The sequence below is a fragment of the Companilactobacillus nantensis DSM 16982 genome (assembly GCF_001435815.1).
Taxonomy (GTDB): domain Bacteria; phylum Bacillota; class Bacilli; order Lactobacillales; family Lactobacillaceae; genus Companilactobacillus; species Companilactobacillus nantensis.
Window position 1 is genome coordinate 1 of record NZ_AZFV01000023.1, and the last position, 45,650, is coordinate 45,650.

The window sequence follows — 45,650 nt, forward strand, 5'->3', positions numbered from 1 at the left end:
CCTCCTACTCGATCAGCCAGTTAAGCTTTTCTCGATTCAGGAGACGGCCCCAAAAAATGAGAGTGATATTTGAGTTTATCTCAAATACCACTCTTTTTGAATTTTGTCTCAAAATGTGGTAAAAAACGAATCTAAATTTCACGAAAAAATCACATTTTTACCCTTGCATATCCTCGATAAGAGAACTATATTTTACGTGTAAGCAGTTTCAAAACGAAAGCTAATTTAATCAAGAGGTGGTTCTTATGTATAGAAGTAATGGTAATTATGAAGCATTTGCAAGACCTTTGAAACCAGAAGGCGTTGATGACAAGTCAGCCTATATTGTTGGTTCTGGTTTAGCTGGATTGGCTGCAGCTTCATTCCTTGTACGTGATGGTCAAATGAAAGGCGATAAGATTCATGTCCTTGAAGAACTCGCTCTACCCGGTGGTAGTATGGACGGAATTTGGAACGAGCAAAAGGGCTACATTATCCGTGGTGGTAGAGAGATGGAACCACATTTCGAAACACTTTGGGATTTGTTCAGATCAATTCCTTCATTGGAAGACCCTGACGCTTCAGTTTTGGATGAATTTTATTGGTTAAACAAGAAAGATCCAAGTTTTTCACATGGTAGAGTTATCCAAGATCAAGGTAAAGAATTACCAACAGAAGGTCAATTAACTTTGACACCTAAGGCTGTTAAAGAATTGATTGACTTAGTTATGACACCTGAAAAAGATTTAGGCGATAAAAAGATTAATGAAGTATTTACAGATGATTTCTTGAATTCTAACTTCTGGCTCTATTGGTCAACAATGTTTGCCTTTGAACCATGGGCTAGTGCTATGGAAATGAGACGTTACTTGATGCGTTTCTGTCACCACATCGACTCACTTTCAAACCTATCATCATTGAGATTTACTAAATACAATCAATACGAATCATTGATTCAACCAATGATTAAGTTCTTGGAAGACAAGGGTGTTCAATTTACATACAATACTCATGTCAATAATATTAAAGTCGATACTTCAAATGGTTCCAAAGTTGCTACTGAAATTGATATGACAACTGATGGTAAAGACAGCACAGTTGCTTTGACAGAAAATGACTTAGTCTTTGTTACAAATGGTTCAATCACTGAGAGTACAACTTATGGTGACAAGACTCACCCAGCACCAACTGAGCATGAGTTAGGTAGCAGCTGGTCACTTTGGGAAAACATGGCTAAACAAGATAAAGCCTTTGGTAACCCAGATGTCTTCTGTAAGAATATTCCAGAAGCAAATTGGACTGTTTCAGCTACAATTACTTTGACAGATGATGAAGCAACACCATATATTGAAAAAATCAGTCAAAAAGATCCACACAGTGGCTCAATTGTTACAAGTGGTCCGGTAAGTATTAAGGATTCTAACTGGTTATATGGTTACTCAATCAGTCGTCAAAAGCACTTTAAGAGACAAAAGGATAACGAATTGGTAGTTTGGGTTTACGGACTATTCTCAGACAAACCAGGTAATTTCGTTAATAAGAAAATTACTGAATGTACTGGTGATGAACTATGTGAAGAGTGGTTGTATCACATCGGTGTTCCTACTGATCAAATTAAGGACATTGCTGAAAACCACGCCAACACTATTCCAGCACACATGCCATACATCACTTCATACTTTATGCCTAGAAAAGTTGGAGATCGTCCATTAGTAGTACCAGATGGCTCAAAGAACTTGGCCTTTATTGGTAACTTTTCTGAAACTGACCGTGACACTGTCTTTACAACAGAGTATTCAGTCAGAACAGCTATGGAAGCTGTCTATACATTGTTGAACGTGGATCGTGCTGTCCCAGAAGTATTTGGTTCAGCCTTTGACGTAAGAACATTGTTGAGAGCAATCTACTACTTGGATGGCAAGCAAAAGATTGAAGATATCAAGTTGCCATTTAAGGAAAGAATGGTCGAAAAGAAAGTTATGGAGAAAGTCCATGGCACTTACATCGAAGAATTATTGAAAGACGCACACTTACTATAGAGAGTGTGACAAAACATGGTCGGCTTTCGACCATTAAGGCAAAAGAGTCAAGTAATCCGATTTTGGATTGGTTGACTCTTTTGTTTTAAGCGGAAAAAGCTATGTTTTGTCGCACGTTTATGCTGCATGTTTGGGGACAATAATAGTTTTGTCCCCAAACCTTTTTTTTGTTTTGGCAATTTTTGAGTAGATTTGTTAGATCAAATATATGGTTGAATCACCGTTATATTGAGTTATGATATTGTAACGATGAAAAAATTGGAGGTAAAACAATGCGTATAATCGTTGTAGGAAACTCTGGTACAGGCAAGTCCACTTTATCAAAGAAAATTGCGAGAATCACTGATTATCCGTTATTGCATCTGGATAGTTTGTGGCATACAACTGATTATTCCGACGATGCTAAGCAGTGGTTTGATCAACAACAAGTACTATTCATGAATCAGAAAAATTGGATTATTGATGGTAATTATTCCAGAACTATGGATATTAGAATTTCTCAAGCCGATATTATTATTTTGCTGAGGGTAAGTAAAATTAAATCATTGTGTAGAGTGTTAAAACGTTCCTTGTTGTGGCGAATTGATAAGAGGAGCAGGGACGATATGCCTGAACAATTTAATGAACACTTAGACAGTGATTACTTTGAATTTTTGAAAATGATTTTTTCTTACGATGGAGATAGGTTGCTTGGATTGATTGAGAAATATCAAAAGCCTGACACACAACTTCTTGTCATTACTAACAATAGGGCTAAAAGACGTCTCTTAAAAAGTTTATAATGTTATTTTTTCAGTCAAAATAAGTTGTCCATTGTTGGGAATGGTGACATTCAAAAGCACGTTGAAAGTCATCGGGCATATTACGTGCCAAGGACAAGTCTAAATTAAGTGCTTCATCTAGTGTAAAGTATTTTACCTCGGAAGTTTCAACACCGCCGTGAATATCATTTTCTTCTGGTTCACATTCGAAGAAGAGTTTGTAGACATAATTTAAATTCTTTTTGGGATAATGATTTTTTTGCATATCTTTAATGGCAATCATTTTTAACGGTTTAACTTTGATACCAGCTTCTTCAAAGGTTTCTTTAACAGCAATGTCAGCTGCTGAATAACCGATATCACCCCAACCACCAGGAATCGACCATTGACCGCTACTTTTTTCACGAACTAGTAAAATTTTGTCGTTTTTAAAAGTTGCGGCTCGAATATCAACTTTTGGTGTCACATAGCCAGTATCAGCGTCAAAGAAAATATCTAATTTTTCAGGAGTTACATCTTTTGTCAATTTAGTCGTTAGTTTCTTGGCTACAACCTCTAATTGCTCATAACGTTCGCGGTCGAAAACATCCTTACTATAATGTTTACCAGTTTGGGCAATTGCCTGCAGCTGTTCAATTAATTGTTCTACATCATCCATTTGTTAATACCGTCCTTTAATTAGGAGTATAACATTTTTAGATAAAATGTAAGAACGCTTTCATTAATTAACACTCTCGTAAGCTCGTTCATGAAGAAACGCGGTAAAGAGATCATAGTTTTTAATAGCCAGTTGAGCATTATTTTGTTTGACCATTTCGGCTACATTAGCCATTAAGTAAAGACTATTAATTAACATGAAGTGGGAATTATTTTCCATTATATAGTGAACGCCTTGTTCGATTACTTCCATAGCACTATCAAATTTTGATAATTGGAAATATGAGAGGGCAGCAATGTAGAAAACGAGATTAAGATTTTCTTCATAGGCTGTTTTGGGAAAATTATTCAAAGACAATTCAATTTGTCGCAATGCAGAAGTTTTTAAGCCTTGGCTGGCATAGACATAAGCGAGAGCAACATTGCCAAGTCTTGTTAAAGTACTTTGTTTGCGACTGTGACCTGTACTTGCTAAGGACAACTTTAAGAGTTCTTTAGCTTCATCAAATTTATGATCTAGTTTTAAGGAACAAACCGCTAAGTAAAAGTAATAAGCTTGAGTTTGTTTGCTCGTTTGGACCGTTTCTAAGACAGTGGGACGATTTAAAAAGATTCGCAATTGTAGAAAATCTTGAGTTCGATAAAAAGAACTAACTTTTTGATTGAAATACTTTTCTTTACAAATCTTGAAATTGCTAGCTAGCGTTAAATCGTCAAAAACAATCGATAATTTTTTACAGAGATTGATTAATAGTTGCGTATTGGGAATGTATTTGTTGTGTTCAATTTCAGAAAGTGTTGATTGGGAACAAACATCTTCAGCTATCTCAAGCTGCGATAGATTTCGTTGTTGCCGTGCTTCTTTTAAAATATCACCTAAATTTTCCATATTTTTTACACCTACTATTTTTATTCAGTGAAACAAATTATTAATTTACTATAATTAGATGATATAAAAGTAGTGTATATTTTATGTTCAATTAATGTAAATTTTTGTTATAGTTATGTAAATTTACAGAAAAAAGGTTGTTTTTGGAATATTTTTGGTAATTCATGCGTTGTGTCAGTTAAACATGTCATCTTCAGAACGAAAAATAGCAACTGGCTGTGTGGACTGACATGAGTCTAAGTCTCATGTCTTAATTTGGAACCTTGTAAATTCAACAAGTCTCCAAACACGTCCAATGCTGTAAGTACAGGATAATCCCCGTACTTACGGCACTTTCATAGCCAGTTGCTATTTTTTACTAATTTATTTTTTGTGATTGAAACTAGTACTTTAACAATCACAGTGCAATGATTCATTTGTTTTCAGAAAAGATAATAAATATTCGACTTAGCTAAAAAGCTTAACTTAAAGAGAAACCTTGTGACTTCAAGAATGCACCCACGTCAGCTCGATGTACTTCTTTGAAAATAGCTAAATTTTTCTCAGTCCAAGAAGTATCAGAAGGATTCGTTTGACGATTAATATAGTAGTCTTTAACAATTTGATCATAGTTTGATAATTCGTTGAACTCTGTAGCATCATATGAATTCGTTGCAACTTGGTTACGTTGCGGCATACGAGGCTTTAATTGGTTTTTAGTTAGGGGAACCCCAATTGTCATTCCAAAAAGTGGCACAGTGAAGTCAGGCAAATGTAGTAGCTCTGCAACTTGTTTGATATTATTGCGGAGGCTACCGATGTAACAAATGCCTAGACCCATTGATTCAGCTGCAACTGCCATATTTTCAGCAGCAATAGTTGTATCAATTGTAGATAGTAGCAAGGCTTCCATGTTTTTGATACTATCCAATTTTTCGTTATTGGCTCGTAAAATAGTAGCTTGACGATGCAAATCAGCGACAAATACGTAAAAAGTATCAGCTTTTTTTACATGTGGGGAACTGATTGTGATGTCTGATAATTTGTTTCGTAATTTTTGGTCTGTAATTTCAATTATCGAAAAGGCCTGAACAAATTCAGTTGTTGAACCGTGTTGAGCGGCAGCTATTAAGGAATTCTTTTGATCTGCAGTTACTGGTTGGTCAGTAAATTTACGCACTGAGACGTGTTTGAGCATATTTTCAATCGTTGGATTCATCTTAAAACCTCATTCTAATTTTTTTAAACTTAATAATAGAATAACACTTGTTGGGAATAGAATTATTTTCTGAAAAAGTGTTGTTTTTTGATAGCTAGAATTTTTTGATTTGTATATATTAAAAAGGCACCTATGGCTCGGGTGCGTCATTTGATTATCCTTCGTATTTGTTTTTGTTAAGCAAGTGTTAATGTGATGTGGAAAAATCATGTTAACGAATATCGCTTCGGCACGATTAGTGTCGGAGCTTTTTTGCTAGACCTCTGTTACACTTAAACCACGACAAAAACTAGTTGGAGGGAAGCTATGAAAAAAGGAATCGAATTGGATATGGTAGTTTCTGATGCAATGACAGCAGCCAAAACGTTTGGTAAAGTTTTTAATGTGAAGGTTTTGGAAGTTCATAGTACCGTTGCCAAGGATGATACGGTTTTAGTTGATATGGAAGGAATGCAAATTCACTTTCTCAGCCAAAATAAAGATATTGGTTTTAAGATTCCGACCGTTACGCCAGAATCAATTTGGGTTAATGTAATTGCTGATAATATTGAAAAAACACGGGATGCTGCCGTTATGGCTGGCTTTGAATTGACAATTCCCATTACTAAAGAACCATATGAAGGTTTGCAATATATGTTACTAAAAGATACTGATAATTATCAATGGATGGTTTATCAAGCTAAATAATTATATGGGGGGGAATGGAATATGCTTTTATTATTTTTATTATTAACATTTGAATTTACAGTGTTATCGTTTGTACCATTTGGCTATGCTTTAGTTAAAAATCACAGTACTCGTCTACGAGTGCAGTTTCATATTGCAGTGCAAGTTATATTATTTCTAGTTGCACTGTTCTTCATTTACTTCATGAATCCTGATCAGACATGGAAGGTTGTTATCGCGGTTAACTTACTTTGGTTAGCCGTTGCGGCAGCGTTACATGGAATTGTTTTAACATTCTCTAATCACATTATCCATCAACGTGGAAATGATAGACGGGAGGTTAATCAACCGGGATTTAAATTAGCTGGAAAATTTTTGGGTACGACAGTTGGTTCAATGTTGGCGTTAGTAGCCTTGATTTTAGTGATAATGATTTCTGGTTATGCGACAACTAAAGCAGTTGCTAGAATTACTGATGTTACCGAAAACTCAACAACTAAGAATGCACCAATGCCAGTCATTAACTCGCAAAGTAAAGAGGTACCAGTAGTTAATTCATATAAAACTGTACGTAATCAAATGCAAAATTCATTATCGAATGTTCCTGATTCAAACGTTTATTCATTGAATCATGCACGAGTTCAGTTTTATCATGGCAAGTTAGTTTATATTTCACCATTAGATTTTGATGGTTCATTTTTCCGTTATAACCACTATAAGAAAGTTCCAGGTTATTTCATTGTCGACGCGACATCGAAGAATGCTAAACCACAGTTCGTTAGGAAAAGCATGCGTTATACACCGTCAGCGTATTTTGGACATGATGCTTCCAGAAAAATTTACGCTTCAATCGTTGGTCGGGGATTAGTTATTTCTGGTAGTGCACCACAATTGGAAATAAATGAATCTGGGCATCCATATTATGTGCAGACTTTGTATAAACAATATGGGCTATCTAATCGAAAGAATTACCGTAAAATCTATGTTGCCGTACTAGATTCTGTTTCTGGTAAAGTTAAAGTGTACAAACAAGGCGATGAGACCAAGTGGATAGATGTGACGTTTGATCCAAATATTGCCAGTGATAAGATTTATTCCTATGCTGCTGAACGTAATGGTTGGTGGAATGCTCATGGATTTGGTGGTTCTCGTCTCGGCGTTATGAAGTCAGTTGAAGGAGTTGGGACTGAGGGACATGATGATGTTTTCACACCAATTGCTTATAAAAATAATATTTATTACTTCACTTCTATGACAAGTAACAATCGGAAACAAACGTCTGTTTTAGGTTACATGTATGTGAACGCTAAAACTGGTAAAACTTATTATTATCGTGAAGAAGCTGACGCTATGACGCCTAATCGGGCTGACAGTTTGGCTGAAAATCGAATGAAACAAACGCAATGGAAAGCTAATATGCCACTACTTTATCGGATTGATGGTAAGCCAACTTGGGTCGTTTCGATGATTGATGATAATGGAGCATTTATGTCTTATGTCTACTTGTTAGCTAATGGTAATGGGACACAGGATACTGTTGCAGTCGGCACTGATGCTAAATCGACATTGCAGAAATATCGTAATTTATTCAATGCTGATTTAGGAACAGCTAGTTCCTCTCATTCGGGAAAGAAACAACAGTTCAATGGAACCGTGAAACGAGTGGTCAAAGTTAATAATAGTGAGATTGCCTTCTTGTTGGATGATAATGAGAATGTTTTCTATGCTTCGATTAAAGACTATCCACGGAATATGTTTATCCAAAGCGGTGATCAGATTAGTTTTACAGGTTATAAAGATGGTCAGACGGTCGTTGTCGTTAAGGATATTAGTAACAAGAGTTTATAGAAAAAACTGTTACTAGTAAACGAATTATTTAGTTCGTTTGCTAGTAGCAGTTTTTTTTGCGATAAAAATTATTGGATTTAAACGTAATTAAGTACAGAAGGGGGATTTTAATAGGTAAATTTCATGGTGCTTTATAATTATTAAAGATGATACAATATCTTTGCCAAAGTAACATATTTAAGTATGTAATTTTTTTATCGGAGGTTTTAAAATGATTAACCAAAAGAAAACGGGTTATACGGCTGATCAGATAGCTGATTGGTACTTGAGCAAATCAAATATGTCACCTAAGAAATTACAAAAGATTCTTTATTATGCTTACGCTTGGGTTTTGACATTGACTAATGATGATATAAATCATTTGGATAATAAATTATTTGATAATAATTTTGAAGCATGGGCACATGGTCCTGTTATTTATAGTATTTATGAAGAGTATAAATTGTATGGGTATAATGACATTCCTAAATATGAAGGGAACATTGTAAAGTTGCCCGACGACATTAGTGATATATTAAGTCAGGTTTGGGATGAATATGGTTCCTTTACTTCTGATCAACTTGAAAGTATTACTCATCAAGAAACACCATGGATTAATGCTAGAGAAGGTCTCTCTCCATTGGCATCTAGTAACAAAGTGATAACTGATAAGGATATATTTGAGTGCTATATAGAAAGGGTTGCTTAATATTTCTAAATCATCAAGAAGAAGGTTTAATACGATTGAACCAAAGAGCAACGTAATTAATCCGTTTGTTAACTTTAACAAGCATGAAAACGTTAGTATAGAATTGTCTAATTATCCTAATTGGATGAATTCGATTGATTTAAGGGGATTCAATAATTTCTATCACGATTCAGAAGAAGCTTGTTTTGTGGTGTATCAAATATTGAACAAAATGATTCCCTTTATCAAAACCCATTCAAAAGAGATTATTTCAAATCAATATAAACATTGTCATACGATTTCCAATGATAAACATGGTTTAATAATAAAAATTAATTAACTTATTAATAACTTTGATTTAGATCCTCAAATTGGTTTATGGGAAATTGCTGTAAGTAATAGTGGTGGTGTTCGTGTGATTTTTGGGCTTTATAGTAATGATGATAACTACTATTTTTACCCGCTATTCATTGATGCTCATCATCAAATCTATTCCGATTCTAAATTTAGAACTGATTATTCTAAGGTCTGTAAAATAAGATTTAAAGATATGAAAAATTCATCATATTGAAATTAAAGTGTAAAAAAACTACTGGAAAATGAATTTATTAATTCGTTTACTAGTAGCTTTTTGTTTGACCTTTTTGATTGTTATTATAAATCAACAAATAATCCTAGAAGAATTAAAAAAAGAGCTATAATACCTGCAGATATTACTAAAACAGTGAGAAATCGTTTAGTCCACATCCCGATTGTTTGATGATATTCAGTACTTTTTGTTTTTGAAGTAGTGGTTTCTTTTGATTTTTGAGGTGTAGGTTCTTTGTATGAAAATACAAGTTTTAGAGTTATCGGTTCGAAGAATTGCTGGACGGATTCTTGACCATTGGAATCAGTTACAATCTTTTTGAATTTACCACCGATAAAACTAATTGATAGTTTATATTTTTGTTTTAAAATAGATTTGATTTGCTCATCTGCGGGCACATAGCCGACTTCAAGAGTGGTGTTATCATGTTGAACTTGAAATAGTAGTTTGTTATCAATTATTTTTACTAAAAAGTCATGACTGGCATAATTTGCTTGTTCTAATTGATAGACGTTTTCGCCGAAAGTTAATTCCTTAATATCCTGATCTGACATACCATTAAATAGTGAATCGGCATTATTCTTTTTTATAAATTGTACAAATTTGGAAATCAATGATGGAAAATCATCGTAAGTAATTATTGTTCGCTCTATCTCCATGGTATTCTCCCAAGAAATGATATTTATTAAAATAATTATATCAATTGTTGACAGTAAAAGTAATTAATCCGTCAGTATGACCTCGCCAATCGCTTATGCTTTTGTGATAAATTTGTGTCCCAAGTTAAAAGAATGAAATTATTGCTCGTTTATAAATAATACGCTTTAATGAATTGAATAAGCTTTCTTTCGATGATATCATGATGATGCAGATTAAAGCATGAAATAATTTAGGAGAGTGATAGGTATGGCAACTAAAAGCTTCCAAACCGAATTCACATTTAATCAGAAAACAGGTAGAAAATTGGCGATTGCTCTTGATGGATCTAGAAAAACCGATATAAATCTTTCTAAACCTGTTGAGTTTTTGACCAATAAAAATGATAAAAAAAAGATAAATGATATTATTAAGGATTTTGATTAATGAGTTATAGTGTTATTCAATTAAAAGAATTAATGAATCAGGATTATGATTTGAATAAAGTGTTCTCTACGTTCTCATCTATTAATGGGGATGTGGAGAATTTTTTGTTGAATAAAGCAGTTCAGTTCGAAAAGTTGGATTTATCACGTACTTACTTAGTGTTCACATCGTATAAGGGTAAAAGTGTGTTAGCTGGTTATTATTCAATTACTAACAAACCCTTAATAATTTCTAAAAGAAATTTCTCTAAACTATCAAGTAGCTTGAGAAAAAAATTGCTAGGTATGGGCCAAAAAACTGAACGTGAAAATTATGAGATTAAATCAATATTGGTTGGTCAGATTGGCAAGAATTTCAATCACAAGGAGTTGATATCAGGAACAGATATTCTTAAATTATCTTATATTACTATAAATCAAATTTATCAATTAATTGGTGGTAGAATTGTTTACTTGGAAGTAGATGATGATAATCATTTGCGTAAATTTTATAACAAAAATGGATTCAGAGAAGTTGAAGGGTATAGGACACCTAATAATCAGTGTCTTTACATTAAAAAGATAAGTGACATTGTTTCGGAGGATGCATAGGTTTGCATCCTTTTTATTTCACGGCTACCAAAATTATGAAATGGTAAAAAACATAATAAAAATGGAAACAAAAAAAGCCACCATATCGGTTGAAAAAACTGATATGGTGGCAACTAGGATACTAATTATCACCCGTATGGGAATCAGACCCCATTTTATAAGAAAGCTGTTAAAACAGCGATTGTAGTGCCTTTGAAAGACCTATTTTTTAATTGACTAAGCTTTTGACTAAGATTGACTAAAAATTTAGGTAGTTTACGAGTTTTTGAGATGCTTCTTTATTTTGTGATTGAGTAACATGTGTGTAAATATTTAAAGTTGTTTGTGCATCTTCGTGACCTAATAGTTCCTGTGCTTCTTTGATAGTCGCACCTGCTGAAAATAATGCACTGGCATAAGTATGTCTAAACCCGTGTATAGTTATTTTAGGTAACTTACAATCATCTCTATTTAAAATTGCATATAACCATTTACGAGGTGTATTAAGCGATCTAAATGTATTCTTATTGGTAGCAAATAGTAATTGATTATTACCACTAGTATTAACACCTAACATCAGATATTCTCGTCTCTGCTGTATATGCCAAAGCTTTAAATATTTGATCGTAGTGCTATCTAAAGGGATAATTCTAGTACCTTTTTTAGTTTTAGTATTATTAATTTGTAGTTTACCTTTAATACCTTGGGCAAGAGTTTTATTAATGCTTAGGGTATTTTTTTGCATATCAATATCATTCCATGTCAGTGCCAAACACTCTCCACGTCTAATACCACTGAATGCTAGTACACGAAAGAGAGTGTACTTTTCTAGGTTTTTCTTAGGATCAATGAAACAAAAAAACATTTTTAATTGTTCTTTTGTCCAAAAATTAGGGCTTTTGTCCTCGTATTCTTTATTTTTAGGGATGATAACACGGGTAGCAGGATTATCTTTTATATAACCTTGTTTGATAGCATATTTAAATATTGCATTGGTGTAATTGAACCATGGTTTATAGTTATAAGTTGTTATTTTAAACCAACCATTAACGGCGCGTTGTATTTGAGCAGTTTTAATAGTCCTAATACGATATTTACCAAATGTAGGTAGAATATGGTTTTCAAACATCTTTTGACGTTTATACCAAGTTGATTCACGTACCGTATTTATATAACTAGAAAACCAGTCATTGTAAACCTGTTTAAAAGTGATATTCTCATTAGGCTTTTTTTGCTCAATCATCCCTTGAGTAGATAGATATTCCAAACGTTTTAATGCCATGGTTGCTTCTTTGACAGTTTTAAACCCCCTACGAGTAGTTGTGCGTTGTTTTCCAGTTTGCTCATTAATTCCAGCATATATTTGAAATTTATAGGCGGTAGAACCGTCTTTTTTTGTGTACTTTTTAATTCTTTTGTCCATTGTTTTACTCCTAAATGCTATCGGGGCGGTTTAGGCTAGTAATTAGATATCTGAATTATTTTTCTTGTTTTTTTCTATTTCCTTATCAATCTCCATATCCTGTTTTATAAATTCATAAGAACCATCATAACGTTCAGTTAGTTCAACAATTTTGTCTTCGTATTTTTTAGCCTTTTTGTCACCGCTAGCTGAATCTAATAATAAGCAGAAAACGTCTTTTAGTATGGTATTGATTTCGTTAATACTTACTCTATTAGATAAGTTGTTAGCAATATCCACATATTTTTGATCTGTTGTTTCTGGAGACAGAATGGCTTGAGCAGTTTTAAGAAATGTGTTTGTAGATATTTCGTTAAGTACATTTAAAGATTCTTTTCTGTTTATCAAAAATGAATCTGATTTAGGGTCATATTTTTGGGTATTTATAAATTTATCGAAACTTTCAAGTATTTCTGGATCTTTAATGTCGCTAACACCTTGTAAGTAACCTATTGAAACATCAAGTGCAGTAGACATTTTTTTCCAAGTCGATAATTTAGGTTCACGACTATCGTTTTCGTAGGCACTAACAGATTGTTTTGAAATATTCAATATATTAGCAAGCTTAGTTTGGCTAATACCCTTACTTAATCTAGCTTTTTTTATATTATTCATTCTGTATTATCACCTCTTTTTGTTTATTTTACTACATTACAAAAAATACAACCACTTAAAGTGGACAAAGATAAAAAATGGAGTTATATTATTAATGACCACTTAAAGTGGACGGAGGGAGAAGAAATGAAAAAATTAACAGATGATTTCATTAGTGATGTTGTCAGAATCAAAGGGATGACATCAGTTAAGGAATTGGCGAAACTTACTAAGGTTAATCGGTGGACGTTATCAGATGTTTTGAATGGGCGAAAAAGAAATGTTAGTAACGTTACATACACAAGACTAATAGAATATGTAAAAGATAGGGAGGTATAGACATGGAAATAACATTATCAAAAGATCAAAAAGCATCCCTAGGAGAGGATATTTACAAGGTGGTTATTAACTCTGTTGATAAAGCTCGTAAGGATGCAAGTTTAGATAGTAAAGATTTTTTTCGCAAGAAAGAAGCATGTAAGTATTTAGGTGTTTCAAATAATACGTTTGATCATTTTATTGAGGACGGTCTTACTTATCATATTGTTAGAGGTATAACGCTTTACAGCAAAGAAGAAATTAAGCAATACATATTAGAACACTAAAATAAATTAATCAGCTATCGGGGCGGTTATAAATAAGCTTAATTGAATACTAAAGGGAGTGCGTGGAATGGATGAACTTGTATTTGTTAATGATGCTTTGATTAGTTCTAAACCATTTACAACAAGTGAAATTATTGCTAAACAAATGCATCTCAAAGAAAGCACAGTAATACATAGAATTAATCAATATAGAGATAGATTAGAACATTTTGGCAAGATTGAATTTAAGTCGATTATCGAACGAAATTCGGGTGCAGGTAGACCTAAAAAATTTGCTCAATTAAATGAACAACAAGCTACTTTACTTATTACATTTTTTAAAAATACTAAAGTTGTTGCTGACTTCAAAGAAAACTTAGTAAGACAGTTCTACGACATGAGGCAAGAGATTATTAAACGTAGGATCTATAAGGAAATAGACAAGCCTGTGCGCCGTACCCTTACTGATACCATTAGTAAATGGCAATACTTTAACAAATGGAGTTACAAGGCTATTACCGATCTAATATGTAAAGCGATAACTGGTAAAACAACCAAAATTTTAAAATTAGATCGTGGATGTGGTACTGATGTGGTTGGTACTGACATATATACATCTAAAGAAATGGCTATGTATCATGTCTTAGAATCCAAAGTTATTAAAATGCTTAATAATGGTAATACATATGAGCAAATTAAGCTTGAGCTGTTAAAAAAGAACGTACAACCTGAAAAATGTAAAAAAAATAGACATTACTAACCGACCAAGTAAGTAATATCTATCGTGTATTTTGCTAATCAAATACCCTTACATTTTATCATGATTCAATAAAAGAGGATAAATAAAAATGGAAATCAAATTGAATTTAAAATCATCAGAAATTACTAATTTAAAAGTGTTAAGTTCGCTATCAGATAATGCTTTGAATACTCTTGTGTTGCTTAATAGCAATAATATTAACGTCACAGCCACAGTAAGCATCCCTATTAATGGGGATATACCAACTCAAAAAAATACAAAGAAATCATTAATTGAATTATCAAACCTAGGACTTATTAAGTTGAACTAAGGGGGTGTTTATTTGATCTATGAGCAAACTGGTATGAATAACAACAATTTGACCAAAGTATCCAATGAATCCCTTGTTCAATTTATTTTAGATTACAAACCGCAATATTCTAATGGCAAAGATGAAAACGGAAATAGTAAATTTAAACACCTAAAAGCTAAATATGTAATATCTGGAGAGTTAAAAAATGGGGCTACTACTAGAACTAATGAAAATCTTTTAACAAGGGATGCATTAATATTAGATATTGATCACCTGACAAGACATGATGAAACAGTGATGTTCAACAATTTATCAAGTAGCTTTAAGAGTATTGAGTGGGTAGCATATCCTAGTATTAACTCTAATCTTATGTGGGTAAACCGTAATACAGGAGTGCATGAAAATAAAGGTTACGGTTATAGGGTGATTTTTAGCGTTGATCGACCATTTAAGGAAGATGAACGTAAATCATTGATCGCCAATGTATGTAAAAGATTGGGCGTAAAAGATGATTCCAATGCTGAACAATGGTCTCAAGTCATGGGACTACCTGTTAAAAATATCCATACTAAAGACATGAACAAATTTATTAGAAATAACGTGGGACAACCGTTAAAAGTTGATGATTATATGATTAAGATTGCCAAAGTTAACGTTTCTAGTAAACCTACGTTGCATACTGCCACGATTAATGATGACTACGCTATTAATTTACTGAAACAATGGACTAATAGGCACCAAAAATATTTAATGACTGAAAGTAATTTTTCAAATATTTTAATTGGCTTAGTTGGTTATTACCAAAGTGGAGATATTACACAAAATGTATTAACGCAATCTATGACCATTCTAGCTATGGATAATAGCAATTGGGCTACTGACAACATTAGAAAATTAAAGGCGCATTTTAATTATTCTGCTAATATTCCTAGCAAGTCGTTTAGAGAGTTTTTTTCATCAGGTACAGTAGATAGGTTTAAACCTGTAAAAATGACTGCTAGAACACTTATTAATAGGATGAAAGACACTAGAAACGAGTGGTTAAGTGAGATTAACGAACAACTAAAAAATGAAAACTCTAATGCACGTACACGTAAATCACTTTCACCGTCCACTATTGCTAAATTAATAAAGATGTATATTCCAATGTTTAAAACCACCAATGGAGATGATGCATTATTGTGCATCTATAATTTTGATAATGGTATCTATGAAACTAATGAATTTTATTTAGCTGAAATGGTAGATAGCCTAGAAGAAAACTATACAGAGAAACAAATAGATGCAGTTAGATATAAGCTGATGTTAAGAGCATCAATTAATGAATTGGAACAAAGTTCTATGTTAGTCCCAGTTAATAATGGCATTTACGATCAAGAAAACAATGCACTCATTCCCTTTGATCCTAGTTACAGGTTTTTATCCAAGGATGCTACAAACTATAATAAGAACGCTAAGGAACCTAAATACAGCTTATCAGACGGTTCATACTGGACGCCTAGCAGTCTTATAAAGGATCTATCATGTCATGATGCTGAAATTGAAAATGTATTGTACGAGGTTATTGCTGATTCCATTAATGGTAATTTTTCCCGTGAACAAGCAATATTCTTGTTAGGTAATCAAAACGGTGGGTTAAGTAATAATGGCTCTAACGGTAAAGGAACATTTCAAGATTTAATACAAGGTATTGTTGGAGATAAAAATACATCACATCTTAAAGCTGATGACATGGATAAACATTTTATGATAAATGAGCTAATTGGCAAGACTGTAAATATCGGGGATGACTTGCAATCTAACGTTTACATTGATAATTCATCAAATTTCAATAGTGCAGTTACAGGAGATGTAATATTTACCGATCGTAAAAATAAAAGTCCAGTATCTTTCAGGTTTAAAGGAACTGTTATCCAGTCAACTAACGAGATGCCTAGTTTTAAAAATAAAACTGGTGGCACGTATAGACGTATGATTATTATTCCTTTTAATGCTCATTTCAAGCCCAGTAAAGACGGTAAAAAGATTAAAGGTAGTTACATTAAAACTAAAGAAACACGTGAGTGGATCTTAAAGAAAGCCTTAGAGATGCCTTTTTTTACTGAATACACGCAACCAAGTGCATCCAAAGAGTTAATGAGTGAATTTAAAATAGACAATGATACTGTAAGACAATTTTTTAATGAAATTATGTCCCAGTTACCCATTGCCCGTATTGATAGTCACCCATTGTATCAGCGCTATCAAAGTTGGTGTATTGATAGTGGTTATAGAAATCCACTTGCAAAGCAAACGTTTATTAAACAGATCAAGGGAATTTTAAATGAACGGCAAAAAAAGATTGATTCTATATCTATGCAAGCTTTTGCAGATATTGCTAAGAGTAAGAATAGACGTAATGATCTAATTAATAAAAATTTGCCGTTAATAAAATGTGATTTTAGTTATACTTTTGTGGTTCCAATTGGTAAGTATGCTAGTTATGTGGACGATAAAGGATTTAGCTATATGTCAAGTAAACAAAGACGTGTATTCAAGTTTCCCTTAAGAGAGTTATTAATTGATACATTGACGTTATATGATAACTTGCCTAATAAGAATAGTCCTGAATATGATAAATTGAACCAGCGACTTAGAGACTATCAAAAAAGATTAATAAAATAACGTGCATACTTATTTAAATACCGTTAGATCAGTATTGGTGTAATTCAGTATGCAACTAATATAAGCACGTTAATCTAGTGGTGTATATTTGCTAAATGCTATTAAACTAACATTTATTAAACTAAGTATGCAGGTATTCACTTTATTAAATATTCTTTATACAGTAATGCATTAATGAAGGAACATTAAATGATAAGGACTATGATTTACCTCGTTTTAAAGTACGTGCATAGTGTATAGTTTCCTTTTGTATCATTGATATACCAGTGTTTTGGAAAGTATGCATGAGGTGCATGTATGATATAAAAATGCAAAAAAAAGTCATTCACTAAGTAAATGACTAAAACTAATATAACTGATTCCTAACCTATAAATTGTAGCACTTGTAAGTGGGAGTTAATGGTTAAATAATCAATTTAGTAAATGGTGTTATGCATATATTACTAATTTAGTTGTAATGGCTAATATAGACAGACAGATTTAACAAATTAATTCTTAACGAGTAAAATTGGTTTGTCGTTTTATTAAAAGTATCAAGATATTTTAGGGGGGATTAACGTAATGATTGGTGATTTTGGTTCAATGATAGTAGGTATACTAATCATTGCAGGTATTGTATATTTCATAAGGAAGACATGGCAAGGTCGTAAACAAAAATTAGATCATTCAAATGTTATGTTTGTACTTTCGATTGTCATTGCTCTAGTAGTTGTTCCAATGGCGGTTGGTTTTATAGGCGGATCATTAAATAGCTTGTTTCATCCTACGCCCACATTAGCCGTTGATAATAAAAACGTTAAAATTACTGGTACTAATACCAAGGGTACATTGAAGGGTACTACTAGACCAAACGTAAAAGTGAATTTAAAAGAATCTGACGGAATAGATCACGTTAAAAAATCAGTTATTTCTGATTCAAATGGTAAATTTCAATTTAAAAATTTGGAATCTGATTCTGACTTTAAGTTACGTGCGGTTAATGGTCCAAATAAATCTAACGTTGTTCATGTTTCAATCGGTGATATTCCTGATTCTGCTTATACCCAATTGTCTATTGATCATTCTGATGATGATGACAATATTAAGATTAAGCAGGACGATAACCAGAAAGCTACAATCACTGGAACAGCAACAAAAAACTCAAATATTGAAGTGGACAACAACGACTATGAAAAGATTAAATCAATTCATGTTGGAGACGATAAGAAATGGTCGCTCACTTTGAATGGATCTAACACAAAGAAACAAGTTGAATATAGTATTCTTGCAAAACGTAAGGGTCTGCAAGAAAGCTATACAGATGATATTACAGTTGTAAATCCTAACTACACTGCTCCAGCTAAAAAAGCACCTGTTACTAAAAATAGTAATGAAAACGCAGGGTCTGCTGATGACTCTAATTCAGATAAACAATCTAATTCAGATAAACAATCTAAGTCAGATGATCAGAAACTGGATGAGCAAACATTTGTTGCTGATATGAAAGCATATTTAAATAACAAATATCCTGATGTTTCGTTTAGTTACTCCAAAGGAATGGCTTCATTCACTGTTCCTAATGAAGTATCTGCTTTAAATAAACAAGAAAAAAAGGTATATGTAGCTCCACTTTATGATCGTATGATTACTTTCTCAAGTAATGAAGACATGAAGACCGTTCCTACTATCCTAGTTGAAACACAAGACGGAACACCAATAGCACGTAGTGCTGTATTCAGTTCCAGTGGATATAAAGTTTATAAATAGTGAATATTTTACTAAGATACCTAATCAATGTTAGGTATCTTTTTTTAGATAAAGGGCAGATAGGGCAGGCTTATAAAAAGGGAATTCGATGTAATTAAGATATTAATAATAATATTGCAGATTTTGCAGACTATAAAAGAAATGTAATTTGCATAGTAATCGTATGCCTAATTTTAAGTAACATTGTTCTATTGAAGGATAAAAAAAGACCGTTAGTCATTTGACTAACGATCTAACCGCCCCAATAGTAATATTTTTGACTAAGCTTTTGACTAAGCTTGACTAACATATCAATAAAACTTAATGAAATTTCAATCTCTTAAAACATTGATTTAGCAAGCCTTAGAGCTCGTATAAAATGATTTAGACACAAAAAAATCACCCGTATGGGAATCGAACCCATAACTCCACCTTGAGAGGGTGGCGTCTTAAACCATTTGACCAACGGGCAATTAAAACAACACTCATAATTTTAACTGTAAACAGGCCATCCTGTCAATATGAATGTTGTGATTATTATTAATTATTTTTTAGCATCCTTAGTTTTGATTATAAGCACGTAAATCAACATCCCAATCAAAACAATTGTATAAATAGCACTAGCGAAGCCAGCGTATTCCATAATGATCCAACCAGTGACCCGAGCACTAGCAATCAGCAACATTGATAAAACACCAAACATGACGATACGACGTAATAAATCTTGGTAAACTTCATTGAACTTTTTTTGATTATTTCTCAAAATAAAATAACTCCTGACATAATTGCACCACCTAGAATTGCTAGTAGGTTATTTAAAAAGTGAACTGTAATATCAGCCTTGATATTTTTTGTTCTATAATAAACGCCAGCTAGAACAATTCCTAAGAGAATTTTGGATAAAGCATAGATCCAGTCTGTATCAGCTGCAAATGGTGCGTGAACATATCCAAAGAGCAGACCACTGATGAGAATGGATAAAAATGGTCGATCGACGAAAAACCAGTTCATGAAAATTCCACGGAAGAGAATCTCTTCTAAAATGGGTGCAACAAAAATAGTGAAGATAATTAAGATGACCATACTATTATTGGCAATTAATTTCAAAGCCTCAACGTTATCATTCGTACTGCGCATAAATGGAACAGTCGCGACGTTGATTAATAATGTCAAAATAGTTCCTAGACCAACAATCATCCAAGTACTTTTAGTAAATTTCTGAGTGGAAAACTTTTGGGCTCGTTTAAAAACAAAAATAATTATGGACGCAGCAATAATTAATAATACAATAGTGGCAATTGGTGCGTAATTTTGATAAGCGGAATATTTTGTTCCTAACTGTTTCTTTGTTAACGTTAGAATGCTTAATGGTAATTGTTCCAGTATAAATAGTCCTAAAAAGACTATAATATGAAATATGACTCTAATGGGATGATAAGTATTTTTTGTATTCTTCATGAAAATACCACCTTATTTGAGATAATTATTAGAATTTTTTGATAATTAGTGCTTTAATACTATAATGCTACAGAGAGTTTTAAAGGGAGTGAATAAATGTTTAAGATTGCTCGAGGTAGAATCAATAGCTGGCAAGTTCTTGGTGCGGTCATCTTCATGATTTTCCAAGTTGTTGCAACGCTATATATACCTAATATTACATCTGACATTGTTAACAAGGGTGTTATCACTGGTGATACTAATTATATCGTACAAGCCGGAATAAAGATGGTTATTGTATCACTTATTACAGTTGTCGCCGCTTTTGGGAATGTTTTGATGGCTTCACAAGCATCACAAGGGTTAGGTCAGAAATTAAGATCTGATTTGTTCAAAAAGATATTAAACTTTACACACGATGAATTCGATAAATTCGAAACTTCATCACTTACAACTAGAACAACCAATGATGTTGTTCAAATTCAAAACGTTATGATCATGATGTTACGTATGATGATTATGGCTCCAATTATGTTGATTGGTGCTAGTTTTATGGCTTATCAAAAGAATGCAGAAATGACCAAGATTTTCTTGATTTCAATTCCTGTTTTGATTGTTGTCGTTGGACTAGTCATGTATTTTGCTGTGCCATTATTTAAGGCTATGCAAAAGAAAACTGATCGTTTGAACTTGGTTTTCCGTGAAGGATTAACAGGTGTTCGTGTTATCCGTGCCTTCAGACAAGATAAATTCGAACAAGATCGTTTCAAAGATGCTAATGCTGACTACACTAACAATGCGGTTAAGGTATTTACTATTGTTGCGGTTATGTTTCCTGTCGTTACTTTAGTTATGAGTGGTACTAACGTTGGTATTACATGGTTAGGTGCACACTACATTGCTAATCAATCAATGGAAATTGGTAACATGATTGCTTTCATGACTTATGCAATGCAAATTTTGATGAGTTTCATGATTCTTTCGATGGTATTCGTGTTTGTTCCTCGTGCTTCAGCTTCAGCTGCTCGTATTCAAGAAGTTTTTGAAACAGAAAGCAAGCTTGATGTTGTTGCTAAACCTGCCAAGGTCGGGGATGAAGCATCACTTAGTTTCAATGATGTTAACTTTAGATATAACGGTGCCGAAAATTTGGCTTTAGCTAACTTGAATTTCAAGGTAACCAAAGGCCAAACTTTAGCCATTATCGGTGGTACTGGTTCTGGTAAGAGTTCATTGATTAACTTGATTCCAAGATTTTATGATGCTGAAACTGGTGTTGTAAGTGTTAACGGAACTGATGTTAAGGCATTGAGTACTGAAGATATTAACAGTATTGTTTCGATGGTGCCACAAAAGGCCTTTCTCTTTAAGGGAACAATTCGTGAGAATATGGCTTATGGTAAGGAAGATGCGACTGACGATGAAATTTGGCACGCATTGGAGATTGCGCAAGCGGCTGATTTCGTTAAAGAGTTGGATGGTCAACTTGATGGTGAAGTTGAACAAGCTGGTGACAACTTCTCTGGTGGTCAAAAGCAACGTTTGGCAATTGCCCGTGCATTAGTTAAGGATTCTTCAATTTACGTCTTTGATGATTCCTTCTCAGCACTTGATTTCAAGACTGATCTCAATTTAAGAACAGCCTTGAAAAATGATGCCAAAATTAGTCAAGCGGTCGTTGTCATTGTTGGTCAACGTATTTCAACCGTTGCTGATGCTGACCAGATTGTCGTCCTTGATGACGGTAAGATGGTTGGACTTGGAACTCACCAAGAACTAAAAGAAAATAATAAGACTTATCAAGAAATTATTGAGTCGCAATTAAAGGAGGTTAAGTAATGGCTGAGAAAAAACCTCAATCTTCACCTTCAGTTGGACATGGTCCTGGTAATCATGGTCCAGCGGTTGTTGTGAAGCCAAAGAACTTCTGGAAGACAACAGGTCGTCTAGCTAAATATATGTCAAGTTACATTGTGGGCTTGATTGTTGTTTTAGCCTTAGCGATTGCTTCCGCTATTTTCCAAATTAAGACTCCTAAGATCTTGGGTGAAGCTACAACTGAGATTTATAAAGGATTAATGACTGGTATTGCTCAACAAAAAGCTGGTTTGAAGATCAACGGCTTACCAATCAACTTCACTAAGATTGAACATATCATTATGATTGTTATCTTGATGTATCTAGCTTCTGCTATCTTTAGTTTTATTCAACAATTTGCGATGACGAGAATCTCACAAAGAACAGTTTACAAACTAAGACGCGATTTGAAGTCAAAGATGCAAAGACTACCAATCAGTTATTATGATTCACATTCAAACGGTGATATCATGTCACGTGCTATCAATGATATGGATAATATTGCCGGAACTTTGCAACAAAGTTTGACTCAATTCGTAACTAGTACGGTAACTTTCGTCGGTGTTATTTGGATGATGTTCACGATTAGTTGGAAGATGACATTGATTGCTTTAGCAACTGTGCCATTGAGCTTAATTGTTGTTGGTATCATTGCTCCACAATCACAAAAGTTTTTCAAACGTCAACAAGCTTCATTAGGTCTTTTGAATAACCAAGTTGAAGAAAACTATTCTGGTCACGTCGTTGTTAAGAGTTTTAACCACGAAGGTGAATCAATTGACGAGTTTGAAAAGGAAAACGCTAAGTTATACAAGGCTTCATGGAAAGCACAATTGATCTCAGGTATCGTTATGCCTTTGATGATTTTTGTTAATAACTTAGGTTATGTTTTCGTTGCCATGTATGGTGGTATTCAAGTTGCCAATGGTAATATTTCTTTAGGTAATATCCAGGCTTTCTTGCAATACATGAATCAATTTTCACAACCAATCGCTCAACTAGCTAACTTGACGAATACAATTCAAGCAACTGTTGCTTCAGCGGAACGTGTCTTTGAAATTTTGGATGAACCTGAAATGAACAATGACAAAGTTGATGTACCTGATGTTGATATTGATGACAAAGTTACTTTGGACCACGTTAAGTTTGGTTATGAAGGTCGTCCAACCTTGCTTGAAGATTACAACTTGAACGTTAAACCAGGTGAGATGGTGGCTATTGTTGGGCCAACTGGTGCTGGTAAGACAACCATCATCAACTTGCTCGAACGTTTTTATGACGTTAACGGTGGTTCTATCAAGTTAGGTGGAAAAGATGTTCGTAACATGACACGTGAAGAAGTCAGAAGCCACTATGCAATGGTGCTTCAAGATACATGGCTCTTTACCGGTTCAATTTACGATAACTTGAAGTACAGTCGTGAGGATGCGACGAAAGAAGAAATTATCACAGCAGCTAAGGCAGCCCACGTTGATAACTTTGTTCGTCAATTGCCTAAGGGTTACGACACTGTCTTAAACGAAGAAGCTTCCAATATTTCTCAAGGTCAAAGACAATTGATTACAATTGCCCGGGCCTTCGTTGCTGACCCAGAAATTTTGATTCTTGATGAAGCCACATCATCTGTTGATACAAGAACTGAATTACATATTCAACATGCGATGGAACGACTTTTGAAGAATCGGACAAGTTTCGTTGTTGCCCACAGACTTTCAACAATCCAAGATGCTGACAAGATTATTGTTATGAATCATGGTTCAATTGTTGAAACAGGTAATCACGAGGAGTTGATGGCAAAGAATGGCTTCTATGCTGATCTTTACAATTCACAATTCGCTGGAAATGTCGCTTTGTAAAATAGATAGATATATAATTGGAACGTGTCAGTTGGCACGTTTCTTTTTTTGTTTGATTATAAATATGCCGTCTCCAGAGCTGAGCAATATTCACTGGCTGTGCGGATCGGTCTGAGCCAAGGTCTCAGCCCTCGGTTTGAAGCCTTACCAGAGTTCGTTAAGTCTCCAAACACGCCCGGTGGNCGGATCGGTCTGAGCCAAGGTCTCAGCCCTCGGTTTGAAGCCTTACCAGAGTTCGTTAAGTCTCCAAACACGCCCGGTGGTGTAAGAGCTAAAGCTCTAACGCCACTTTCACAGCCAGTGAATATTGCTCAGCTCTTCCGACTAGTTAATCTGTAAAAGAATCATTTGTGGTCGTTTAATTTTTTTTTAATTGTTAATAATGGTTAGATAAATATTTTTGATTACTTATGGATACAAATTAGTGGATACAAATTAGTTTATTTAGAATCAATTTATTATTTAGCGATGATAAGTGTATGTATTTAATCAATAATAAATCTAGCCGGAGGTTGTAAGGGACAAAGTCAGCAGTGATAGTGGTGTTAGTGCTTTAGCACTTACACCACAGGACGAGTTTTGAGATTCGCGGGTTATGCGAAGCTCAAAATCGAGCCTGGAGACCTTGGCTCCAGGCGGTCCCACAGCAGACTTTGTCCCTTACAACCGCAGGCGGCATATATAAAAAGTTCTGAAGGGTAAAAAAATATGGCAAATTTTGAAGAGACCAAAGCACAAATTATTGATTTAGTTAATAAACGAATTGTCCCAGGAGCTAGTTTTGGCTTCATAAATTCGGCTCAGACGCAGAAATTCATTTATGGTAATAAGGAGTGGGTTCCTGAGATAACTCCGCTCAAAGGTGATGAATTACACGATTTAGCCTCATTAACGAAGGTCATGGGGACTGTTCCCTTGATTTTAAAAATGTTAGATGAAAAGTTAATTAATTTACACGATCCCATTAAAAAATATTTACCTGAATTTGCTGATGACCGGGTCGAACTGTTCCACTTGATTACACATACTTCTGGAATTCACGGTTATATTCCTAATCGTGATGCTTTGGACAGTGATGAATTGATTCAAGCACTCTTAAAATTGCCTGTTACTGACACTTTCAATAAAAAAGTCGTCTACACGGATACTGGATTGATTTTCTTAGGTCTAGTAATTGAAAAGTTTTATCATATGCCAGTTCAAGATGCGATTATGAAATATATCATTGAGCCAGAAGGTTTGAAAGATGCGACTTTTGATCCAGATCCTAAACGTTGTGTGCCAACATATGAGGTCAATGGTCAGATGCTACAAGGTGTTGCCAATGACCCTAAAGCTCGTCAATTAGGTAAGCACTGTGGTTCTGCAGGTATGTTTGCAACGTTAGATGATGTGATGAAATTTGCACAAGATATGTTGAAAACTGACAAGAAATTTTTGTATCATAATTTCACAACGCTTGATCCTGGTCGCTCATTAGGATGGGACGTGAAGCCTGATGGCTCAGGTCATGTATTATTCCATACTGGTTACACTGGAGAATTTTTGGCTTTAGATTATCAACATCAAACAGCCATGGTCGTAATGACAAATCGAGTTCATCCAATTCAAAATAACCAATTGTTCTTGGAGCGTCGGGAAACAATTTTAGATGCTTTTTTGAATGAAAGTAAATAATATTAAATTAAAACAAAAAAAGCCCCTCAGTTGGATTGGTTTCCAATTGAGAGGCTTATTTTATTACTTTTGTTTAATATAACCCTTGTCCATCAATGCCTTGCGTAAGCCAAGCATTGCCGTATAAGTTGCTAAGACGTAAATTTTTTCAGTTGGAATATTAGGAATTTCTTTGACGAAATCGTCAATTTCAACTGTTTCAATATTTTTATTCATATCAAGACCAGCAATCTTGAAACGATATGTAACATCCTTAACACGTTTACCACCAGTGATAACTAATGGCAATTTGTCGTAATCGAAGTCTTCGAAATTAGCGTCCCAGATCCAACTTGTATCAAGACCATCTGCATAATTAGCATTTAATAAGAAAGCAAGTGAATATGGATCTTTGTCACTCAAAACAGTTTCGATAACTTGGTTCAAACCAACTGGGTTCTTAACTAAGATGATATTGACATCCTTGCCATCAACGTTGATTGTTTCTTGACGACCAAAGACTTTTTCATCATAGGCGAAAGCTTTTTGCATTTGTTCAACATTGATACCCATTTCAGAGGCAATTGCGTAGGCGGCTAAGGCATTATAAACATTATATTTACCACCGATATTCATATTGAACTTGTTGCCGTCAATTTCAAATTCTGTTTTGTTAGGTAATAATGTTGAAATGTCAGTCACTTGATACTTCAACTCATGACGCTTGAAACCACAGTTAGGGCAGAAGTAGCTACCCAAGTTAGCGTAAGAAATCATATGGTAATGCATAATGTGATTGCACTTAGGACAAAGGACACCATCAGTATTAGTTGGAGCCTTGAAATCCTCAGTTTCATGACCTTTGTCAGAAAAACCGTAATAAACAACTTTATTAGGTAAATCTTTTGAAGCAAAGATAGCAGCATCACCGTTAGCGATGATTGTAGCATCAGGAGCCATCTTGATACCGTCAAGAATTTTTTGATAAGTTGTATAAATTTCCCCATAACGGTCCATTTGGTCACGGAAAATATTTGTTAGCACGAAATACTTTGGCTTGATGTAGCTACAAATGATTGGAACATTAGCTTCATCAACTTCCAAAACAGCGATAGGACGCTTACTCTTTTTGTGATGAGTAACGAAACTCGTAACAATTCCTTGAATCATGTTCGAGCCAGTTGGATTAGTTAAAACGTCATCAAACTTTTGAACAAGCATCTTGTTGATTAAAGATGTCGTCAAAGTTTTACCATTAGTACCAGTAACAACGATTAAGTCGTAATCTTTGCCAAGACTTTTTAAAATATCTGGATCAATCTTGTAAGCAATTTTACCGGGGTATGAAGAACCACCGTTGAAAAATTTACTCAAGATAAAGTAAGATGTTTTGCCTGTAAATGTTGCAATTCCTGATTTAAATGTCATTACTAAAACCCCAAATTTAAATAGATTAAAATTAATATTATCACACCTAACCCCTATTTTAGTTGATTTTGACTGAAATTGGGAAATGTTTAATTAAATTTGCCGTCTCCAGAGCTGAGAAATATTCACTGGCTGTGCGGACCGATTCGGGCCAAGGTCTCGAATCTCGGTTTGAAGCCTCGCAAATTCGGCGAGTCTCCAAACACGCCCGGTGGTGTAAGAGCTAAAGCTCTAACGCCACTTTCACTGCCAGTGAATATTTCTCAGCTCTTCCGACTAATGTATCTGGATGGATAATGTAAGCCTTGTTTTACGTTAATGTCATGATTTGTCTATTATTTAATGTTATATACCATAAATTTAAAAATCTGTCGTTCATTTTGGAAATATTTTTACTAGTGAAAATAAAGAAGCAATGAATAAAATAGCCGGAAGGAACAAGAATTTAGGTCGCTGTGCAGGTGGCGTTAGTGCTTTAAGCTTACACCACGGGACGAGTTTTGAAATTCGCGTACTTTGCGAAGTTCAAAATCGAGCTTGGAGACCGCTCTTTGGCTCCAAGCGGTCCCCATAGCGACCTAAATTTCTTGTTCCTGGAGGCGGGCATCTTTAAATAACTTTCAACCTTTAATATGTTTGATATGTTCAAGCAGACGTTTTTTCGTTATAATCTTGTAGGACATATTTTTGGAGGCGTAAATTTGGCTCAATTATTTTTTAAGTATGGTGCTATGAATAGCGGAAAATCTATCGAGATTTTGAAAGTGGCACATAATTATGAAGAACAAGGCAAGTCTGTTATTTTGATGACTAGCATTTTAGATACTCGTTCCGGTACTGGAAAAATAAGGAGCCGGATGGGTTTGACTCGTGATGCGATTGTTTTGAACGATGATTCAAATGTTTTTGACATTGTTAAAGCAAAGGATCCTAATACTGCTTGTGTATTGATCGATGAATGTGAATTCATGACTAAAGATCAAGTTTTGCAAGCAACTAAAGTAGTTGATGACTTAGGAATTCCTGTTATGGCATTTGGTTTGAAGAATGATTTCAGAAATGAATTGTTCGAAGGAACTAAATATTTGTTGTTGTACGCTGATAAATTGGAAGAAATGAAGACAATTTGCTGGTTCTGTACAAAGAAAGCTACAATGAATATGCGTATGGCTAATGGTAAACCAGTTTATGAGGGTGATCAGATTGCAATTGGTGGCAACGAAATGTACTACCCAGTTTGTCGTCGACACTATAACCATCCTCCAATGCTCAATGAAGATTAATAAATAGAAGAAAGGATAGTTAAGTTGGATAAAATATTTGAACAACTAGAAACATTGCTTGAAAGATATCAAGAACTTCAAGAACTTATGAGTGATCCTGAAGTTATCAACGATACAAAGCGTTATATGGCTTACTCAAAAGAAGAAGCTGATATGCGTGACGTTGTAGCTGCTTTCAAGCACTATAAAGAATTAAAACAAAGTATTAGTGATAGTGACGAGATTTTGCGTGAAACTGATGACGCTGAAATGCAAGCTATGGCTAAGGATGAAATGGAGACTTCTAAGAAAGAACTTGAAGAAGTTGAACATAACATCACACTTTTGATGCTACCTAAGGACCCTAATGATGATAAAAATATTATCATGGAAATTCGTGGTGCCGCTGGTGGTGACGAAGCTAGTTTATTTGCGGCTGATTTGTTGAGTATGTATAGTAAATATGCTGAAAAACAAGGCTGGACGTTTGATATCATCGATGAAACAGATACTGAAGTCGGTGGTTATAAAGACGTTGCCGTTATGATTACTGGTACAAGTGTTTATTCCAAACTGAAATATGAAAATGGGGCACACCGTGTTCAACGTATCCCATCAACAGAATCGCAAGGTCGTGTTCACACATCAACAGCCACAGTTGCTGTTATGCCTGAATATGATGAAGTTGATATTGATCTTGATCCAAAGGATATCAGAACCGATGTTTATCGTTCATCTGGTGCCGGTGGTCAACATATTAATAAGACCTCATCAGCTGTTCGTATGACCCATTTACCAACAGGTATCGTTGTTGCTATGCAAGATCAACGTTCACAACAACAAAACCGTCAAAAAGCTATGCAAATTTTGAAGTCACGTGTTTATGATTACTACGAATCACAAAATCAAAGTGAATATGATGAACAACGTAAGTCAGCTGTTGGTACAGGGGATCGTTCCGAACGTATTAGAACTTATAACTATCCTCAAAACCGTGTGACAGATCACCGTATTGGTTTATCTTTGAATAAACTTGATCGGATTATGAATGGTGAATTGGAAGAAATCATTGATGCATTAATCGTTGATGATCAAACCAAGAAGTTGGAGCAAATTCAAAGTGGAGAAGCTAAGTTATTCTAACGCCCTGAAAAGGGCTTTTTCTATGTTAAGGGAGAAAGATAAATTTCCCGAAGATGCACAGTACTTAATGGAAGAATTAAGCGGATTCAATTACACACAATTACAACTTCATCGAAATGATTATGTTCCCAATGATATTTGGCGAAAATTTCGTGATGGATTGGCTCGGTTGATGATGGATGAACCTGTTCAATATATTTTGGGTTACGCATATTTTATGAATCGTAACTTTTCAGTTAATCAAAACGTACTTATTCCACGTCAAGATACTGAAGAAATGGTTCAGCAAATTATTGATGAGCACGGTTCAAAGCAAAAGAGTATTTGTGATATTGGGACCGGTTCAGGAATCATTGCCGTGACACTTGCTTTGGAGTTTCCTGAAGACGACGTGTTGGCAACAGATATTTCTGCTGATGCCTTAAAAGTAGCTGAACTTAATTCTGATAACTATCAAACAAATAATGTCTTTTTTAAGCAGAGCGATTTGTTTGATAGCATTGAACCACAAAAATTCGATATCGTTGTTTCTAATCCGCCATACATTGCTGAGGCTGAAAAACCAGATATGGATGCTAGTGTTATTAAGTATGAACCGGATTTAGCTTTATATGGTCAAGATAATGGGTTAGAATTTTATGAGAATATCACGCAGAAAGTTCAAAATTATCTTTCTGATGACGGTATTTTGTATATGGAATTCGGATTTCGACAAAAAAATGCAATAAAACAGATTTTTTGTGATAATTTACCCAATTATGTTGTAGAATTTCATAAAGATATAAGTGGGAATTACCGATATCTAAAAGCTAAAAAGGAGATGTAGTATTGGATACTGAGATACTAGAGAGTACACAGATTCAAGAAGCGGCAGATTTTCTAGCTAAAGGCCAATTGGTTGCTTTTCCAACTGAGACCGTTTATGGACTAGGAGCTGACGCAACAAGACCTGATGTAGTCAAGGATGTCTATGCAGCTAAAGGTCGTCCCAGTGACAACCCTTTGATTGTGCATGTTTCTAGTCCAGAGATGGTTTGGGAATACGCCGATACTAGCTACAAACCATTAGCAGAGAAGCTAATGAAGGCATTTTGGCCAGGCCCATTGACGATCATTATGCCAATTCAACCTGGCAAACTTTCCAAAGCAGTTACTGGGGGACTAACGACTGCTGCCTTTAGAATGCCCAATAATAAGGCTACTTTGAATCTTATCAAGACTTTTGGCAAACCAATTGTGGGGCCATCCGCTAATACGAGTGGTAAACCAAGTCCAACGTTAGCTAAGCATGTTTATCATGATTTGCATGGTAAAATTGCGGCTATTTTGGATGATGGCCCAACGAAACTAGGTGTTGAATCGACGGTCATTGACTTATCAGTTGAAATACCAACGGTTTTACGTCCTGGAATGATTGACTCAGATGATTTATTGAAAGTTATCGATAACGTCAATTCTGATCACCACAAGGTTACAGCAAACGAAGTTCCTAAAGCACCAGGTATGAAGTACAAGCACTATGCACCAAGCGCACAAGTCATCATTGTCGATGATGTAAAAGATTTTAAGCAAGCAGTCACTGAATACATCGCTAAAGATGTTCCAATGGGAGTTATGGCGACGGATGAAATTTTGAAGGAAGTACCAGCTAACATCGAAACATTTTCACTAGGAAACGATGTGTTGAGTGCTTCACGGGAATTATTTGCTGGTTTGCGTCAGTTAGATAATGACCACGTTCAATATATCTTAGCTCAAGGCTTTTCTGACGAAGGTCACGGTGCAGCATACAGTAATCGTTTGAATAAATCAGCCGGCAACACACACTATAAAAACTAAGGAGACTAATATGTCTAAATTTACAGTATTAAATCACCCCTTGATCCAACACAAACTTACAATTATCCGTAACAAGCACACTGGTACAAAGGTATTCCGTGAAGTTGCCAATGAAATTGGTGAACTAATGGTTTATGAAATCACTCGTGACTTGCCATTGAAAGATGTTGTTGTTGAAACACCAATGGGTAAATCAACTCAAAAGATTCTTGCTGGTAAAAAACTAGCTGTTATTCCTATCCTCCGTGCCGGTCTAGGTATGGTTGATGGTGTTCTTGAATTGATTCCTGCTGCTAAAGTTGGTCACATCGGTATGTACCGTGATGAAAAAACATTGAAACCACACGAATATTTTGTAAAGCTTCCTAGCGATATCGACCAACGTGAATTATTTATCGTTGATCCAATGCTTGCTACTGGTGGTTCCGCTAACATGGCTATCGAAGCATTGAAGAAGCGTGGTGCTAAACACATGCGTCTAGTTGTCCTAGTTGCTGCACCAGAAGGTGTTAAGGCTGTTCAAGAGGCTCACCCTGATGTTGATATCTACGCAGCTTCACTTGATGAGAAGATTACAGACAGTGGTTATATTTTCCCTGGTTTAGGTGATGCCGGCGATAGATTGTTTGGGACAAAATAACAATTTCATTGTTTGAATATATAATATTTAGTGTTATTATTTTGTGGTATCAATTGTTTTCAATAAGCGAAGAAAGGAGGGTTATTATTGGATGATAAGTATAAGTTTATTGAATTCTTAGGCTTAAGATTCAATGTTGCAAATGACTTGTCAGTTCTAGTCTCTGCAGTCCTTGTTTTCATTTTGGTGTTTGCATTATCTCGTAAAGTCACAATGAGACCAGGCAAAGCACAGAATGTACTCGAATGGATGATTGATTTTACAAACGGTATTGTAAAATCGGCAATGCCAGATGGTTCAGGTAAACAGTTCAATCTTTATGCGTTTGTATTATTCCTATTTATCTTTGTCTCTAACCAATTAGGATTATTCTTCCAATTAAAGGTTGGCGGTTTCACATATGTTAAGTCACCAACGTCTAATCCCTTAATCACAATGGGACTTGCGACAATTTCATTGTTGATTTCTCACTATTATGCAGTGAAGAAATTTGGATTCGGTGGTTATTTATCCAATTATGCGAGACCTGTAAAGTTTTTACTACCAATTAACCTTCTGGAAGAATTTACCAACTTCCTAACATTGTCACTACGTCTTTACGGTAATATTTTTGCCGGTGAAGTACTTCTTGCACTTATTGGAACTGTTGCCAAGAGTCTTGGCGCTGTGACATTTGTTGCAGCTATGCCATTAGCTATGGTATGGCAAGGCTTTTCTGTATTTATTGGAGCCATCCAAGCGTACGTATTTACCACGTTATCTATGGTATATATTTCACGTAAACTGGAACAAGAATAACATTTATTGGAGGATTTTAAATTATGAAGGATATTGCGGCAGCTCTTGCAGCTGGTATCGCTGCTCTTGGAGCATCAATCGGTAACGGACTTGTTATTTCTAAAACTCTTGAAGGAATGGCCCGTCAACCAGAAGTAGCCGACAAGTTAAGAGGAACAATGTTCATTGGTGTTGGTCTTATCGAAGCTGTTCCTATCATTGCCATTGCTATTGCGTTCGTTATTCTTTTCGTTTAATACATACAACCAAAAATTTGGCGATATAAAATAGTCGCCTTTTTATGTTTTATGTACTTATTAGAAAGGAAGGAGTGAAGAATATTGGCAGGTTTATTAGTTCTCGGAGCTAATCAAGTAGCTTTGGGTGACATGCTTTTCATTCTTGTTTCTTTCATCGTTTTAGCACTGTTAGTTAAGCATTTTGCTTGGGGTCCTGTAACCAAGATGATGGATGCCAGATCTGAAAAGATTACTGGTGATCTTGATTATGCGGATCAAGAACGCACACGTGCTGAAAAGTTGGCAAAAGAACGTGAAGATGCTCTTAAGAATTCACGTGCTGAAGCAGTGGAAATTGTTAATAAAGCTAAGGAAAGCGGTGAGACTCAAAAGAAGTCTATCGTATCCGATGCTCATAGCGAAGCTGAAGAATTAAGACAAAGAGCAAAATCTGATGCAGCTAAAGCTAGAGAAGATGCTATGTCAGGAGCTCAAAATGACATTGCAAACTTATCTTTGGAAATTGCTTCAAAAGTTATTTCTAAGGAGCTTAATGCAGACGATCAAAAGTCACTAATCGACTCTTACATTAAGGAGTTGACGGTAAATGAAACTAAGTAACATTCAAGTGGGAAAGCGTTACAGTAAGGCACTTTATGAAGTTGCCACAGAACAAAACTCTATAGAAGAAATGCTTGAAGATTTAAAATCTTTGAAAAAAGTCTATGAAGAAAATCCTAGCTTGAGCTTTGCTCTTGCAGGACGTTCTATTTCTCGCACTGAAAAACTTAAAATCTTGGATACATTGAAGAGCCAATTTGGTGAATTGATGCAAGATTTCTTAGGTTTAGTTTTCGATAACAATCGAATGGATTGTTTAGTGGAAATTGCAGATGCTTTCATTGCTAAATACGATGAAAAAAATGCAATTGTTGAAGCTACAGTTACTACTACGATTGAATTAGACGAGGCTCAAGCAAAGAATCTTGAATCCGTGATTCAAAAGAGATTTTCAGTAAATAAAGTAAATTTAACGAAAATAGTTGATCCATCTATCATCGGAGGCGTTATAATCCGAGTAGGCGATCAAGTTGTCGACGGTAGTGTTGTTAAGAGATTTAATGACATTAAGAAGACACTATTGGTTAATAATTAAGTCGAGGTGAAAAGAATGAGCATCAAAACTGAAGAGATTAGTTCGCTGATCAAAGAACAGTTAAAGAACTATAAAAATGAACTCTCAGTTGATGAAGTAGGTACAGTTACATACGTCGGTGATGGTATTGCTCGTGCTAATGGCCTTGAAAATGCTATGGCAAGTGAATTGCTTGAATTCCAAGACGGTACTTTTGGTGTGGCTCAAAACCTTGAAAGTGATGATGTTGGTATCATCATTTTAGGTAATTACGATCAAATCCGTGAAGGCGATACTGTTAAGAGAACAGGTCGTATCATGGAAGTTCCAGTCGGAGATGCAATGATTGGACGTGTCGTAAATTCTTTGGGTCAACCAGTTGATGGTCTTGGAGAAATCAAGACTGACAAAACACGACCTATTGAATCACCTGCACCCGGTGTTATGCAACGTAAGTCAGTTTTCGAACCTTTACAAACAGGTTTGAAATCAGTTGACTCTCTTGTTCCTATTGGTCGTGGTCAACGTGAGTTGATCATTGGTGACCGTAAAACTGGTAAGACATCAATCGCTATTGATACAATTCTAAATCAAAAAGATGAAGACATGATTTGTATCTATGTTGCCATTGGACAAAAGGAATCAACTATCAGAGCGCAAGTTGAAACTTTGAGAAAACATGGTGCCATGGATTACACAATCGTTGTCGAAGCTGGTCCTAGTCAACCAGCCCCAATGCTTTACTTTGCACCATATGCTGGTGCTGCAATGGGTGAATATTTCATGTACAACGGTAAGCATGTTTTAATCGTTTATGATGATTTAAGCAAGCAAGCCAATGCCTATCGTGAAATTTCGCTATTGCTTCGTAGACCACCTGGGCGTGAAGCATATCCTGGTGATGTTTTCTACTTGCACTCACGTTTGCTAGAACGTGCTGCTAAGTTGAGTGACGATTTAGGTGGTGGTTCAATGACCGCTCTACCTATCGTTGAAACACAAGCCGGTGATGTGTCAGCCTATATTCCAACTAACGTTATTTCTATCACTGATGGACAGATTTTCTTGAGTAGTGATATGTTCCACTCAGGTACACGTCCAGCTATTGATGCTGGTACATCTGTTTCTCGTGTTGGTGGGGATGCCCAAATTAAGGCTATGAAGAAGGTTGCTGGTACTTTACGTCTAGATCTTTCTTCATATCATGAATTGGAATCATTCGCTCAATTTGGATCTGACCTTGATGAAGCTACAAAGGCAAAACTAGATCGTGGTCGTCGTACAGAAGAAGTTCTAAAACAACCTGTACACTCACCCGTTGCTGTTCAAAAGCAAGTTTTGATTTTGTTTGCTTTGACAAGAGGATTCTTAGATAAGATTAAAGTTGAAGATATTAAAGAATATGAAGCTTCACTTTCTGAATATTTCGATGCAAATCATTCAGATCTTTTACAAACAATCAAAGATAAAGGTACATTACCTGATGAAGACCAATTCAAGGCCGCTGTAAAAGAATTTACAGAGAACTTCTTGGCTTCTAAGTCAGGCGATACTGATAATTCAGATAGTAAGCAAGCAAACTAATACAGGAGGTTTAAATAATGGCTGAGTCCCTTATGGATATTAAAAGAAGAATTTCTTCTACTAAGAAAACCGGTCAAATTACAAGAGCCATGCAAATGGTCTCTGGTGCTAAACTCTCTCGTATTGAAAAGAAATCTATTGCTTATCAATTGTACGCAAAAAAGGTTGAAGATATTGTTAGACATTTAACAGCGGCCGATGTGTTCAAAGAATTATCAGTTGCTGATGATTCTACTGATCCGCTAAGTTTAAACAGTCTTCTAAAAGTTCGTGAAGTCCACAAGACTGCCTATGTTGTTATTACATCAGACCGTGGTCTTGTTGGTGGATATAACAGTAATATCTTGAAAGCTATGATGGACCTCTTCCAAAAGAAGTACAAAGGCGACAAGAGCAAATTTACTATTATTTCCTTAGGTGCTACCGGAACAGAATTCTTTAAAGCACGTGGCTTTGACGTTTCTTACGAATACCGTGGTTTACCAGATATTCCAACAGTTAAAGATATCACTCCAATCATGAAAACGATTTTGCAAATGTATCAAGCTGAATTGTTTGATGAAATTGATATTTGTCATAATCATCACGTTAATTCATTGGTTTCTAACTTTACAACAGATAAGTTATTGCCATTGACAGAACCTGACGATGTTACGGCTGAAGAACAACAAGTTGCGACTGAATACATCACAGAACCAAACCCTAAAGCAGTTCTATCTGCAATTGTGCCTCAATATATTGAGTGTTTAGTTTTAGGAGCAATGATGGATGCAAAAACAGCAGAGCATGCTGCTTCTGTAACAGCTATGAAGAGTGCGACCGATAATGCTGACGATCTTATTTCAAGTTTGTCATTGCATTATAACCGTGCCCGTCAAGCTCAAATTACTACAGAAATCACTGAAATCATCGGTGGTGCTGCTGCACTTGAATAGTTTAGAAAGGAGCCAAATTAATGAGTAGCAAAGGTAAAGTTATTCAGGTAATCGGTCCGGTTGTTGATGTCGAGTTTTCATTAGATGATGAATTACCAGAAATCAATGATGCGCTTAAAGTTAAGAAAAGCGACGGATCAGAAATTACCCTTGAAGTTGCCCTAGAATTAGGTGATGGCGCCTTGCGTGCTATTTCCATGAGTTCTACCGATGGACTTCAAAGAGGTGCCGAAGTTATTAACACTGCCGGTCCAATCTCTGTACCAGTTGGTAAAGAAACATTGGGTCGTGTGTTTAATGTTTTAGGTGAATCAATCGATGGGGGCAAAGCATTTCCTGCTGATTTCCCAAGAAATAGTATTCACCGTCAAGCACCTGCTTATGATCAATTAAATACATCAACTGAAATTCTTGAAACAGGTATCAAAGTTATCGATCTTCTCGAACCTTACGTTCGTGGTGGTAAAGTTGGTTTGTTCGGTGGTGCCGGTGTTGGTAAAACCGTTCTAATTCAAGAATTAATCCACAATATTGCCGAAGAGCATGGTGGTATTTCAGTATTTACTGGTGTTGGTGAAAGAACACGTGAAGGTAATGACCTTTATTATGAAATGAAGGAATCTGGTGTTCTTGCTAAAACAGCCATGGTTTATGGCCAAATGAACGAATCACCTGGTGCTCGTATGCGTGTTGCCTTAACAGGTTTGACAATTGCTGAGTACTTCCGTGATGTTGAAGGTCAAGATGTGCTATTGTTTATCGATAACATCTTTAGATTTACACAAGCTGGTTCAGAAGTTTCTGCCTTGCTTGGACGTATGCCTTCAGCCGTTGGTTATCAACCAACATTGGCTACAGAAATGGGTCAATTGCAAGAAAGAATCACTTCTACAAAGAAGGGTTCAATCACTTCAATTCAAGCCGTTTATGTTCCTGCCGATGATTATACTGATCCTGCTCCTGCTACAACTTTCGCCCATTTGGATGCTACAACCAACTTGGAACGTAAGTTGACACAACAAGGTATTTATCCAGCCGTTGATCCACTAGCATCATCATCATCAGCTCTTGATCCAGCTATTATTGGACAAGAACACTATGATGTTGCCACAGAAGTTCAAGAAGTTCTTCAAAGATATCATGAACTACAAGATATTATTTCTATCTTGGGTATGGACGAATTGTCTGATGAAGAAAAAACTGTTGTTGCTCGTGCAAGACGTATTCAATTCTTCTTGTCACAAAACTTCAGTGTTGCTGAACAATTTACTGGTGTACCAGGTTCATATGTACCTGTTGCAGATACAGTTAAAGATTTCCGTGCTATCTTAGATGGTAAGTATGATGACGTTCCTGAAGATGCCTTCAACGGTGTCGGTGGTATTCAAGACGTTCTCGACAAAGCCAAGAAGATGGGCTGGAAACCAGCAGATGACGCAGATGAAAATACTGAACAAGCTGTTGCCAATTAAGGATAGGAGGAGATAATATGACTGAAAATATTATGACGGTCAATATTGTTACTCCCGATGGTGTTGTTTATGATCATCATGCAAAACTCGTTGTATTGAGTACCATTGATGGTGAAATTGGTGTCATGGCTCACCATGCTCCAATCATCGCCCCATTGGTCATTGATGAAGTTCGTGTCCGTCGTGTGGACAAACCTCACCATGAAGACTCAATTGCTGTAAATGGCGGGTTCTTGGAGTTTAGCAATGATCTAGTTTCAATCGTCGCTAACAGTGCCGAAAGAGCTAGAGACATTGATTTAAGACGTGCGGAATACGCTAAGCAAAGAGCTGAACAAACAATCAAAGTTGCGGAAGAGAAACACAACGTTGATGACTTGGCTCGTGCTCAAGTATCCTTACGTAAAGCTGTAAACAGAATTAACGTAAGTTCACATCGAAACTTATAATAATAAAGAAGACTAGGGAAACCTAGGCTTCTTTTTTTTATGGCCGCCTCCGGGAAAGAGAACGTGAACCTGCCATGGGACCGGTTCGAGCCAAGGTCTCGAACCTCGATTTTGAGCTTTGTCAAAAGCGCAAATCTCAAAATACGTCCGTGGAGTAAGAGCTAAAGCTCTAACACCACTTTCACGGCAGGTTCACGTTATCTTTCCCTCCAGCTAGTGTATTCGTTGATATTTTTAATAGCTTGGAAGTATTTAATCAGTATTTTAAAATTACCCTGATATTACTGGATGAAACGCGTCGTGCTAGTTCTAAGGTTTTAGAATATCGAATAAACTAGCCGGAAGGAACAAGAATTTAGGTCGCTGTGAAGGTGGCGTTATGGCTTTAGCCATTACACCACGGGACGAGTTTTGAAACTCGCGTATTTTGCGAGGTTCAAAATCGAGATTCGAGACCGCTCTTTGGCTCGAATCGGTCCCCACAGCGACCTAAATTTCTTGTTCCTGGAGGCGGAATTCATAAACTCCCCAGCGTATTTCTTAAGAAAATGTTATTATTTAAAAAAGAGAGGTTTATAAAATGATAAATATCGGAACTAATGCGATAATAACACTTATAAGTCATGTTATATTTATCTGGCTAAGTTTTAACTTATTGCAAGTTGTAGATTGGAAAAAGATATATAACAAAACCAATCCTAAAATGTTACAATTACTTGTAGCGTTTATTGCAATCGCTCTTGGTTATACAGTAAGCTCTTTTTTCATGAGCATTTTCAGTCTATCTCAAAATATAGCCTTGCTTTTTAAATGATTCCAGTTTTTTGGAGGAGAATATTGTGCAACAAATAATCGTAAATGGACCTACGCAATTAAAGGGAACAGTTAGAGTTGAAGGTGCCAAAAATGCAGCCTTGCCTATTTTAGCAACGACCATTTTGGCATCTAAGGGTAAAACCTTGTTAACGAATATCCCTCCGTTATCGGATGTAATTACCATGTCTAAGGTTTTAAAGGCTTTAAACGCCGATGTTTCATATGATGAAATTGATGAAGTACTTACAGTTGATACAAGCAAAGGAACTTCAACAACAGCTCCTGAAGACCTTGTTGATAAGATGCGTGCTTCAATCGTTGTTTTAGGACCACTTTTGGCTCGTAACAAGGAAGCTCATGTTGCAATGCCTGGTGGTTGTGCCATTGGTTCAAGACCAATTGATCTTCACATCAAGGGATTAGAAGCAATGGGTGCTGAATTCAGCCAAAATGGTGGTTTTATTGATGCCAAGACTGAAGGATTGCACGGTGCTAACATTTACTTGGATTTCCCAAGTGTTGGTGCAACACAAAATATTATGATGGCTGCAACTTTGGCAGATGGTGAAACTGTCATTGATAACGCTGCCAGAGAACCTGAAATCGTTGATCTTGCTAACGTTTTAAGTAAAATGGGTGCTGATGTAACTGGTGCCGGAACTAACACTGTTCGTATCAATGGTGTTGAAAGTTTGCATGGTTGTGAACACTCAATTATGCAAGACCGTATCGAAGCAGGAACATTCATGATTGCTGCTGCTGTTACTGGTGGCGATATCTTCATTAAGGATGCTGTTGCAGCTCATAATCGTCCCTTGATTTCTAAGTTGATTGAAATGGGCGTTCGCGTTGATGAAACTGATGAAGGTATTCGTGTTATTGGTGCAAATCAATTGAAACCAGTCGATGTAAAAACTTTACCTTATCCAGGATTCCCAACGGATATGCAAGCTCAAATGACTTTGATTCAATTACTAAGTGTCGGAACAACCGTTATGACAGAAACAGTTTTTGAAAATCGCTTTATGCATTTCCCAGAACTTGGTAAGATGAAAGCCGACTATAAGATCGAAGGTAATTCAGTTATTATGTTTGGTCCAGCTCAACTAAGTGGTGCTAATGTTGCTGCTACTGACTTACGTGCTGCTGCAGCACTTGTGTTAGCAGGATTAGTTGCTGAGGGTGAAACTCGCGTTTCTAACCTTCAATATTTGGATCGTGGATATTATCATTTCACTGAAAAGTTAAGAAATTTAGGTGCTAAAATTAGACGTGTTTCAGTTGATGAAGCTGGACGTGAAACTTTAGTGTTAAATACAGTATCAAGTGCAATAAAATTGGCTTAATATTAGCTTGAGAAAGTGGAATTCCCACTTTCTTTTTTTATTGGCAATTTAATGATTAAGCTGGTTATGATATACTTTTTGTGTTTAAGTCTTGGAGGATATAGTATGTCGAAATATCTAGGAATTGATTTGGGTACAGCAAATGTACTTATAGATGTCAAAGGTGAGGGTATCGTCTTGAACGAACCTTCCGTTGTGGCAATTAATACAAATAATAATGATGTAGTCGCTGTTGGTAAGGATGCTTATTTGATGGTTGGTAGAACACCAGCTAATATCAAGGCTATCCGTCCCTTAAAAGATGGGGTTATTGCTGACTTCGATATTACTGAAAAAATGCTTCAATATTTTATTGAAAAATTGAATGTCGGTGGTCGTTTCTCAAAACCAACAATCATGATTTGTGCACCAACTAACGTAACTCCTGTTGAGCAAAAATCAATTATTGAAGCTGCAGAACAAGCCGGTGGCGGTAAGGTCTATCTTCAATTAGAACCTAAGGTTGCAGCCGTTGGTGCTGGTTTGGATATCTTTAAACCACAAGGTAACATGGTTATTGATATCGGTGGTGGTACAAGTGATATCGCCGTTATCTCAATGGGCGACATTGTAACAAGTCAATCATTGCGTTTTGCTGGTGATAAGATGACTGGTGCTATTCAAGCCTACATCAAACAACATCACAGCTTGATTATCGGTGAAAGAACTGCCGAACAAATCAAGATGGAAATTGGTTGTGTTATGGATGCAGATGAAAGTAAGACTTTCTCTGCTAGTGGGATTGATATCGTCAGTGGATTGCCAAAAGAAATCACAACAAACGAAGTTGAGATTCAAGAAGCATTGTCAGATGGCATAGAACAAATTGTCAGCGCCGCTAAAAACGTTTTGGAACAAACACCTCCAGAACTATCAGGTGATATTATCGACCGTGGTATCATGCTTACAGGTGGTGGAGCACTATTGAAGAATTTGGACAAACTATTGTCTGAAAAACTTCAAGTTCCTGTTTTATTAACAGATAGTCCACTTGACTCAGTTGCTTTAGGTACAGGTGTATTATTAGATAATATTGAAAAACATAAAAAATACTAGGATGAAAAATGAAAAGAGACTTTGGTAAGGAATATCGTCGTGATATTTTTAAAAAGATAGGTTGGGTACTCTTATTGATGCTGATCTTCTTAGTTTTGGGAATGTTGATAGGTTCTGCCTTAGGTGGGTCTAATCCACTTGCTGTATTATGGCCAGGAACTTGGATGCATATGTTCGACTTTTTAAGGTAGCGGTATGCTTAAGAAGATATTAATTGGAATCGTTAGATTCTATCAAAAGTTTATTTCTCCAGTATTGCCACCGAGTTGTCGCTATTACCCAACGTGTTCGACTTATTTTATTGATGCGGTCAAAAAACACGGTGGAATTTTGGGTACCATTATGGGGATTGCACGTATTTTACGCTGTAATCCCTTTGTCCGTGGTGGAGTAGACCCAGTACCAGATAATTTTACAATTTTCCGTAACCCTCATCCTGAGGATTATGAAGATGAAATTATCGCAAAAAAATTTCATAACAAATAAAGGAAAGATTCAATGTCTAGCAGAAAACGAGCAGTTGAAATTAAATTAAAAGATATTAGTAGTGATCCTGAGACTTACGAGCTTTGGGATGGTAAGAAGTATGTGGGAACAATTAAAAAAGATGGTGAACGTTACCTTTCGTATGTTGAAAGCAACGACACACCATTTAAATCAGTAAAGTTGGACGATGCAATCAACGAATTGCTAATGCAATATAATTTACATAATCATTAGCAGGTGTAAAACATGCAAATAAGAGAAAATAGAAGAAAAAATGATGTGGATTCGAGAATTGATTACGGAATCATTTTTTCTGTAATGATGTTGGCAATAATAGGCTTAATGTCTATTTATGTTGCGACGATTCAAGATTCCCAGAATCCGTTAAAGAACGTTGTTTCGCAAGTAGCTTGGTATGTTATCGGAGCAGTGATAATTGCCGTTATTATGCAATTTGATGCGGAACAACTTTGGCAGGTGGCTAATTATGCTTACTATGCCGGTATAGCGTTATTGTTCCTGGTTTTAATATTTTACAGTCGTTCTTATGCGGCTAGTACTGGTGCAAAGAGTTGGTTTGCGATTGGTTCGTTTACCTTTCAGCCATCTGAAGTAATGAAACCAGCGTTTATTTTGATGCTGGGAAAAGTTATCACCAATCATAATAGTCAGTATCAGGTTCATAAAATTAAATCTGATTTTCTACTATTAGGAAAACTATTATTGTGGACATTACCAGTAATGGTGCTATTGAAGCTTCAAAATGATTTCGGTACTATCTTGGTTTTCGTAGCCATTTTAGGTGGAATGATTTTAGTTTCTGGTATCGACTGGCGTATCTTATTGACTGGTTTCTTGGTCGTAGCAGTTATTGGTGGGACAGCACTATTATTTGCAACAACTGACTGGGGTCGTCAGATCCTAGGTCATTTTGGATTTAGAGCATATCAATTCTCCAGAATTGACAGTTGGTTAAATCCATCCGCTGATACTTCTGAAAATGGTTATCAGATTTGGCAGAATATGAAAGCTATCGGTTCAGGGAAACTATTTGGGAAAGGCTTTAATGTCTCAAATGTGTATGTTCCGGTTCGTGAATCCGATATGATTTTCTCAGTTATCGGCGAGAACTTTGGTTTTATCGGTTCTTGTGTTTTGATTTTGTTGTATTTCTTGTTAATTTATCAAATGATTCAAGTAACTTTTGATACAAAGAATGAATTCTATGCTTATGTATCAACTGGTGTTATCATGATGATCTTGTTCCACGTGTTTGAAAACATTGGTATGAGTGTTGGTCTATTACCATTGACCGGTATTCCGTTACCGTTTATTTCACAAGGTGGTTCAGCATTGTTGGGTAACATGATTGGAATTGGCTTAATTATGTCGATGCGTTTCCATCATAAGAGTTACATGTTTGAAAATGGTACGTTTAAACAAAGGTAGGAATTACTATGACAGATGAAAATTATTATTGGGTTAAGAAGGGCCAGCATACAACTCGTATAGGCCTAACAAAAGAGGGTCAAGACGCTTTAGGCAATGTCAAATATGTTGAATTACCTGATGTAGATTCTGACATCAAAAAAGGTGAATCTAGTGGAGAGATCGAAGCTCAAAAGGCTGTGGTTGAGCTAGAATCACCTGTTACCGGGAAAATCGTCAAGGTAAACGATAAATTAAATGATAATCCTGAATTATTAAATGGTACCGAAAAAGATGCATGGTTCTTTGAAGTAAATAATTAAATTTTTAAAATTTATCTTTTTATCGCTGCTTATTTCTTGCAACATTTTTTAATAACTGTTTAAATTATCCTTGGAATTAATAAATGAATGGGGATAGTTTAGAATGAAAATTTTAGGTGAAAAGATTCGCCATTACAGAAAACTCAGAGGTATTTCTCAATCTGAGTTGGCTGATGGCATTTGTACACAGGCAACTGTCAGCCTGATTGAAAAAAAAGACAAGATTCCAAGCATGGAAATATTGGTTCGTATTTGTGAAAGACTGGGTATCACAATGAACCTCGTAATCGTCAATGACGATAGTCAGATTTATTCAATCATCAGTGACATTAAGAAGTCATTCTATCAAGATGATTTTGATGGTATTAACGACAAACTGGGTAAGCTTAAAAACATCAATGTTAATAACAAACAAGAAATCAAATTGATCCACTTTTTCAATGGTTTAATTGAATATGTCACAAGTAAGAACTATGACAAGGCTATTTTCGACTTCAACCGTGCTATGAACGTTAACATCGCTAACGTTGATATGTATGACATTTTGATTGACGTCTTTACAGCCAAAGCTTACATCAATAAAAAGTCAGTCGACGAAGCTAGAGTTTATTACAATCAAGCTAAAGACTTGATTAAATCTAGTCTCGATAAAATCGGTGACGAAAATTATCATGATAGTATTTTGATTTACGCTAACATGGCTGATTTGTCATTGAAACTTGATGATAATCAAAAGGCAATTGAGTATGCTAACGAAGGTATTTTCATTGCTAGAAAAGAACAAACACTTTTCAAGCTTGATGAAATGTACTGTTACTTAGCAGACGCCGGTACTCGTGAAGGTCAAAAGACTGACGAGGACTACATCAAGGCCTATGTGATTTCAAGTATCAGTGAGAACAAACCAGTTTTTGAAAAATTAAAAGCTAAAGTGAAAGATATGCATTTGAATATCTTTTAATAAAAAAACAATTTATTAATTTCCGTTCCATACAAAAGAGGACCGATTCGAAAGGATCAGTCCTCTTTTTGTGTAATTGAGGATGCCGCCTATGGGAGTGAGAATTTTAGGCTGCTGTGGGGACCGGTTCGAGCCAAAGTACGGTCTCGAACCTCGATTTTGAGCCTTGCATAAACCGCAAGTCTCAAAACTCGTCCCGTACTGTAAGGCTAAAGCCTAACAGTACCTTCACGGCTGCCTAAATTCTCACTCCCGTAGGCTAGGGTATTGGTTTGTTTTGTTCACCAAATTGATGTAAATCTAATCCTATATGGGAAGATTCAACACTGGCAGGGTTTTATTGGTCACGTTTTTTTAAATAACTGTGTCATATGTATTATATTTTTAGTATCTAAAAAATCTAATTAAAAAAACTAGTCGTAAGAAACGAGAAATGGTAACTGGCAGTGAAAGTGGCGTT

47 protein-coding genes and 1 tRNA gene are annotated in these 45,650 nt (G+C 35.6%); 38 read left to right on the plus strand and 10 right to left on the minus strand.

Going from position 1 to position 45,650, the window contains the following annotated elements; genetic code table 11:
* Window positions 1-245: 245 nt before the first annotated feature.
* Window positions 246-2,018: an oleate hydratase gene (locus tag FD31_RS10015; RefSeq protein WP_057892643.1), complete on the plus strand. Its 1,773-nt coding sequence runs from the start codon at window positions 246-248 to the stop codon at window positions 2,016-2,018.
* Between the two features lie 272 nt (window positions 2,019-2,290).
* On the plus strand, window positions 2,291-2,800 hold the full coding sequence (locus FD31_RS10020) for a P-loop NTPase family protein (RefSeq protein ID WP_057892644.1): 510 nt from the start codon (window positions 2,291-2,293) through the stop codon (window positions 2,798-2,800).
* Window positions 2,801-2,810: 10 nt separating this feature from the next.
* On the opposite strand, the gene FD31_RS10025 is transcribed toward FD31_RS10020, so the two are convergent.
* The 3 genes from FD31_RS10025 to nfsA all read right to left on the minus strand — a co-directional run bounded on the left by FD31_RS10025 (window position 2,811) and on the right by nfsA (window position 5,523).
* Window positions 2,811-3,437, minus strand: a complete 627-nt coding sequence (locus tag FD31_RS10025; protein ID WP_057892645.1) for an NUDIX hydrolase — start codon at window positions 3,435-3,437, stop codon at window positions 2,811-2,813.
* 63 nt (window positions 3,438-3,500) lie between these two features.
* Window positions 3,501-4,325: a helix-turn-helix domain-containing protein gene (locus tag FD31_RS10030; RefSeq protein ID WP_057892646.1), complete on the minus strand. Its 825-nt coding sequence runs from the start codon at window positions 4,323-4,325 to the stop codon at window positions 3,501-3,503.
* Window positions 4,326-4,785: 460 nt separating this feature from the next.
* A complete protein-coding gene (gene nfsA, locus FD31_RS10035) occupies window positions 4,786-5,523 on the minus strand; it encodes an oxygen-insensitive NADPH nitroreductase (protein ID WP_057892647.1) in 738 nt (245 codons plus the stop codon).
* A 306-nt stretch (window positions 5,524-5,829) separates the two neighbouring features.
* Between nfsA and FD31_RS10040 the strand changes: the two genes are divergently transcribed.
* The 3 genes from FD31_RS10040 (at window position 5,830) to FD31_RS10050 (ending at window position 8,725) form a co-directional block, all read left to right on the plus strand.
* The gene (locus FD31_RS10040) at window positions 5,830-6,210 is read left to right on the plus strand and encodes a VOC family protein (protein ID WP_057892648.1); all 381 of its coding nucleotides are present in this window, start codon (window positions 5,830-5,832) and stop codon (window positions 6,208-6,210) included.
* Between the two features lie 21 nt (window positions 6,211-6,231).
* A complete protein-coding gene (locus FD31_RS10045; protein WP_057892649.1) occupies window positions 6,232-8,037 on the plus strand; it encodes a hypothetical protein in 1,806 nt (601 codons plus the stop codon).
* A 211-nt stretch (window positions 8,038-8,248) separates the two neighbouring features.
* A complete protein-coding gene (locus FD31_RS10050; protein ID WP_057892650.1) occupies window positions 8,249-8,725 on the plus strand; it encodes a Panacea domain-containing protein in 477 nt (158 codons plus the stop codon).
* A 633-nt stretch (window positions 8,726-9,358) separates the two neighbouring features.
* Here FD31_RS10050 and FD31_RS10055 read toward each other — a convergent pair.
* Window positions 9,359-9,952 (minus strand): hypothetical protein, encoded by a 594-nt coding sequence (locus FD31_RS10055; RefSeq protein ID WP_057892651.1) that lies wholly within the window; start codon window positions 9,950-9,952, stop codon window positions 9,359-9,361.
* A gap of 247 nt (window positions 9,953-10,199) precedes the next feature.
* Between FD31_RS10055 and FD31_RS14170 the strand changes: the two genes are divergently transcribed.
* Together FD31_RS14170 and FD31_RS10060 are read left to right on the plus strand one after the other, a co-directional pair.
* The gene (locus FD31_RS14170) at window positions 10,200-10,376 is read left to right on the plus strand and encodes a hypothetical protein (RefSeq protein WP_157049163.1); all 177 of its coding nucleotides are present in this window, start codon (window positions 10,200-10,202) and stop codon (window positions 10,374-10,376) included.
* Window positions 10,376-10,966, plus strand: a complete 591-nt coding sequence (locus tag FD31_RS10060; protein WP_057892652.1) for a hypothetical protein — start codon at window positions 10,376-10,378, stop codon at window positions 10,964-10,966. The genes FD31_RS14170 and FD31_RS10060 overlap by 1 nt, the downstream gene beginning before the upstream one ends.
* A gap of 238 nt (window positions 10,967-11,204) precedes the next feature.
* Here FD31_RS10060 and FD31_RS10070 read toward each other — a convergent pair whose 3' ends face one another.
* A complete protein-coding gene (locus tag FD31_RS10070) occupies window positions 11,205-12,368 on the minus strand; it encodes a tyrosine-type recombinase/integrase (protein ID WP_057892654.1) in 1,164 nt (387 codons plus the stop codon).
* A 42-nt stretch (window positions 12,369-12,410) separates the two neighbouring features.
* Complete coding sequence (locus FD31_RS10075) at window positions 12,411-13,022, minus strand: helix-turn-helix domain-containing protein (protein WP_057892655.1); 612 nt, start codon at window positions 13,020-13,022, stop codon at window positions 12,411-12,413.
* Window positions 13,023-13,148: 126 nt separating this feature from the next.
* Here FD31_RS10075 and FD31_RS10080 point away from each other — a divergent pair, with 126 nt between their 5' ends.
* From FD31_RS10080 to FD31_RS10105, 6 genes are all read left to right on the plus strand, one after another.
* A complete protein-coding gene (locus FD31_RS10080; RefSeq protein WP_057892656.1) occupies window positions 13,149-13,340 on the plus strand; it encodes a helix-turn-helix domain-containing protein in 192 nt (63 codons plus the stop codon).
* Window positions 13,341-13,342: 2 nt separating this feature from the next.
* Window positions 13,343-13,606: a MerR family transcriptional regulator gene (locus FD31_RS10085; protein WP_057892657.1), complete on the plus strand. Its 264-nt coding sequence runs from the start codon at window positions 13,343-13,345 to the stop codon at window positions 13,604-13,606.
* 67 nt (window positions 13,607-13,673) lie between these two features.
* On the plus strand, window positions 13,674-14,345 hold the full coding sequence (locus tag FD31_RS10090) for a Rha family transcriptional regulator (RefSeq protein ID WP_057892658.1): 672 nt from the start codon (window positions 13,674-13,676) through the stop codon (window positions 14,343-14,345).
* A gap of 88 nt (window positions 14,346-14,433) precedes the next feature.
* Window positions 14,434-14,655: a hypothetical protein gene (locus FD31_RS10095; protein ID WP_057892659.1), complete on the plus strand. Its 222-nt coding sequence runs from the start codon at window positions 14,434-14,436 to the stop codon at window positions 14,653-14,655.
* 12 nt (window positions 14,656-14,667) lie between these two features.
* On the plus strand, window positions 14,668-17,301 hold the full coding sequence (locus FD31_RS10100; protein WP_057892660.1) for a DNA primase family protein: 2,634 nt from the start codon (window positions 14,668-14,670) through the stop codon (window positions 17,299-17,301).
* Between the two features lie 561 nt (window positions 17,302-17,862).
* On the plus strand, window positions 17,863-19,047 hold the full coding sequence (locus tag FD31_RS10105) for a hypothetical protein (RefSeq protein ID WP_057892661.1): 1,185 nt from the start codon (window positions 17,863-17,865) through the stop codon (window positions 19,045-19,047).
* A gap of 378 nt (window positions 19,048-19,425) precedes the next feature.
* On the opposite strand, the gene FD31_RS10110 is transcribed toward FD31_RS10105, so the two are convergent.
* From FD31_RS10110 to FD31_RS10120, 3 genes are all read right to left on the minus strand, one after another.
* Window positions 19,426-19,498 (minus strand) — tRNA-Glu (locus FD31_RS10110).
* Between the two features lie 72 nt (window positions 19,499-19,570).
* Window positions 19,571-19,789 (minus strand): hypothetical protein, encoded by a 219-nt coding sequence (locus FD31_RS10115; protein ID WP_057892662.1) that lies wholly within the window; start codon window positions 19,787-19,789, stop codon window positions 19,571-19,573.
* Window positions 19,786-20,484, minus strand: coding sequence for a CPBP family intramembrane glutamic endopeptidase (locus tag FD31_RS10120; RefSeq protein ID WP_057892663.1), 699 nt, complete (start codon window positions 20,482-20,484; stop codon window positions 19,786-19,788). The genes FD31_RS10115 and FD31_RS10120 overlap by 4 nt, the downstream gene beginning before the upstream one ends.
* A 96-nt stretch (window positions 20,485-20,580) precedes the next feature.
* Here FD31_RS10120 and FD31_RS10125 point away from each other — a divergent pair, with 96 nt between their 5' ends.
* From FD31_RS10125 to FD31_RS10135, 3 genes are all read left to right on the plus strand, one after another.
* Window positions 20,581-22,302 (plus strand): ABC transporter ATP-binding protein, encoded by a 1,722-nt coding sequence (locus tag FD31_RS10125; protein ID WP_057892664.1) that lies wholly within the window; start codon window positions 20,581-20,583, stop codon window positions 22,300-22,302.
* On the plus strand, window positions 22,302-24,176 hold the full coding sequence (locus FD31_RS10130; RefSeq protein WP_057892665.1) for an ABC transporter ATP-binding protein: 1,875 nt from the start codon (window positions 22,302-22,304) through the stop codon (window positions 24,174-24,176). Before FD31_RS10125 ends, FD31_RS10130 begins: the two co-directional genes overlap by 1 nt.
* Window positions 24,177-24,884: 708 nt before the next feature.
* Window positions 24,885-25,853, plus strand: coding sequence for a serine hydrolase domain-containing protein (locus FD31_RS10135; RefSeq protein WP_057892666.1), 969 nt, complete (start codon window positions 24,885-24,887; stop codon window positions 25,851-25,853).
* A gap of 63 nt (window positions 25,854-25,916) precedes the next feature.
* Here FD31_RS10135 and FD31_RS10140 read toward each other — a convergent pair whose 3' ends face one another.
* Window positions 25,917-27,260 carry a Mur ligase family protein gene (locus FD31_RS10140; protein WP_057892667.1) on the minus strand — a complete coding sequence of 448 codons (1,344 nt, stop codon included), beginning with the start codon at window positions 27,258-27,260 and terminating at the stop codon, window positions 25,917-25,919.
* Window positions 27,261-27,961: 701 nt separating this feature from the next.
* On the opposite strand from FD31_RS10140, the gene FD31_RS10145 reads away from it, so the two are divergent.
* From FD31_RS10145 to FD31_RS10250, 22 genes are all read left to right on the plus strand, one after another.
* Entirely contained in the window at window positions 27,962-28,543 is a 582-nt protein-coding gene (locus tag FD31_RS10145) for a thymidine kinase (RefSeq protein ID WP_057892668.1), read from the plus strand.
* 24 nt (window positions 28,544-28,567) lie between these two features.
* Window positions 28,568-29,665 carry a peptide chain release factor 1 gene (prfA, locus tag FD31_RS10150; protein ID WP_057892669.1) on the plus strand — a complete coding sequence of 366 codons (1,098 nt, stop codon included), beginning with the start codon at window positions 28,568-28,570 and terminating at the stop codon, window positions 29,663-29,665.
* On the plus strand, window positions 29,610-30,491 hold the full coding sequence (gene prmC, locus FD31_RS10155) for a peptide chain release factor N(5)-glutamine methyltransferase (RefSeq protein ID WP_083483643.1): 882 nt from the start codon (window positions 29,610-29,612) through the stop codon (window positions 30,489-30,491). Before prfA ends, prmC begins: the two co-directional genes overlap by 56 nt.
* Window positions 30,492-30,493: 2 nt before the next feature.
* A complete protein-coding gene (locus FD31_RS10160) occupies window positions 30,494-31,504 on the plus strand; it encodes an L-threonylcarbamoyladenylate synthase (protein WP_057892671.1) in 1,011 nt (336 codons plus the stop codon).
* 10 nt (window positions 31,505-31,514) lie between these two features.
* Window positions 31,515-32,144: a uracil phosphoribosyltransferase gene (gene upp, locus FD31_RS10165; protein ID WP_057892672.1), complete on the plus strand. Its 630-nt coding sequence runs from the start codon at window positions 31,515-31,517 to the stop codon at window positions 32,142-32,144.
* A gap of 87 nt (window positions 32,145-32,231) precedes the next feature.
* On the plus strand, window positions 32,232-32,942 hold the full coding sequence (gene atpB, locus FD31_RS10170) for a F0F1 ATP synthase subunit A (RefSeq protein WP_057892673.1): 711 nt from the start codon (window positions 32,232-32,234) through the stop codon (window positions 32,940-32,942).
* 23 nt (window positions 32,943-32,965) lie between these two features.
* Entirely contained in the window at window positions 32,966-33,178 is a 213-nt protein-coding gene (gene atpE / locus FD31_RS10175) for a F0F1 ATP synthase subunit C (RefSeq protein ID WP_010020175.1), read from the plus strand.
* Between the two features lie 81 nt (window positions 33,179-33,259).
* Window positions 33,260-33,781 carry a F0F1 ATP synthase subunit B gene (gene atpF, locus FD31_RS10180; protein ID WP_371862681.1) on the plus strand — a complete coding sequence of 174 codons (522 nt, stop codon included), beginning with the start codon at window positions 33,260-33,262 and terminating at the stop codon, window positions 33,779-33,781.
* A complete protein-coding gene (gene atpH / locus FD31_RS10185; RefSeq protein WP_057892674.1) occupies window positions 33,768-34,316 on the plus strand; it encodes an ATP synthase F1 subunit delta in 549 nt (182 codons plus the stop codon). Before atpF ends, atpH begins: the two co-directional genes overlap by 14 nt.
* Before the next feature lie 15 nt (window positions 34,317-34,331).
* The gene (gene atpA, locus FD31_RS10190; RefSeq protein ID WP_057892675.1) at window positions 34,332-35,879 is read left to right on the plus strand and encodes a F0F1 ATP synthase subunit alpha; all 1,548 of its coding nucleotides are present in this window, start codon (window positions 34,332-34,334) and stop codon (window positions 35,877-35,879) included.
* A 17-nt stretch (window positions 35,880-35,896) separates the two neighbouring features.
* A complete protein-coding gene (locus FD31_RS10195; RefSeq protein ID WP_057892676.1) occupies window positions 35,897-36,814 on the plus strand; it encodes a F0F1 ATP synthase subunit gamma in 918 nt (305 codons plus the stop codon).
* Window positions 36,815-36,834: 20 nt separating this feature from the next.
* On the plus strand, window positions 36,835-38,286 hold the full coding sequence (gene atpD, locus FD31_RS10200; RefSeq protein WP_057892677.1) for a F0F1 ATP synthase subunit beta: 1,452 nt from the start codon (window positions 36,835-36,837) through the stop codon (window positions 38,284-38,286).
* Between the two features lie 17 nt (window positions 38,287-38,303).
* The gene (locus tag FD31_RS10205) at window positions 38,304-38,735 is read left to right on the plus strand and encodes a F0F1 ATP synthase subunit epsilon (protein ID WP_057892678.1); all 432 of its coding nucleotides are present in this window, start codon (window positions 38,304-38,306) and stop codon (window positions 38,733-38,735) included.
* A 580-nt stretch (window positions 38,736-39,315) separates the two neighbouring features.
* Entirely contained in the window at window positions 39,316-39,549 is a 234-nt protein-coding gene (locus FD31_RS10210; protein ID WP_057892679.1) for a DUF1146 family protein, read from the plus strand.
* A gap of 25 nt (window positions 39,550-39,574) precedes the next feature.
* Window positions 39,575-40,897, plus strand: a complete 1,323-nt coding sequence (gene murA, locus FD31_RS10215; protein WP_057892680.1) for a UDP-N-acetylglucosamine 1-carboxyvinyltransferase — start codon at window positions 39,575-39,577, stop codon at window positions 40,895-40,897.
* Between the two features lie 105 nt (window positions 40,898-41,002).
* Window positions 41,003-41,992, plus strand: a complete 990-nt coding sequence (gene mreB, locus FD31_RS10220; RefSeq protein WP_057892681.1) for a rod shape-determining protein — start codon at window positions 41,003-41,005, stop codon at window positions 41,990-41,992.
* A gap of 8 nt (window positions 41,993-42,000) precedes the next feature.
* Window positions 42,001-42,183 carry a DNA-directed RNA polymerase subunit beta gene (locus FD31_RS10225; RefSeq protein WP_057892682.1) on the plus strand — a complete coding sequence of 61 codons (183 nt, stop codon included), beginning with the start codon at window positions 42,001-42,003 and terminating at the stop codon, window positions 42,181-42,183.
* Between the two features lie 4 nt (window positions 42,184-42,187).
* A complete protein-coding gene (gene yidD / locus FD31_RS10230; protein ID WP_057892683.1) occupies window positions 42,188-42,478 on the plus strand; it encodes a membrane protein insertion efficiency factor YidD in 291 nt (96 codons plus the stop codon).
* A gap of 12 nt (window positions 42,479-42,490) precedes the next feature.
* On the plus strand, window positions 42,491-42,712 hold the full coding sequence (locus tag FD31_RS10235) for a DUF2969 family protein (protein ID WP_057892684.1): 222 nt from the start codon (window positions 42,491-42,493) through the stop codon (window positions 42,710-42,712).
* A 12-nt stretch (window positions 42,713-42,724) separates the two neighbouring features.
* A complete protein-coding gene (locus FD31_RS10240) occupies window positions 42,725-43,927 on the plus strand; it encodes an FtsW/RodA/SpoVE family cell cycle protein (RefSeq protein ID WP_057892685.1) in 1,203 nt (400 codons plus the stop codon).
* 8 nt (window positions 43,928-43,935) lie between these two features.
* Window positions 43,936-44,229, plus strand: coding sequence for a glycine cleavage system H family protein (locus FD31_RS10245; protein ID WP_057892686.1), 294 nt, complete (start codon window positions 43,936-43,938; stop codon window positions 44,227-44,229).
* A 103-nt stretch (window positions 44,230-44,332) separates the two neighbouring features.
* Window positions 44,333-45,190 (plus strand): helix-turn-helix transcriptional regulator, encoded by an 858-nt coding sequence (locus FD31_RS10250; RefSeq protein WP_057892687.1) that lies wholly within the window; start codon window positions 44,333-44,335, stop codon window positions 45,188-45,190.
* Window positions 45,191-45,650 lie beyond the last annotated feature (460 nt).

What these genes read in the sequence shown, in the direction of transcription:
- FD31_RS10015 (WP_057892643.1), top strand. Translation starts at nt 246, where the DNA reads ATGTATAGAAGTAATGGTAATTATGAAGCATTTGCAAGACCTTTGAAA.
- FD31_RS10020 (WP_057892644.1), top strand. Translation starts at nt 2,291, where the DNA reads ATGCGTATAATCGTTGTAGGAAACTCTGGTACAGGCAAGTCCACTTTA.
- FD31_RS10025 (WP_057892645.1), bottom strand. Translation starts at nt 3,437, where the DNA reads ATGGATGATGTAGAACAATTAATTGAACAGCTGCAGGCAATTGCCCAA.
- FD31_RS10030 (WP_057892646.1), bottom strand. Translation starts at nt 4,325, where the DNA reads ATGGAAAATTTAGGTGATATTTTAAAAGAAGCACGGCAACAACGAAAT.
- nfsA (WP_057892647.1), bottom strand. Translation starts at nt 5,523, where the DNA reads ATGAATCCAACGATTGAAAATATGCTCAAACACGTCTCAGTGCGTAAA.
- FD31_RS10040 (WP_057892648.1), top strand. Translation starts at nt 5,830, where the DNA reads ATGAAAAAAGGAATCGAATTGGATATGGTAGTTTCTGATGCAATGACA.
- FD31_RS10045 (WP_057892649.1), top strand. Translation starts at nt 6,232, where the DNA reads ATGCTTTTATTATTTTTATTATTAACATTTGAATTTACAGTGTTATCG.
- FD31_RS10050 (WP_057892650.1), top strand. Translation starts at nt 8,249, where the DNA reads ATGATTAACCAAAAGAAAACGGGTTATACGGCTGATCAGATAGCTGAT.
- FD31_RS10055 (WP_057892651.1), bottom strand. Translation starts at nt 9,952, where the DNA reads ATGGAGATAGAGCGAACAATAATTACTTACGATGATTTTCCATCATTG.
- FD31_RS14170 (WP_157049163.1), top strand. Translation starts at nt 10,200, where the DNA reads ATGGCAACTAAAAGCTTCCAAACCGAATTCACATTTAATCAGAAAACA.
- FD31_RS10060 (WP_057892652.1), top strand. Translation starts at nt 10,376, where the DNA reads ATGAGTTATAGTGTTATTCAATTAAAAGAATTAATGAATCAGGATTAT.
- FD31_RS10070 (WP_057892654.1), bottom strand. Translation starts at nt 12,368, where the DNA reads ATGGACAAAAGAATTAAAAAGTACACAAAAAAAGACGGTTCTACCGCC.
- FD31_RS10075 (WP_057892655.1), bottom strand. Translation starts at nt 13,022, where the DNA reads ATGAATAATATAAAAAAAGCTAGATTAAGTAAGGGTATTAGCCAAACT.
- FD31_RS10080 (WP_057892656.1), top strand. Translation starts at nt 13,149, where the DNA reads ATGAAAAAATTAACAGATGATTTCATTAGTGATGTTGTCAGAATCAAA.
- FD31_RS10085 (WP_057892657.1), top strand. Translation starts at nt 13,343, where the DNA reads ATGGAAATAACATTATCAAAAGATCAAAAAGCATCCCTAGGAGAGGAT.
- FD31_RS10090 (WP_057892658.1), top strand. Translation starts at nt 13,674, where the DNA reads ATGGATGAACTTGTATTTGTTAATGATGCTTTGATTAGTTCTAAACCA.
- FD31_RS10095 (WP_057892659.1), top strand. Translation starts at nt 14,434, where the DNA reads ATGGAAATCAAATTGAATTTAAAATCATCAGAAATTACTAATTTAAAA.
- FD31_RS10105 (WP_057892661.1), top strand. Translation starts at nt 17,863, where the DNA reads ATGATTGGTGATTTTGGTTCAATGATAGTAGGTATACTAATCATTGCA.
- FD31_RS10120 (WP_057892663.1), bottom strand. Translation starts at nt 20,484, where the DNA reads ATGAAGAATACAAAAAATACTTATCATCCCATTAGAGTCATATTTCAT.
- FD31_RS10125 (WP_057892664.1), top strand. Translation starts at nt 20,581, where the DNA reads ATGTTTAAGATTGCTCGAGGTAGAATCAATAGCTGGCAAGTTCTTGGT.
- FD31_RS10130 (WP_057892665.1), top strand. Translation starts at nt 22,302, where the DNA reads ATGGCTGAGAAAAAACCTCAATCTTCACCTTCAGTTGGACATGGTCCT.
- FD31_RS10135 (WP_057892666.1), top strand. Translation starts at nt 24,885, where the DNA reads ATGGCAAATTTTGAAGAGACCAAAGCACAAATTATTGATTTAGTTAAT.
- FD31_RS10140 (WP_057892667.1), bottom strand. Translation starts at nt 27,260, where the DNA reads ATGACATTTAAATCAGGAATTGCAACATTTACAGGCAAAACATCTTAC.
- prmC (WP_083483643.1), top strand. Translation starts at nt 29,610, where the DNA reads ATGATCAAACCAAGAAGTTGGAGCAAATTCAAAGTGGAGAAGCTAAGT.
- upp (WP_057892672.1), top strand. Translation starts at nt 31,515, where the DNA reads ATGTCTAAATTTACAGTATTAAATCACCCCTTGATCCAACACAAACTT.
- atpE (WP_010020175.1), top strand. Translation starts at nt 32,966, where the DNA reads ATGAAGGATATTGCGGCAGCTCTTGCAGCTGGTATCGCTGCTCTTGGA.
- atpH (WP_057892674.1), top strand. Translation starts at nt 33,768, where the DNA reads ATGAAACTAAGTAACATTCAAGTGGGAAAGCGTTACAGTAAGGCACTT.
- atpA (WP_057892675.1), top strand. Translation starts at nt 34,332, where the DNA reads ATGAGCATCAAAACTGAAGAGATTAGTTCGCTGATCAAAGAACAGTTA.
- FD31_RS10195 (WP_057892676.1), top strand. Translation starts at nt 35,897, where the DNA reads ATGGCTGAGTCCCTTATGGATATTAAAAGAAGAATTTCTTCTACTAAG.
- atpD (WP_057892677.1), top strand. Translation starts at nt 36,835, where the DNA reads ATGAGTAGCAAAGGTAAAGTTATTCAGGTAATCGGTCCGGTTGTTGAT.
- FD31_RS10205 (WP_057892678.1), top strand. Translation starts at nt 38,304, where the DNA reads ATGACTGAAAATATTATGACGGTCAATATTGTTACTCCCGATGGTGTT.
- FD31_RS10210 (WP_057892679.1), top strand. Translation starts at nt 39,316, where the DNA reads ATGATAAATATCGGAACTAATGCGATAATAACACTTATAAGTCATGTT.
- mreB (WP_057892681.1), top strand. Translation starts at nt 41,003, where the DNA reads ATGTCGAAATATCTAGGAATTGATTTGGGTACAGCAAATGTACTTATA.
- FD31_RS10225 (WP_057892682.1), top strand. Translation starts at nt 42,001, where the DNA reads ATGAAAAGAGACTTTGGTAAGGAATATCGTCGTGATATTTTTAAAAAG.
- yidD (WP_057892683.1), top strand. Translation starts at nt 42,188, where the DNA reads ATGCTTAAGAAGATATTAATTGGAATCGTTAGATTCTATCAAAAGTTT.
- FD31_RS10235 (WP_057892684.1), top strand. Translation starts at nt 42,491, where the DNA reads ATGTCTAGCAGAAAACGAGCAGTTGAAATTAAATTAAAAGATATTAGT.
- FD31_RS10240 (WP_057892685.1), top strand. Translation starts at nt 42,725, where the DNA reads ATGCAAATAAGAGAAAATAGAAGAAAAAATGATGTGGATTCGAGAATT.
- FD31_RS10245 (WP_057892686.1), top strand. Translation starts at nt 43,936, where the DNA reads ATGACAGATGAAAATTATTATTGGGTTAAGAAGGGCCAGCATACAACT.
- FD31_RS10250 (WP_057892687.1), top strand. Translation starts at nt 44,333, where the DNA reads ATGAAAATTTTAGGTGAAAAGATTCGCCATTACAGAAAACTCAGAGGT.